This is a genomic window from Paenibacillus sp. GCM10027630 (assembly GCF_042676305.1).
Classification (GTDB): Bacteria; Bacillota; Bacilli; order Paenibacillales; family NBRC-103111; genus Paenibacillus_S.
This window is the reverse complement of the sequence record NZ_JBHTGY010000098.1, coordinates 1-57,671: the sequence shown is the minus strand read 5'-3', so window position 1 is coordinate 57,671 and position 57,671 is coordinate 1. Positions and strand designations below refer to the sequence as shown.

Here is a 57,671-nt window from a genome sequence, read left to right as displayed (position 1 = left end):
ACAAGGCCTACAATTTGGCGGTTTGATTGCGGCGCCGCTGGTCAAGAACATTATGGAGGATGCTCTTCGCTATATGAAGGTACCGCAGCGTAAAGATCAATTGAACCGGAAATATGTATATGGAGATACTCCGCTTGTAGAGGTTCCTAGCCTGATTGGGATGAGTGTCACCGAAATTTACGAGGACCTTAACTCTAATTTCGTCCTGGCCAAGTCGGGAGTCGGCAAGTATGTTGTGAATCAAGTGCCCAAAGCAGGTACTCGAATAGACCAAGGCTCAACCATTCGTGTTTATTTATCGGATAAAGAGTCGGAGCCCTCGCCATAACGAAATAATTAAATATTGGTTTTTGAAAAATTAGGCTTTTCATCGGAGCTTTTTTTGTCCATAATAGATACCATGTGTAAAAAACGGAGGGGAACCCATGCAGCTAAAGGAACTGGCTTCCCGGCTTACGGCTAGCCGTATTTCAGGTGATGGGAGCATTAACATTACAGGTATCCAGATTGATTCCAGAAAAGTGAAGCCTGGTGATCTGTTTGTATGCGTTTCGGAAAAAATCGGCATTAAAGACAGACATTTATTTGCAGAGCAAGCAGTAAGTAATGGCGCCTCTGCATTAGTTGTAGAATACGACGTGAAAAGCGATGTTCCTAAATTATTTGTGAAAAATACTTGGGATGCTTTGTCCATTTTGTCCTGTCATTTTTACGAGTATCCGAGCAACAGCATGAAGGTGATTGGAATTACGGGGACGAACGGTAAAACAACCAGCTCTTATTTGCTGGAAAAGATATTGAGCCATAACGGATTTGTAACTGGCTTGATGGGAAATATTCATGTCAAAATCGGTTCTGATTATATAATAAATCATGAAAATAATACGCAGGATGCGCATAATTTACAAAGAAATTTCCGGAGAATGGTTGAACAAGGGACCGATTATTGTATAATAGAGGTTTCGTCTCATGGTTTGGATATGGGCAGGGTGAAGGGCACAAAATTCAGAACGGGTATTTTTACAAACCTGACTCAGGATCATCTGGATTATCACGGATCCATGGAAAACTATAAAGCAGCGAAAGGTTTGCTGTTCTCAAGGTTAGGCAACGAATATGTTTCTGATCCGGATGAACAGCGGTTTGCTGTTTTGAATGCGGATGACCCGGCATCCGTTGATTTTGCCAGACTGACGGCTGCACAGGTTGCAACCTATGGCATAACTAATGAGGCCGATGTCCGCGCTGACAAAATTCAGATGAATTCCAAAGGAACGAGCTTCCGCTGCACGACCTTTCGTGGTACACTCGATTTCCAAACGCATTTGATCGGCGAGTTCAATGTTTATAATTCGCTGGCGGCGATTACTGCTGCATTGCTGGAAGGAATAACCTTGGAGTCAATCAAAGAAAGCTTGGAATCCATTGATTCCGTTGACGGTCGGATGGAGGTAATAGATGAAGGACAGGATTTTCTGGTCCTTGTCGATTACGCTCATACTCCCGATGGGCTGGAAAATGCATTGTCTACCATCAAGCAGTTTGCAGAGGGCCAAATTCACTGTGTATTTGGCTGCGGTGGTGACAGGGATCGCACTAAGCGTCCGGCTATGGGGGCTGTGACGGCGCGTTACAGTAATCACTTATACGTTACCTCTGACAATCCGCGAATGGAGGATCCACAGCGGATTGTCGAAGATATTGAGCCTGGCATTGTGTCTGCGGGTTTTTCCAAAGACAGCTATGAACTGATCGTTGACCGAAATGCTGCGATAAAAAAAGCCATTGCAGCGGCATCCCCCAAGGATGTAGTATTGATAGCGGGAAAAGGGCATGAAACGTATCAGGACATCCAAGGGATTAAGCATGATTTTGATGACCGGTCAGTGGCCAAGGAAGCGATAAGGGGACGATACCGTGATTAAACGAACCTTTGCAGAGGTGTCTGCCATGTCAGGCGGGACTGCTGCAGCTGCGGATTACGATGGCAGCCTGCTAATTCAAGGTGTGTCAAAGGACACCCGGACACTTCAGCCCGGCAACCTGTATGTGCCATTAATTGGCGAATCGTTTGACGGGCACCAGTTTCTTGATGATGCAATCGCTAAGGGGGCTTCGGCTTCTCTATGGCAAAGGGACCATGAGCTTCCGCCTCATTCTATTCCCCTTATCTTAGTGGAGGATACATTAGCAGCATTGCAGCAATTGGCCAAAAACTATCGCTCGGAGCTCGACATTCGTATTGTTGGTATAACAGGGAGCAATGGCAAGACGACAACCAAGGATATGACAGCTTCTGTTTTATCGACAACTTTCAAAGTGCATAAAACATTAGGTAATTATAATAATCATATCGGTCTGCCGCTTACTTTGCTTCAGTTGGAAGAGGATACGGCTGTAGCAGTGCTTGAGATGGGGATGAGCGGCCGGGGGGAAATCCGGTTCTTATCGGAATTGGCAGAGCCAGAGGTTGTTGTTATCACTAACATAGGTGAAGCACATCTTTTGCAGCTAGGCTCCCGTGAGGAAATCGCTAGAGCTAAGACCGAGATTTTAGCAGGTTTACAGCAGGATGGAACCTTGATCTATTTCGGTGATGAACCCTTGATCGATAAGGTGCTGCCCGAATTGCAAGCAGCAGACGGCATGAAAGCTCGCCGTTACGATCGTGTTAGATTTGGTGCTAGCTCTAATAATGAGTGGTTTCCAGTGGAGACGAAAACAGATACGGCGGGTACCCATTTTAGATTAAATAGGATGGAAAGCACCGAGTTCTACATCCCGTTGTTAGGCTTTCATAATGTGATTAATTCGCTTGCCGCTATAGCGGTGGGAGTTCATTTTGGAATCCCGTCAACTGCAATAGCCGATGGTCTCAAAAAGAGTGTCATGACAAGTATGCGAATAGAGTTAATGAAAGCACCGTCAGGTTTAACCATCCTTAACGATGCGTATAACGCAAGCCCTGCATCCATGAAAGCAGCTTTGAAGCTGCTGGTTGAGTTAACAGGCTACAGCCGCAAAATCGCTGTGCTGGGCGATATGCTGGAGCTAGGTGATCAGGAGGTGGAATTTCACCGGGAAATCGGACGGATGCTGAATCCTAAAGAGATCGACCGTGTCTTCGTGTTCGGGCAGCTGTCCGAACACCTTGCAGACGAGGCATCCAGGAAATATCCACCAGGTAAAGTAGTTGTGTTCGATGACAAGAACCGTTTGGCGCAAGCGTTGGCCTCCTTTACCGCATCGGGCGATATTGTGTTGGTAAAAGGATCGCGCGGCATGAAGCTGGAACAAGTCGTTGCACTGCTGCAGCAGGTATAAACATTTGAGCCATTCCAAATCCTCCCCAAGCGTTTTGCGCAGCAAAGCTGATTTCGAAAGCTGAGGGAGGGTTTGGAATGGAGGTATGTGCAATAAAGTTGGGAGGACAAAACCGTGGATTTTAATGTGGTCATGATTGCTTTGGGGGCGGCTTTTGTGCTGGCTGTCATCATGGGGCCATTATTTATACCTCTTTTAAAAAGATTGAAATTCGGCCAACAAATCCGCAGCGATGGACCGCAAGGCCATTTGAAAAAAGCTGGTACGCCAACTATGGGCGGAACGATTATTTTACTTGCACTCGCGCTTGTTGTGCTGCGGTTTGCCGATAAAAGTATTGATACGGTTATCCTCCTTGTTGCCTGTTTAGGTTATGGGCTGATAGGATTCTTGGATGATTATATTAAGATACTGCTTAAGCGATCACTGGGACTTACGGCCAAGCAAAAATTGATGGGACAGCTGATTATTTCTGTTATCGTCTGTATATTGCTTGCTCAGCTAGGTCACAGCACGGATGTAAAAGTTCCTTTTATTGATTATACGATCCCGCTCGGATGGTTCTATTATCCGTTTGTCGTTATAATGATGCTTGGAACCTCCAATGCTGTGAATTTTACAGACGGTCTTGATGGACTGCTGGCCGGCACAAGTGCTGTAGCCTTCGGTGCATATGCGATAATTGCCTTGAACACCACACAGCCGGATGTAGCCATCTTTTCTGCTGCGATGGTAGGTGCGGTGCTTGGGTTTCTCGTATTTAATGCTCATCCAGCCAAGGTGTTTATGGGTGATACCGGTTCGCTTGGTATTGGCGGGGCATTAGCGCTTGTAGCTGTACTAACGAAATCCGAAATATTGCTTGTATTAATTGGCGGCGTGTTTGTAGTTGAAGTGCTGTCCGTTATTATTCAAGTCGTTTCTTTCAAAACAAGAGGTAAAAGAGTGTTTAAAATGAGCCCGATTCACCACCATTTTGAATTGGTAGGCTGGTCTGAATGGCGTGTCGTCATTACATTCTGGACGACAGGCATCGTGCTGGCGATAATCGGACTTTATCTAAATGAGGTGTTGTAGCAGATGAATCATCCCCGGGATTATAAGAATGAACATGTGGTCATATTGGGATTGGCGCGCAGTGGAGTGGCTGTAGCCAAGCTATTCCATGAATATGGTGCTATTGTAACTGTAAACGACAAAAAAGAGCTCAACCTATGCCCTGAAGCCGATGAATTAACGGCTCTGGGTATTTCTGTTATTTGCGGCAGTCATCCGGCTGGCATTATTCACGAAGGGGTGAAGCTGGTTGTTAAAAATCCCGGCATCCCTTATACTATAGAACCTATCGAGTCGGCACAGAAGCTAGGTATAGAGCTCGTAACTGAGGTTGAGGTGGCTTATCATGTTTGCCAGGCGCCAATGATTTGCGTTACGGGCTCTAATGGTAAAACAACGACCACTACCTGGATCGGATTAATGCTGGAGGCAGCGGCGAAGAAGCCGATTGTTGCCGGCAATATCGGCCGTGCATTAACAGAGGCAGCTCTTGAGGCCGGTTCAGACAACACGATGGTAGTAGAGCTAAGCAGCTTCCAGCTTAAAGGCACCCAAAATTTTCGGCCCAAGATCGCTTGCTTGTTGAATGTATACGAGACTCATTTGGATTATCATGGAACGATGGATGATTATATTGCCTCCAAAGCAATGCTGTTTGCAAACCAGACTTCGGAGGATACGGCCATATTAAATTGGGATGACCCTGTTTGCAGACGTATTGCAGATGAGGTGAATGCCTCCGTACTCCCCTTTTCAATTAAAGAGGAGCTTGAATATGGATTATTCATTCATCCGTCTCTAAGCGACAAGTCCATTCCAACGACCGGGAAGCAGTTGGTTTATCGCGACCGGAAGGGTTTCTTACATAATATTATCGCCGTCTCCGAACTAGGGATTCCCGGCAGCTTTAACATTGAGAATGCGTTAGCAGCTTCGTCTGCTGCCATTACAGCCGGAGTTCCACTGGAACTAATTGCTCAGGTCCTACATGACTTCCGTGGCGTAGAACATCGATTAGAATACGTCGCAACGAAAGACGGCGTATTGTTTTATAACAATTCAAAGGCTACAAACGCTACCGCTACGATTAAAACTATCGAGTCCTTCGAAGATCAGGATATTATCCTGATTGCAGGAGGTTTAGACAGAGGTTCGGATTATATGGAGCTGCTGCCTGTTTTTAAAGAGCAGGTCAAGGGGCTTGTCACTTTGGGTCAAACCAAACAGAAAATTTTGGATGTAGCCATTATGGCAGGCATGAGCCGTGTGAAAACGGTCGATACTGCTAACGATGTGCAGGATACGATAGCTGAGGCGGTACGCGAGGCAATGGCCATGGCCAAGGCTGGAGACGTTGTGCTGCTTTCGCCGGCGTGCGCCAGTTGGGACATGTTCCCTTCCTATGAGGAAAGGGGAAGAATGTTTAGGCAGTCCGTGCATAACCTGTAAAAGGGGGGCATGCATACAAGCCTACCCTACCATTTTGCAAGGGTTGAGGTGGCATGTATGGTAAAAGCGCGGTCTGCTCCGGATGTAACGATGTTAATGTGTACGCTGATGCTTCTTGGCATTGGTGTCGTGATGGTTTACAGCGCCAGTGCGGTGCTGGCTTTTCACGAATTCAACGATTATTACTACTATTTGAAAAGGCAGCTGCTGTTTGCTGTTCTAGGCGTAGTTGCGATGTTCTTTACTATGAACGTAGATTACTGGGTCTGGAAAAAGTACTCGAAAATCGGATTGATTGTTTGCTTCATTTTGCTCATTGCCGTACTGATCCCTGGTATCGGGGTCGTTCGCGGAGGTGCGAGAAGCTGGCTTGGCATCGCATCCTTCGGGATTCAGCCGTCTGAGTTTATGAAGATTGGCATGATCCTGTTTTTATCCAAAATGCTTTCAGAGCAGCAAGATAAAATCACACTATTTACCAAAGGGCTTTTACCTCCGCTTGGACTTGTTGGACTGGCCTTTGGATTGATCATGCTCCAGCCTGATTTGGGCACAGGAGTTGTGCTAATTGGCGCGACACTGCTTATCATTTATACATCCGGGGCGCGAATGCTGCACTTGTCATCTCTTGGTCTTTTAGGTTTGGCTGGTTTTGTAGGGCTCATTGCAGCAGCTCCTTATCGTCTGCAGAGAATCACTGCGTTTCTTGATCCGTGGCAGGATCCGCTTGGAGCGGGTTATCAATCTATTCAATCGCTGTATGCCATCGGACCGGGTGGTTTGGTAGGTTTAGGCCTCGGTATGAGCAGACAAAAGTATAGCTATCTTCCTGAGCCACAGACCGACTTTATTTTCTCGATCGTCGCAGAGGAGCTAGGATTCATTGGAGGCTCCTTCATTCTAATTTTATTCATGCTGCTGGTTTGGCGTGGTATGCGGACGGCTATTACGGCCCCGGATACGTTCGGAAGTCTGCTGGCAACTGGTATTGTCGGCATGATTGCGGTCCAGGTAATTATTAACATCGGCGTTGTCATCGGGATGTTCCCTGTAACCGGAATTACGCTGCCACTGATAAGTGCGGGAGGCTCTTCATTAACGCTGATGTTGACTTCCATCGGCATACTATTAAATATTTCCCGCTATGCGAGGTGACAGAATTGAAAAAGATTGTTTTTACAGGAGGCGGTTCTGCAGGTCATGTAACTCCGAATTTGGCTATCATTTCGAAGCTGCAGGCTGCAGGCTGGAACGTTCAATATATCGGCTCCAAAGATGGAATAGAACGTGAAATCATTGAACATGCGGGCATTCCTTATCATCCCATCTCATCAGGAAAGCTTCGCCGATATTTTGACTTGAAAAATATGAAAGATCCTTTTAAGGTGATCAAAGGAATCGGGGAAGCGTACTCGCTTCTTCGGAAGTTAAAGCCGACGGTTGTTTTTTCCAAAGGTGGATTTGTTTCGGTGCCGGTTATTTTAGCCAGTTGGTTAAACAAGATACCAGTAATAAGTCATGAATCGGATATGTCCCCCGGATTGGCGAATAAAATATCCATTCCTTTTGTAACACGTATATGCGTCAATTTTCCCGAATCGTTGAAGTATATCAAAGGTGAGAAAGGTGTCTGCACCGGTCTGCCAATCCGCGAGCAAATAACGAAGGGCAGAGCCTTCAAAGGCTATGCGTTATGCGAGTTCCATAAGCAAAAGCCGGTACTTCTTGTGATGGGCGGAAGTCTGGGTGCGCAGAAAATTAACAGTGCCGTTCGTGAGTCGCTCGATTCCTTGCTGGAGCAATATCAGATTGTTCATATATGTGGAAAAGGGCAAATGGATGACGCTTATAACAAACGGCGCGGATACAAGCAATTCGAATATATCAATGAAGAGCTGGCTGATATTTTGGCTATGACCGAGCTTGTAGTTTCACGTGCGGGTGCTACTTCGATATTTGAATTTTTAGCCCTCCGTAAGCCGATGCTTCTTATCCCTCTCACAAGACAAGCCAGCCGTGGGGACCAATTACTTAACGCAGAGTCTTTTCAAAAGCAAGGTTACGCACAGGTAGTTTTCGAAGAAAATTTGACGGCTGCCTCTTTAATTAAAGGCATTCACGATGTTTACAACAGCAAGGAACAGATGGTTGATCGCATTCGATCGGCTAAACAAACGAACGCGACCGATTTGATCATTAAATTGATTAAAGAGAACAGTCTTTAAGCAGCGGTCAGCGAATCCCGAAGGGACAGCGCCACTTAGCAGGAAGTACCGGATCAATATCAAACTGTGAGCGTGTCGGTCAGGAAGAGATGTAAAAGTCCCGCACTTAAACTCAACTGTCAAGCGAATCCCAAAGGGACAGCGTCACTTAGCAGGAAGTACCGAATCAAGTTCAAACTGAGAGCGTGTCCGTCAGGACGAAAGCGTTCCTACAGGCAGGAGATCCAACGTAAAGCGTGTTCCGCAGGAACGAAAGCGCTCCTTGCACACAAGCAACTAAGAAACACTAGCGGGTGTCCAGAGGGCGGCTGCCCTCGGAGCCCTCCCGGCGGGGAGGGTTTGGGAGGGGACTATTTTTGGGCGATTGTCACACTATTTCCGATATTACATAAACTACACTATAACCGTGACAGACACCCGTTGAAGCAGCAAGCGGCAGATGCGAGAAGTAAAGCTTAATATAACACTTGCATAAATGCTCGTATTGTTCATTTCGGTTCCGGCTTGAAGCCGGTATCGGAAGCCCGAAGGTTCTGTGAAGGAGGTTTTCCCATGCAACAGGTCATTACACAATTGCAAAGCGGCGCATTTGGTCCATATTATTTGAACGCACCGCTTGCGCCTCATACAACTTGGAAAATAGGTGGTCCAGCTGATTTGCTGCTGGTACCGCAAACCAAGGAACAGCTTATTGAGGCTGTCAAACTTCTACATCAGATTCAGGTACCTTGGACCATACTGGGGCGCGGATCCAACCTGCTGATTGCTGATAAGGGGATACGCGGAGCTGTTATTAAGCTCGGTTCCGCGCTTGAGACACTTCGATTTGAAGGCGATGTGGCTTATGCCGGAGGAAGCTATTCATTTATTAAATTCTCTGTCATGGCCGGCAAGGAAGGATTGACTGGATTAGAGTTCGCTAGTGGGATTCCGGGAACTGTGGGAGGCGCCGTCTACATGAACGCCGGGGCTCACGGCTCAGATGTGTCACGCATACTCATACGAGCTGAAGTGCTGCTCCCGACAGGGGAATTGGTGACTATGCAGCAGGCCGATTTTGAATATGCCTACAGACATTCAATACTGCAGGAACAGTCGGGTATCGTGACCGAGGCAGTTTTCCAGCTGCAATTTGGCGACCGTGAGGAAATTGCAGGGACTTTGGCCTCGTACAAGGAACGCCGTTTACGTACTCAGCCTTTGCAATTGGCATGTGCAGGCAGTGTCTTTCGCAATCCGGAAGGACATTTTGCTGCAAAGCTCATTGAGGAAGCAGGATTGAAAGGCCTCAAAATCGGAGGTGCGGAGGTTTCGCTGCTGCACGCTAATTTCATTGTCAACACCGGGCAAGCGACAGCTCACGACGTGCTCACCCTCATCGAACAAGTGCAAAACACCGTATTGGCAACATACGGAGTTAAGCTGGTTCCGGAAGTTTTGGTGATTGGGGAGCGGTAAATCGGAGGTGGGACTTTGGAAAAGTTGGTTATCGAAGGTGGGAGACCTCTATCGGGAGCCATCAAGATTCACGGAGCGAAAAATGCAGCGCTGCCCATATTAGCAGCTGCAATGATGGCGGAAGGCACGGTTCATATTCAGAATGTGCCCAATCTGTCGGACATCCAGGTGATGCTAGACATTCTTCGCGCACTAGGGTGCCGCACCGGGCATGTTGGTGATACGGTAACCGTCAATACGTCAACAGCGCATTCGTTTCATATCCCGGAAGACCAGATGAGTCAAATGAGATCATCGATCTTTTTAATGGGACCGCTGCTGGCTCGTTTTGGCAAGGTTCAAGTCTATCAACCTGGCGGTTGTGCTATAGGTGAGAGAAAGATAGACTTGCATTTGCAAGGGCTCTCTGCTTTGGGAGCAAGAATCGAGGAGTCCGGTAACACTATTGTTTGCACGGCACCGGAATTGAGGGGTGCTGAAATCGTACTTGATTTCCCAAGTGTAGGCGCTACAGAAAATATAATGATGGCTGCTTCTATGGCAAAAGGTCTAACTACGATTTCGAACGCTGCTAGAGAGCCGGAAATACAAGACTTGCAAAATTTCCTGAATGCGATGGGAGCCAATATAATTGGAGCCGGAACTGACACCATAACCATTGAAGGCGTGTCGGAATTAACTCCTTGTACTTACCGAATTATTCCAGACCGCATCGTGGCAGGAACTATGATGATCGCCGCTGCGGTTACTCGGGGGAATATAACGCTGGAGAATGTTTGCGCGGGCCATTTGACCTCCGCCATCCATGTTTTAAAGCGTGCGGGTGTTCAAATAACAATTGACGGTGATATAATGAATATAAGCTGTCTATCAAGGCCTAAACCGGTCGACCGCATTGTTACCTCCCCACATCCGTCATTCCCTACCGATCTGCAATCGCAGGTTATGGTGCTGCTCTCTTTAGCTGATGGTCACAGTATATTAAAAGAAACTGTTTTTGAAGGCAGATTCAAGCATGTCGATGAACTGACGCGTATGGGCGCAGATATTCGGGTTGATTTAAACTCGGCGTTTATAAGAGGGGTGCCGAGATTGTACGGGGCTACCGTGGAGGCTACTGATTTACGTGCTGGAGCCGCACTTGTTATAGCAGGATTGGCTGCTCGGGGTACGACAATTATTGAACAGATTCACCATATCGATCGCGGCTATGACCGGATTGAACATATGCTGTCCTATTTAGGCGCGAGCATTCACAGGACTACGCCTGTTCCAACAGAGTAATTATGATATACGTAATGATAGAAAGTGAATTTATATACGTAGTTATCCTTAATTCCTTTTGAACACTGCCGCTTATATCCCTTTCTTTTTTGGAAGGGGATGTTTAGCGGTTTACATAATGCAAGTATATAGATCCAATACTGTGTGCGTTTCATAATGTGAAAATAAGTGTAATAACTATTTTATTGACTTGAGTTTTTATTTTGCCGGAAGCCAAAAAGGCCAGAATATGCTTACGAAGTAAGTTTTTGCCTACGCAAAAACTCCCAGGAGGGACAACCTTGCACGCAGAAGAAAGACTGCCTGTCATTCAGAAGCCGAAAATAAAAAGCCGCAGCAGTAAGAGGCTGCTTGTATTTTTATTTCTCTTTTTCATTACGCTTTTGTGTGTTTTGTTTTTTCAATCCTCCTTTAGCAAAGTGTCTTCTGTAGAAATTCAAGGTCAAGAATTACTGACAGCCGAAGCGATCGGACAAGCCTCCGAGGTTAAAGCTGGAGATCATTTCTTTTCTATTTCCTCATCACAGATCGAAGATCGTGTCAAAGCTTTGAAAATGGTTCAGTCAGCAAACGTATCCAAGCACTTCCCTGGAGTTATCCGCATTGAGGTTAAGGAGTTTCCCAAGGTAGCCTATCAATTCGGCGAAAACAATCAACCACAAGCCATTTTGGCAGACGGCAGCGTTATCACAGTTTCCAATGAAGTGAACTTCATACTGGACAAGCCTATTCTTTCCGGGTGGGCCAATAACGAAGCTATGAAAATTAAGCTGTGTCAAGTATTGCAGAACGTTCCATTATCGTATTTGACGGATATTTCGGAGATTAAGCCAGAGCCATCCGAATCGTATCCGGACAAAATCAAAATGTACACACGCTCCCAATTCGAGGTTATTACAACGGTGGGCTATCTTCCAGAGAAGCTTAAATACCTGGACTCTTACATTGCCAACTTGAAGGAAAACAAGATCAATACGGGTGTATTAAAACTGCTTGAGGCTGATACCCACGCTCCTTTTGAGTCGGATGCCAAGGGGGCATCCAAAGATTCAAATAACAAGAGCAATTCTGGGAAAGGTGCATCATCAACAGAGAACAAGACACCTGCGGGGAATTCAAATCAAGATCCGAAGAAGGATCCATCCAAGGATGCTTCTAAATCATCGTCTGTGAAAGATAATAAGGGTTCTGTCAAAGAAATCCCGAGAAATTGATAGTTTATACACTACTCAAGCTATAAAATTAATGATAGAATTGTTTCTATGTATATTTTGTTCTTAATAAGATGAAAAAACTTTTCAAAAAAAGAGGGAAATTCCCAATCATGTTGAATAAGTACAAAGGCTTTTATTTCTACAAAGCTCATATCTATTATAAGTCACAGGAGGTGCCACAGGTTGAGCAGCAATGACATCATTGTTAGTTTGGACATCGGTACATCCAAAGTTCGTGCTATTATTGGGGAAGTCGTTAACGGCGCCATTAATATAATAGGGGTTGGATCAGCCGACTCGGAAGGTATTCGTAAGGGAGCCATTGTAGATATCGACCAAACAGTTCAATCTATCCGCAGTGCGATCGATCATGCGGAACGGATGGTTGGTATTCAAATAGCAGAGGTTTACGTTGGGATTTCCGGGAATCATATCGCATTACAATCCAGTCATGGTGTCGTAGCCGTATCTAATGGAGACCGTGAAATTGGAGATGAAGACATTGAACGCGTAATACAAGCGGCCAAGGTCATCCCTCTAGCTCCGGAACGAGAAATCATTGGCGTAGTTCCTAACCAATATTTGGTAGACGGCTTGGATGAAATTCATGATCCTCGCAGTATGATCGGTGTGCGTCTTGAGGTACAGGCCACAATTATTACTGGGGCAAAAACTTCCATACATAATTTGCTTCGTGTCGTTGAGAAAGCAGGAGTGAAGGTTTCAGGGCTTATTCTAATGTCTTTAGCCTCTGGTCATTTGTGCCTTTCCAAAGATGAGAAAGCAATAGGAACGGTTCTGGTTGATATAGGAGCGGGCCAAACAACAATCGCCATTTTTGAACAAAATAATTTGGTGGCTACATCTACGTTACCTATTGGCGGAGAATATATTACTAATGATATTTCCATTGGACTTCGAACTCAGGTTGATATCGCTGAGAAAATCAAGCTTAAATTCGGTTGCGCTGTTATAGAGCATGCGGCGGCGGATCAAGTTTTCAAAGTAAACCGGATCGGCAGTAATGTGGATAAAGAATTTTCGCAAGTAGACTTGGCAAACATTGTTGAGCCACGTGTGCAAGAAATCTTTCATTTGATTCAACTGGAAGTTCAAAGATTAGGTTATTTGGAGCTTCCTGGAGGTTATGTATTAACAGGTGGAACAGTTTCCATGCCAGGTGTACTGGCTGTAGCTCAGGCAGAGCTGGCGACCTCAGTAAGAATTGCCGTCCCTGACTTCATAGGTGTACGTGATCCTTCTTATACAAGCGGTGTAGGTATTATTCAATATGCTTATAAATATCTGAGAGCCTCCAGACAATCGTCAAGCGCGGTTAAGAAAGTATCGGCCAACAAAAAGGTGACTTCATCCAGCGGTAGCAGTAATAGCAGCGGCAGTGAACAAAAACCTTCGGTAATGGAACGATTTAAAAATTGGTTGAGCGAGTTTATTTAAAGGTACACCTAAGGCGTGAAGCTTAACGAGGGGGAAGAGGTAGGCTATGTTTGAATTTGATATGGACATGGATCATTTAGCCAAGATAAAGGTTATTGGTTGTGGCGGAGGCGGCAGCAATGCCGTCAACCGAATGATTGCCAATGGTGTTAAAGGCGTAGAGTTTATTACTGTAAACACAGACGCTCAGGCTTTGCATACATCGAAATCGGAACAAAAGCTACAGATTGGTGATAAATTGACTCGCGGTCTAGGAGCAGGCGCTAATCCTGAAGTAGGGAAGAAAGCGGCTGAAGAATCCAGAGAGTTGATTTTTAATACACTTAAAGGCGCAGACATGGTATTTGTTACAGCAGGTATGGGTGGAGGTACCGGAACCGGTGCAGCACCCGTTATTGCCGAAATCGCAAAAGAGTGTGGAGCGTTGACTGTTGGAGTTGTTACGCGTCCGTTTACATTTGAAGGCCGTAAGCGTGCTGCTCAAGCGGAACAGGGAATTGCTGCACTGAAAGAAAAAGTTGACACGCTTATTGTTATTCCCAATGATCGTTTGCTTGAAATTGTTGATAAGAAAACTCCGATGCTGGAAGCGTTCCGTGAAGCGGATAACGTTCTACGTCAAGGGGTACAAGGTATTTCTGACTTGATCGCCGTACCGGGCTTAATCAATTTGGACTTTGCCGATGTTAAGACCATCATGACCGAACGCGGTTCAGCGTTAATGGGGATTGGTGAAGCTTCTGGTGAGAATCGTGCTGCGGAAGCGGCTAAAAAAGCAATTCAAAGTCCGCTGTTGGAAACTTCCATCGACGGAGCACGGGGTGTTCTTATGAACATCACGGGCGGTGCAAACTTATCACTTTACGAGGTTAATGAAGCGGCTGACATTGTGGCTTCGGCATCTGATCTTGAAGTGAATATGATCTTTGGAGCGGTAATTGATGAATCCTTTAAGGATGAAATCAAGGTTACGGTAATTGCTACAGGCTTCGAGCATAAGGCTATGCCACAGGCTCCTGCACGCAAGCCAGTGGGCAATCATAGTCAGCAGCACCAGCAGGTTTCAGAGCCTGCGGATAATCGAGTTAACAATTTGCGTCCATTTGGCAGCCAGCCTTCTAACGATCAATTGGATATTCCAACGTTTCTCCGCAACCGCGGAAGAAGCAATTTGGATAAATAGTACAAGCACTTATAAGTTCGTATATATTCGTTTATTAGAATCCCCTGCCGGTTCGGTTGAACCAGCAGGGGATTTGTTTTTTTTCAGACTTCATAAGCTGGTAATCTACATGGATGGGGTTGGTGCGGCTTGTGCTTGATCTTGAACTAAAAAACAGGATCGATCATGATGATCCTGCCCCTCTCTACTCCGCGCTATAGCGCATGAGTGGAAGCAGCGACGGAGGGAGAGGGGTGTGCCGGAGTGTTTACGAGTCTCCTTTGAAGCGGTGTTCTCACTACCTTGTCTAATCAAAGGAACACCGCTTCAAGAGAGACCGCAGGCATCCCCCTTCCCGCAGGAGCTATTGCTTCCTCACGCGCAGCCCCCCATTATTTGACAAAAATAGTTACGCCTAATCGGCAAGTTTAGACAGACTTTGGAATAGTATTACTATATACTTGTCTCATTCGCGGTAACCTAGCAATAACTCAGGAGGTAATAGAGGGAATGATTGTATACCTCGATATCATTTTCCTCGTAAATGTGCTGATTGATGCCGCATTATTATGGACAACAGCAAGATCAAGAAAACTAGTGTTTCGTTGGTGGAGGCTTGCTTGTTCCGCATGTATAGGTGGGGGTTACGTAGTTTTTATGTTTTTTCCCCCGCTATCGTTTTTGTTTACATTCGGAGTCAAGTTTGTATTATCTCTTCTCATGCTGCTTACAGCGTTTGGATTCGGAGGTATGCGGTATTTTTTAAGTAATGTTGGCGCTTTTTATATGGTCAATTTTGCTGCAGCAGGAACGATTTTGGGTGTGCATTATTTTTGGATGTCTTCTAGCGACGTGATGAACGGAATATTGTTTACACAATCCGGCGGTCCGGAACATGAATTACAGATTGGACTATTATTTCTGTTTATAGTGTTGTTGTTCGCAGTATGGTTATATCGACATGTACATCAAGCAGCCAAGCGTAAGGATGATCTTGCCTCTTTTTTTGCCAAGGTGGATGTTTATATTGATGGTTTTACTTCTAGCTGCACAGGACTCATCGATACAGGCAATCAGCTATATGATCCGTTGACGAAAACGCCAGTCATGGTGATGGAGCTGTCCCATTGGGGTGAAAAAATTCCGAATTCATGGAAACAGAGAATAGAGCGTGCTGAAGTGGATCAAATCCTGCTGGCGATAGGTACAGAAGAGTTTGAATGGCAGGATCGTCTGCGGTTGGTTCCCTATAGAGGAGTAAACCGCAGCACACAGTTTATGCTGGCGATAAAACCAGATAGAGTCATTATTACCATGGGTGATAAGCAGTATGAAGCATTGAAGGTGCTAATCGGGTTAGATAGCGGAAAATTAAGCAGTGATAATGCGTACCAAGCAATCATTCACCCGAATCTGTTGCAAACCTAAACAACGTTGCATGTGACCTAAGCATCCATGACAACAGCGTAGAGAAATCTAAACGTAGCTTGCGCTTACGTAATAAGCAAGGCTGCGCAAAACTCTAAGGAGGAACACAAATATGCTCGTGAAGTGGAAGCTGATTCTGCAAATCTATTATTTCCGTCTTTTGCTGCTGCTGGGACTCAAGGGGGAGGAAATCTACTACATAGGCGGAAGTGAAGCGCTGCCGCCTCCACTCACCCGCGAAGAGGAAGAATACTTGCTGGAGAAGCTGCCCTCAGGAGATTCTGCGATCAGAGCTATTCTGATTGAGAGAAATCTGCGGCTTGTTGTCTATATTGCGCGTAAATTCGAAAATACAGGAATTAATATCGAAGACTTGGTATCCATCGGCGCCATTGGATTGATCAAAGCGGTCAACACGTTCGACCCCGAGAAAAAAATCAAGCTCGCTACTTATGCATCACGTTGTATCGAAAATGAAATTTTGATGTATCTTCGACGCAACAGCAAGATCCGTACCGAAGTTTCATTTGATGAACCGCTTAATATCGATTGGGACGGCAATGAGCTTCTCCTCTCCGATGTGTTGGGTACGGAAAACGACACTATTTACCGTAATATCGAGGAGCAGGTGGACCGAAAGCTGCTGCATAAAGCGCTTGACAAGCTATCGGAACGCGAGCGTACGATCATGGAGCTGAGGTTTGGCTTGCAGGACGGTGAGGAGAAGACTCAGAAGGACGTAGCTGACATGCTGGGCATCTCTCAGTCCTATATTTCCCGTTTGGAAAAGCGCATTATTAAGAGGTTACGTAAGGAATTTAATAAAATGGTGTAAACTGGAAAAAACATTTTTTGAAGTGTATTGTAAGCGAATCCGCGCTTGTGCTGATTGGTTTTGCCGGCTTTTTGATACCCGTTTGTGTTGGGAGCCGTCCGAAGGCATACGCATAAAAAAGCATTCCAAGGAGATAATTAACAGTAATGTTTCTCCTTGGGAGGTAATCACGGTGACCCGAAACAAAGTTGAGATTTGCGGTGTGGATACTGCAAAGCTTCCTGTTCTGACCAACGCGGAAATGCGTGAATTATTCGTTCAGCTGCAAACCAACAATGAACGGTTGGCAAGAGAGAAATTGGTAAACGGTAATTTACGATTGGTGCTTAGCGTGATTCAGCGTTTCAACAATCGCGGCGAATTTGTGGATGACCTGTTTCAAGTTGGATGTATTGGACTGATGAAGGCGATTGATAATTTTGACTTAAGCCAAAATGTTAAATTTTCCACGTATGCCGTACCTATGATTATAGGCGAGATTCGCCGCTATTTACGGGACAATAATCCAATTCGCGTATCACGCTCTTTACGGGACATTGCTTACAAAGCACTGCAAGTTCGCGACAGTTTGACCAATCAGAACTCTCGTGAACCGACTATTTACGAAATTTCCGAAGCGTTAAACGTACCTAAGGAAGATGTTGTATTCGCATTAGATGCCATTCAAGACCCTGTATCGTTATTTGAACCGATATATCATGATGGGGGAGACCCGATATATGTTATGGATCAAATCAGCGATGATCGCAACAAGGATGTTTCCTGGATTGAGGGGATTGCTCTTCGTGAAGCCATGCATAAGCTGAATGACCGGGAAAAAATGATTTTATCTATGCGCTTCTTTGATGGCAAAACTCAAATGGAAGTAGCTGATGAGATCGGCATTTCTCAAGCTCAAGTATCCAGGCTGGAAAAATCAGCCATTACGCAGATGCAGAAGCATGTTAAGAACTAACTAATTCTTTTTCTGAACAACACAAGACTTACTCACCTTTGGGTGATTAGGTCTTTTTTTTATTGTCAGATGGCTTCAATGAGAAGATTTTTCGTGAAATGGACATTTTGCCCAAGTTTCACATACATATAGAAGTAGCAGGTCAGAATCCAAATGATACGTGGTGGTTGCAGCGTGAAAATATCGGATTTTCAAACCAAAGACGTAATCAATATTGTGGACGGAAAAAAGCTCGGCCAAGTGAGCGACTTAGAGCTGGATCTACGAAATGGGCGAATTGAGTCTATTGTCGTTCCGAACGGCAGCCGTTTTTTCGGTTTGTTCGGTGGAGCAACAGATGTGGTAATTCCGTGGAAAAACATTGTGAAAATCGGGATGGATGTCGTGCTGGTTAAGATCGATGATGTACGAAGCTTCCGTCAACAAGAGGAAACGGATTCTCCTACTGAGTACAATCGGCAGTATCGGGGGTAGGCATGAATATCTCAAAGCAGCACACGGACGAATGCTGGCCGCTCTCCGCGGTATATGCAGAAGGATGTGTGCTGTTTGCAATTCATCGTGTATACTGGTAAGTAGAGTATGTGGAACGGGTAATGGTACAGGAGGCGATAGTATGGAACCGTTTTTATTGCAAAAAGAACAGAATGGATGCGGGCTTTTATATATAAAGGGTTGGCTGGAAAAAGATTCCGGATTAACGGCGGGTTTTACGTCGCGGCTTGGCGGTGTCAGTGAGCATCCGTTTGGCAGTCTTAACTGCGGTCTTCACGTTCAAGATGTTCCAGGTCATGTAGTTAACAACCGGCAGCTTCTGGCTGAAGCGCTCCATGCACAATTGAATGATTGTACCTATGCTGAGCAGGTTCATGGCAATGAGGTAGAAGTTATTACTAAGGAGCATGCAGGTGCAGGCATTCATTCAAGGGAAGAAGCGATACAATCCAAAGATGCTTTCATTACGAATCAGACTGGAATATTTCTGCATGCGTTGTTTGCGGACTGCGTGCCCTTATATTTTTATGATCCCATTCATAGAGCTATAGGACTGGCTCATGCCGGCTGGAAGGGAACGGTGCTGCAAATTGCCAAAGCGACCATCAATGCGATGCAGAGGGAATATGGTACTCATCCGGAAAAAATGCTGGCTGCAATTGGTCCTTCCATCCAAGGCTGCTGTTATGAGGTTGATGAAGTTGTCCTGACCAGAGTAAGAGAGGTTATGGCCGAATTGGAAATAGACAATGAAGCCGCGGGGAAAAATTGTTCAATATATGAATATTTGGGTAACTATAAATACAAGTTAAGCTTGCAACAATTAAACCGACAAATTATGATAAAAGCAGGAATTATGCCACAACATATCGAAATAAGTAGTTTATGTACAAGCTGTCGTACCGATTTGTTCTTTTCGCATCGCAAAGAAGGCGGGAAAACAGGCAGGATGGCTGCTTGGATTGGGTTATATGAATAGAGGTGACTTACGTTTTGCTGCTAACGCATAATATACAGCAAGTTGAGGACAAAGTATCGAGAGCCTGTGCTCGAGCCGGTCGTGATCGAAACGATGTGCAGATCATAGCAGTAACCAAGTATGTATCTGTACAAACAACAGGGCAGGTGCTTATACATGGTCTGCGTCATATCGGGGAAAACCGCTGGCAGGATGCTGGGCCGAAGTGGGAAGCGTTCAAAGATCAGGGTATCTGGCATTTTATCGGCCATCTTCAGACTAATAAGGTGAAGGATGTTATCGGGAAGTTTACCTATATTCATTCCTTGGACCGGTTATCACTCGCCAAAGAAATTGAAAAAAAAGCAGCCGCATTAGATATACAAGTCGAATGTTTTATTCAATTAAATATTTCTGGTGAAGAAACGAAATATGGGATGCAGCCGGAAGAGCTGCCTGCTTTCATTGAAGAACTGAAGACTTACAAGCATATCCGTATTATCGGTTTGATGACCATGGCTCCATACGAGACGGAACCTGAATTAACAAGGCCGGTGTTTCGAAAGTTACGTCAGCTGAGGGACGAGCTTAACCAAAGGCAGACTCTTGGGTATGAAATACCGCATTTGTCAATGGGGATGTCAGGCGATTTCGAGGTAGCGATAGAAGAAGGAGCAACCTGGGTGCGTTTGGGTTCCATTTTAGTAGGGAAAGAGGAGATAACATGGGAATGATGAACAAGTTCATGAATTTCATTGGTATCCAAGAGGAAGAAGAAGTTATAGAGCGCGAACGTGTAGTAGAACAATCGGATGAACATGAAACCAATCATTCGGAGCAACGTAAAAATAAAGGAAACGTAGTAAGTATCCATACTCAGAAAAATGTCCGTGTAGTGCTATTGGAGCCCAAGTCATATGAGGACACACAGGAGATAGCTGATCATTTGCGTTCACGCCGACCTGTTGTTGTGAACCTGCATCTGGTCCGTTCAGATCAAGCAACACGCATAGTGGACTTCTTGAGCGGAACTGTATATGCGCTCAATGGATCAATTTCCAAGATTGGCCCTAACATTTTTCTGTGCACACCGGATACCGTTGAAATTCATGGGTCCATCTCGGAAATACTAAATCACGAGGGATAGACTACCACACACTAAATTGAGGTGAATAGCTTGTTAGGTACTATTTACGGTTACATTGGAACGCTCATCGAAATCTATACATACATGCTCATAGCATATGTGCTGTTGTCTTGGCTCCCAAGCGCAAAGGAAAGCTTTATCGGAGAAATGTTAGGCAAGCTATGTGAGCCTTACTTATCGATATTCCGTCGGTTTATACCTCCGATTGGCGGAATGATTGATATTTCTCCAATCGTAGCTTTGATTGCGCTGCGCTTCATCGGCGAAGGAATTCGTGCGGTTCTATCTTTTTTTGTTAGGTGACCTGTGTCGTGTTGAATACGGACAATCTACTTAGCCACTTTCACCCCGATGAGCATCGGTTTGTCGACAAGGCAACCGAGTGGGTGGAACGTGCGGAACAGCATACAGCGAAGCTGACGGACTTTTTGGATCCGCGGCAAGCCTTTATTTTAACAACACTTGTGAACCGCAGTCCAGATGTACATGTGAGGTGGGACGGTGGGCATGAACTAGCCGAACGCAAACGAGCTCTGATTGCCCCTGACTACCGGGATTTGGATAACGAGGATATGGGAATTACTTTGATCGCTGTATCATCTCTTGACGACAGGCTCAAAGAACTGGATCATGGAGATTATATGGGCTCCATATTAGCTCTGGGAATGAAGAGAGAGAAGATAGGCGATATTCATGTGACAGAGCAGGGATGCCATTTCTTGGTGGCTTCAGAGGTAGCGGATTACATGAGGTTAAATCTGCAGCAAGTGCATCGCGTTCACGTACAAACCGAGCAGCTTCCGATCGAACGACTGCAAGCTTCCGGTACTAAGCTGGAGGAAATCAGCCTATCGGTGGCCTCGTTGCGTCTAGATGGTATTGTGAGCGATGTATATCATATGAGTCGAGCTAAAGTCTTAATCCCGATTAAGGCAGGGCGTTGTAAGGTGAATTGGAAACAGGAAGAAGATCCAAGCAAGCCGCTTCGTTCGGGTGACATTGTTTCATTGCAAGGATTTGGACGCTTTAAAGTGCTGGATGTGGAAGGCGTTACTAAAAAAGGAAGATATCGTGTGAAAATCGGCAAATTTGTTTAACGCCGATTTTTTTTGTTGTGGAATGAAGGAAAATGAAGGGAACTGTCGAATATAGCAATACGCGTAAGACAGAAGTTAAGAATATAAAAGTGTTTTTTAAATATTCAGGAGGTGCAGCAATGCCTTTAACACCGTTGGATATACATAATAAAGAATTTGGACGTTCATTTCGTGGGTATGACGAAGACCAGGTTAATGAATTTTTGGATTTGGTGATTAAAGATTATGAAGCGTTAATTCGGGAAAATAAAGATTTGCAGAATCAATTGGTTACCATTCAAGAACGACTGAATCATTTTTCCAATATTGAAGAAACATTAAGTAAAACAATCATTGTTGCCCAAGAAGCGGCAGATGAAGTCAAGAACAATTCCAAGAAAGAAGCACAGCTAATCATAAAAGAAGCGGAGAAAAACGCGGATAGGATCATTAACGAATCATTGACGAAGTCGCGTAAAGTTGCTGTGGAGATCGAAGAGCTGAAAAAGCAGGCTTCCATCTACCGCACAAGGTTCCGTACTTTATTGGAGGCCCAGTTGGAGCTGCTTAGCAAGGAAGATTGGAATTCTTTGGAGCGGATGGAAGTTGAGCAGCCGTAACTAGGCTTGTTATATGTGACGTGACTTAAGGTAAGTTGACGAAGAGCTTCAATTTCGCTATACTCCAGTATAAGTAACAACCATTAGAGGTGTTAGTAGTTATGTGGCATGAGGCCATTAACAACTAACTGTTCAGCTTGGAGTAATGGTTGGTTATAAATGAAGTTAATAATCATGTAAAGCGTTGACTGGGACGAGTACTTTACGTACGCAGTGTTAGCGAGTCGGGGATTTGGTGGAAGCCTGGCCACTGTAGTAAACGAAAATCACCCATGAGCGTCTCTTGAATAACAGTAAAGAAGATCGGATGATCCCGTTATAGATCAATGAGCGAAGGTTATGTTATTGCCGTCGGAAGGAACGTTTGTTTTAACATCCTTCAGCCGGGAGCAGCAGCCTTAATCAGGGTGGTACCGCGAGACTTCTCGTCCCTTTTGGGATGGGAGGTTTATTTTTGTTTCACCGACCCTATCCAAACACTGTCATAACCCTCACAATATCTCTCCAAGAGCGAGAGGTAGTTGGGAGGGGAATGGAATGCCTTAAGCGTTTGTTGGGGCGGGATACTATTTTATTCGATGGAGATGAAGCTGACGATGGATTATGGAAAAACATTAAACCTGCTGCAGACCGAATTTCCAATGCGTGGCAACTTGCCGCAAGCCGAACCGAAATTACAGCAGCATTGGGAAGAGATTGATATTTACGCTAAAGTACAGGAAAGCCGCAAAGGAAAGCCCAAGTTTATTTTGCATGACGGGCCTCCTTATGCGAATGGGGATATCCATATCGGCCATGCATTGAATAAGACGTTGAAGGATATTATCGTCAGGTTCAAAACGATGCAGGGCTATGACGCACCCTATGTGCCAGGCTGGGATACGCACGGCTTGCCGATTGAGCAGGCCATTGCCAATGGAGGCAAGGTTGACCGCAAAAAAATGAGCGTTCACGAGTTCCGCAAATACTGCGAAGAGTATGCTCTTCAATCCGTAGAGAAGCAGAAATCGCAATTCAAGCGGTTGGCGATCCGTGGAGATTGGAAAAACCCTTATATTACTTTGCAGCCTAAATATGAGGCGCAGCAAATCCGTGTCTTTGGCGAAATGGTCAATAAGGGTTATATCTACAAAGGCTTGAAGCCTGTATATTGGTCCCCATCCTCAGAGAGCGCTCTGGCAGAAGCCGAGATTGAGTATCAAGATAAAACTTCTGCATCCGTATACGTAGCATTTCAAGTGAAGGACGGCAAGGGCAAGCTGCCAGAAGATGCATCGATCGTTATATGGACTACGACACCATGGACTCTTCCTGCAAATTTAGGCATCAGCTTGCATCCGGAATTTGATTATGCGATTGTTTTGGCTGACGGGAAGAAGTATGTATTAGCCCAAGGCCTATTGGAAGCAGCTTCCAAGCAAATCGGATGGACGAATGTTCAAGTTCTTTCCCAGGTAAAAGGAAGCGAGCTGGAGTATGTGCTGTGCCAGCACCCGTTTTATGACCGTACATCTTTGGTAATGGTTGGCGATCATGTAACATTGGAAGCAGGTACAGGCTGTGTTCATACAGCTCCTGGTCATGGTGAAGATGACTTTGTAATTGGTCAGCGTTACAATCTGGGCGTTTTATGCCCTGTGGATGATCAGGGACATTTTACAGCAGAAGCTCCTGGCTTTGAAGGGGTCTTCTATGATAAGGGCAATAAAATGATTACGGAGATGCTGAAGGAGTCTGGGCATCTGCTGCAAATGAGCATGATTCAGCATCAGTATCCCCATGATTGGCGTACGAAAAAGCCGGTTATTTATCGAGCGACTGAACAATGGTTTGCTTCTGTAGATAAATTCCGTCAGGAGATGCTTGAAGAGATCAAGCAGGTTAAGTGGACGCCGAACTGGGGAGAGGTTCGCCTTCATAATATGATTGCGGATCGCGGAGACTGGTGCATTTCTCGCCAACGTGTTTGGGGCGTGCCTATTCCGATTTTTTACTGCCGCAGCTGTAATGAGCCTTTAGTTAATAACGAGACTATTGAGCATGTTGCGCGGATTTTCGAAGAAGAAGGCTCCAATGCCTGGTTTCAAAAGGAAGAAAGCCAACTGCTGCCGGATGGAGCTGCTTGTTCGAAATGCGGGCATACTCATTTCCGTAAAGAAACAGATATCATGGACGTTTGGTTCGACTCGGGGTCAAGTCATGTTGCGGTCCTGGAAACTCGCGAGGAATTGCAATGGCCGGCTGATTTGTACTTGGAAGGCTCCGACCAATATCGCGGCTGGTTTAACTCATCTTTAATTACCGGTGTTGCAGCAAAGGGACAGGCGCCATATAAAGGAATTTTGAGCCATGGCTTTACTCTTGATGGAGAAGGCCGTAAAATGTCCAAGTCACTTGGAAATACAATCGACCCTAATAAAGTATGTGATAAGCTAGGTGCGGATATCCTTCGATTATGGGTATCCTCGGTTGATTATCAGCAGGATCATCGAATCTCTGATAATATTTTGACTCAAACTACAGAAGTATACCGCAAAATTCGGAACACACTGCGTTTCCTGCTTGGAAACCTGTACGATTTTAACCCTGTTACGGATCGCGTGTCCTCTGATCCTATGAGTGAGCTAGACCGGTTTGCATTAGTACGGCTGAACCGCATGACGGAACGTGTAGTAAAAGCATACGAGTCTTACGAGTTCCATGTCGTCTACCAAGCTGTACATCATTTTTGTGCGGTTGAGCTGAGTTCCTTCTATTTGGATATTATCAAGGACCGGTTATATGCTAACTTGCCTGATGATGCTGCACGAAAAGCGGCTCAAACCGTATTATATGACGCTCTGACGGTAATAACTAAATTGATCGCCCCAATTTTACCGCATACGGCCGATGAAGTGTGGAAGTACATTCCAGGAGTTGAGCTGGAGAGTGTACAGCTGAGTGAACTGCCCGCAGTAGACCGTTCATTGTATAACGAAGCGATTGAGCTCAAGTGGGAAAGGTTTATTGACTTGCGTGATGATGTGCTAAAGGCGTTAGAGGAGGCGCGCAAGGAAAAGTTGATCGGAAACTCCCTCGGAGCTGCTGTTCATTTGTATCCTGACGCTGAAACTTTGGAGCTTCTACAAGGATTCGAACAGCTGGATCAATTGTTTATTGTATCGGCGGTTGAAATTCACGAATTAAGTTCTGCTGTCCCGTCAGAAGCGCTTCAACTAAAGGGGCTTGCCATACAGATTAAGGTAGCAGAAGGCGAGAAGTGTGAGCGCTGCTGGATCGTTACTCCTGAGGTCGGTCACGATTCGGAGCATCCGACGCTTTGTAAACGTTGTTCGAATGTAATCAAACTGAGCACCCGTGCTACTTCTTAATACCAGCGGACAACTCCGGCATAAGATACCTAAGTATCTTGTGCCGGATTGCTCGTTAGTTATAATTTGGATGGAACGGATGCTGAATGAAACGTAGGTATACGGCTGCGGATGAAAGCAAGCTTCTGAATAATATCGGTATAGCTTGAGGGATTGGGTTTGCTATTGGATTTCGGAATCAGAATCGGGTTCAAGCAAGCCTTCGCCTTCGCCGCTATGCATATAATCATGATAGGCTTGGTTGCGCACAACAGTAACATGCTGACCATACATATCGGTTGCGAGAAAGCTTTCGAAGGATTCAACATAACCGACATGCTCATCGGCTTCAATTTCCATATCATCGTAATTATTCGAGACGTTCGGATCCTCGGCCATTGCCGGTGTGTTGGAAGTTCCCCAGCTCTCGACGATCTGCCAAGCATCCTCGCCATCGAATTCGGTTTGTTTCGATAGCTCATCCAGGCTGGATCTGCCAAATGGAGGGGCTAGAAGGTCTTCTTCTATTGGGCGGTTATTTGAAGCGTGCGGATCAGGAACATGCTCCATGCAATAAAGCGTTGTTGGGACAGCTTGTAACCGCTCATAGGGAATGGGGGTACCGCAAGTATTGCAAAGTCCATATTTCCCGTTATCCATCCGGAGCAAAGCTTCGGTTACATCAGTAAGATGCCGTTCACGGCTTTCGTTCAAGGCTATGTCTTTACTGCGTTCAAACATTTCGGTTCCGAGATCGGCGGGATGATTGTCATTGGTCGATAATTCTCCGGTTTGAAACCTTAGTGATTCGTTAAGACCAAAGTGGTCATTGGATTCAAGCTTTTCCTCCAGCCATTGCTTCTCTTCCTGCAGAACGGATTTTAAGCCTTGAAGCTGCTGCGAGTTCAGTTGAAGTGGCTGACTGCTCATAGGGAATGCCTCCTTAATAATATCGCAATGCTACTATTTTTTACTCAAACTGTGTTTTTTAAGATAGGAAAATGCTTGCATCATTGTAAAAGAAAAATAAGGCAGGCGTAAAAAAACTGAAATTCTTTTTAAAGCCATAAATCAGGTTAATGTTTACAAGGCTAGTTTTGCTAAAGCAAAACTAAGTTAATGCTTACGATGCTGATTTCGCTCATGCGAAACCCTTAGGAGATGAAACGTTGAGATATTACATATATGCACTGTTTGTGCTGCTGTTGGATCAGGTGACCAAATGGGCGATCGTCAAAAATCTGATGCTGGGTGAATCGCGACCGGTAATAGGTGAGTTTTTCCAAATTACATCTCATCGCAATCGAGGAGCTGCTTTCGGGATTTTGCAAGATCAACGTTGGTTTTTCATTGTTATAACTCTTGTAGTTGTAAGTGGAATTGTTTGGTATTTGCGTAAAACGTTCAAAGAAGGGCGCAAGCTTCTGCCGTTTGCATTAAGCTTGCTGCTGGGCGGAGCCATTGGCAATTTTGTTGATCGTGCTTTGTTCGGAGAGGTCGTTGATTTCCTGCAGTTCCGTTTTCAATTTAATTGGTTTGGCAGTCCTGTGGATTATACTTACCCTATTTTTAATATCGCGGATTCGGCAATTGTCGTAGGGGTAATTTTGATTTTTGTTGATTCTTTAATCAGCTGGAGAAATGAGAAAAGAGGCGCGTAAACGAATGGCGGCATCAGAACAAGAAGGTTTCGACAATTTGGAGAATTTAAAAGAATGGGTTGCAGAAACGGAAGACAGCGGGGAACGGATTGATAAATTCATAACAGAGTCACTGGATGAGGATATATCTCGTACACAGGTCCAGCAATGGATAAAGGAAGGTCATATAACGGTGAACGGTGCTTCTGTAAAAGCTAACTATAAGCTGATCGAAGGAGACCGCTTGGCTTTGGTAATTCCTGTACCGGAGGAATTGAATCTGACTCCTGAAGCTATACCGTTGGAGGTAGTGTATGAGGATTCCGATCTAATTGTTGTGAATAAACCTCGTGGTCTTGTCGTTCATCCGGCACCGGGACATTATAGCGGCACTTTGGTTAATGCGCTGCTGCATCACTGCAAGGATCTATCCGGAATCAATGGCATCATGAGACCGGGTATCGTGCATCGTATCGATAAAGATACCTCAGGGCTGCTGATGGCCGCGAAGAATGATCTGGCTCACACTTCGTTAGCAGAGCAGTTAAAGTTGCATACCGTGAACCGGAAATATATTGCAGTTGTACATGGCAATGTTGCGCATGAGCACGGAACTATCGATGCACCGATCGGAAGGGATCCGCATGATCGTAAGTTATACACGGTTACAGAGCGAAATAGCAAGCACGCTGTAACTCATTTTGTTGTATTGGAGCGTTATGGCGATTACACGCTGATGGAGCTGAAGCTCGAAACGGGCAGGACGCATCAAATCCGCGTCCATATGAAATTTATCGGTCACCCGCTAGCCGGTGATCCGGCCTATGGACCGTCACGCAGCAAAAGCATGACGATAGAAGGGCAGGCGCTGCACGCGGCTGTGCTCGGCTTCAAGCATCCGCGAACAGGGGAGCAGCTTCAGTTCGAAGCTCCTCTGCCAGAAGACATGCAGCATTTGACTCATGTCCTAAAAAATCGATAAGGATGATGCGGAAATGGAACATTTAGTTAATCCTAGAGTAAAGGATATTCAAATCTCGGGTATCCGCAAAATTTCCAACTTGGTCAGTACCTATAAAGATGCTTTGACATTAACAATCGGCCAACCGGATTTTCCGACGCCAGATCATATAATGAAAGCGGCTCATGCTGCAATAGATGCTCATAAAACAACCTATACACCAAACCCGGGAATGCTGGAGCTGCGTCAAGCCGCTTCGGCATTCGTTAAAGGGAAATACGGATTGGAATATCGACCCGAATCAGAGGTAATCGTTACCTCGGGAGCCAGCCAGGCACTGGACATCACGCTGCGTACTATTTTGGAGGAAGGCTCTGAGGTAATATTGCCTGGTCCTATTTATCCTGGGTATGAGCCTTTAGTTCGTTTGTGCGGTGGGGTGCCGGTCTACGCTGATACGCGTAATAATGGATTTAAGCTTACAGCAGAGCTGCTGGAGCCTCATATTACGGAGAAAACGCGCTGCATTATTTTATGCTATCCCTCGAATCCTACCGGCCGCGTGTTGAGTAAGGAAGAACTGGCGGATATCGCAAAATTGCTGGAAAACAAATCAATATTCGTCATATCTGATGAGATCTACAGCGAACTTATTTATGGTCAGCCTCATGTATCATTGGCATCTTATCCCGGTATGCGCGAGAAAACGATTGTCATTAACGGGCTGTCCAAATCCCATTCCATGACAGGCTGGCGGATAGGCTTTACTTTTGCACCAGAAGAGATCACACAGCATATGGTTAAGGTGCATCAATACAATGTAACTTGCGCCAGCTCGATTAGCCAATATGCAGCTCTGGAGGCATTAACGAACGGGGTAGACGACGCATTGCCAATGAAGGAAGCGTATGTTCAGCGCAGAGATTTCGTATACAAGCGGCTACTAGATATGGGATTTGAACTGGAGAAGCCAGAAGGTGCCTTCTATTTGTTCCCCTCCATTGAGAAGTTTAAGCTATCATCCATGGATTTTACAATGAAGCTATTGGAAGAACAGAAGGTCGCGGTTGTACCGGGGGATGCATTCTCGATATACGGAGAAGGCTATATTCGAATCTCCTATGCTTATGGAATGGACATATTGGAAAAAGCGACGGATCGTTTGGAAATGTTTGTGCGTAAGCTGTAACTCCTTAAGATTGAAAAAGCTCCTTAATACCTCCTTGTAGATGGGTATGAGGGGCTTTTTCTCGTAAAAAGCTAGCTTTTTTAGTATAGTAAAAGGAAATGATTTCCTTAGGAGAGGAGGCATGTGCTGTGAGTAAACCTCGGGTCTTCATTGGATCGGCAAGAGAATCCATTCCTCTTGTTACAGCCATTCATCAACAATTGAGCTACTACACAGAGGTCACTCCATGGTCAGCCGGCGTTTTCAAAGCAAACAAATACCCGATGGAAGATCTAGAGGAGCAGCTAGAGAATACGGATTTCGCGGTATTTGTGTTTTCGGCTGATGATATCGTTTACATGCGGGAGCAAATTTATTTATCCCCCCGAGATAATACGATTTTTGAAATGGGAATGTTTTGGGGGAGATTAAAGAGGAAACGGGTCTTTTTCTTGGTCCCTAATCTGGTTCCCTTGCATAAGAATGGTATAGATATCAATGAGTTTCATATTCCTTCCGATCTGTTTGGGCTGACCCTTTTGAAATATGAGATTCGTTCCGATAAAAATTACTCGGCAGCTGTTAATGTGGCGTGTGCTGAGATTATTAGGAATATTGAGGAGCTGGGCTTGTTTAGAGATCCTGTAAAACAGCTTGAAGCCGCTAGAATTGAGATCGATAGGAAGCAGCAAATCCTGCACTTTTTTATAGAGTTTATTGACATTCAAAAGCTAAATGAACTAAATAAGTTTGAAAAGCTGTATGAAGCGTTTCGAAATGCTTATGATCCCACCGCTTTAAAGGGCTTTAAAGTAAGGGGAGTATCCGTATGGAACGTGGAGGGGAGCGATGGGCTGCGGCAGGTTGCCGGCAATGTCGGAAAGGGAAGATTTTATAACATAGGAGCCAACGATGCCAAACAAGCGGGTGAGCAAAGGATAGGGGTTCTGGATGCTTATCTAAACAGTAAAGTACAGTTTTTTCTATATAGGCAGCATGTTGCTTATGAGTACTTACTGTGTTATCCTGTAGACAAGAAACTTGTTTTGACCGTACATCTCACAGGTCCTACTGCCGTCGGTCAGGATGATCTTAATAAAGTGTATGAGGATAACGAGGATTTAATGGGAACGGTTAATTATCTTTTTGGAGGGGATTCTGTATGAGCAAACTATATCCGGATAAGAATAAGTCGGGTGGCCGTGTTCCTGCCGTGAAGTCCCACTTTGTTGTCGCTCCATCGGTTGTTGGAGGGGCAGATAAAGAATATACAATAGTGTTTGAAAAGAAAGCTACATATAAAAAGCCGTCCTTTGCAAGATAGGCTGATATAGAGCGTTATTAACAACAACCACTGTTTACAGTGGTTGTTGTTTTTTTCTTCGACCAACTGAGCATAGTCGCCATTCAACCTATTCGTTGTTCGGCTTAGCCCTGCTTTTGGAAAAGTGCTGTCCACAGGAAGGATTCCCCGAAAAGGTCATTAGGCTGTACCTGCTGGATCATACGTCGCAGCTCTACAACCTGGAAATCATGGAACAGCGTACGGAGCTTCTGTTCGGTATACCCTAATCCTCCCTTCAAGCTGCGTAAACGGTATACCTCCCAATCCGTAATCTGTGCTCCTTGTTCACCATACACAAAGCAAGTTATGCCGAAGCACCCTCCGGGCTTCAACGTTTTACGGATCATATCGATGTAAGAAATTCTGCGATGCGGAGCGATATGATGTAGGCAGCCGCTGTCATAAATGAGATCATAGCTGTTCGGAGTAAAGGTCATATCAAATACATTGGCACAATGAAAACGTACATTTACATCTAGGCTTGATGCTCTTTCCTTTGCCCAAGTCAAGGCTTCCTGCGATAAGTCTACGGCATCGACTTCACAGCCCTTTTGAGCCATATAGATCGCATTACGGCCAGGACCGCAGCCAAGCTCAAGCACTCGGCCCGGAATCAGAGTGTTGCTGTCAAAGTACTTCACCAAATTCTCGTCAGGAGCGTTTACAAAGAAAGGAATTCCTTTCTCCCGGTCGGAATAAAATTCATTCCACCACGGCGCCGCTTCGCGCAGCAAAGAATCGAGCATTTTATTAACGTCCTCGGAATTAAAGATAGATTCGGTTGGTTCGATCATACTGCCCTCTCCTTTTTTGCATTTTTCTGGGAAGAATAATTTCGCTTCATGAATATATTATTCAAGCTGAAGGTTGATTTTCCTATGAATTCGGGTGATAGAAGTTTCAGATCGGTGCTAGCTGAAGCTGTATTCAGAAGTGCGGGATTCGGATTGGAAATTAGGCTGTAGCGGCCATAGAAGGGGAAGGTTTGAAGGAAAGCGAGACAGAGAGGGGAATAACAAGAGTTACCCCTAAGCCTTCTCCAACAAGCTGTGCAGAGTGTATAAATAAGTGGAGATCGAAACCCAGCCTATAAATATTTTTGATAACTGATATTGCAAGAAAACCTACAGATGAATCGAAGTCTCTAATCCTTGAAAGGCTTGAGTAGAGTAAAGAGGATTCCTATCACATTAGGTGGGAATTAGAAATTCCACTATTCAGGTCTAAAGGTGAGTGAAACGCTAAAAAACAGAGAGATATCGGAAGCCGGTGTTCCGTTATCTCTCTGTTTTTCGTATTTGTTTATTTGTTTGATTCCGATTTCCAAGAAATATATTCGCTAATCAGATTAATCGCCTGATCGATGGCATGCTCATTAGGCTCGATTTTGGCGTGATGAAGTCCATAGGGTGTATCGACACCGAGCCAGAACATGAACCCGGGGATGTTGGCGAGAAAATATCCGAAATCTTCACCTGTCATCGCCTCCGTACATTCGATCAGCTTCATGGAGCTTGATTCCTGGACCCAGTCCATAAATTCGCGAGTGGTTTCAGCATGATTGAACACTTGGCGGTAATTGGCGCCATAATCGATATCAACCTTACAGTTAAAAGAAGTCTCCATTCCTGCAGTCAATGCTTCGATACGTGATTTAATCAGCGTCATAGTATCAGCGGAAAGGGTGCGTATAGTTCCCTCCAAGCGGGCTTTCTCTGCGATGATGTTCTGTTTCGTACCGCCTTCGATTTTACCAATCGTAATAACCGCGGAATCAAGTGGATTGATATTGCGGGAAATAATCGTTTGCAGCTGTGAAACAAGCTGGCAGGCAGTAATAACCATGTCATTGGCCAAATGGGGGAAGGCAGCATGGCCGCCTTTACCGGTAAGATCAATAAACAGCTCGGATGTATTTGCAAACAAAATCCCTGGCTTCGTTGCAATCGTTCCAACAGGGTATTCCGGTGCAATGTGGAGAGCTATGATTTGATCAGGCATCCAATCCTGCAGCTCCTCGGATTCCAGCATAGGCTGAGCTCCGCCTGGACCTTCCTCCGCGGGTTGAAATATAAACGTAATGTGGTCTTTAATGGGCTGCTTCACGAAATGGGTTAGTACGCCAAGTCCAATTGACATATGAACATCATGTCCGCAGGCATGCATAAAGCCGGGATGAGTGGAGCGGAATTCATAGCTCGTGTCCTCAGTAATGGGCAATCCGTCCATATCAGCGCGATAGCCAAAACGGCGCGTAGGGGAGGTGCCTTTTACATTTACAAGAATGCCTGTTCTCCATGTCCGAACTTCGATTCGTTCTTGAGGCAGCTGTTGAATATAATCCAGCAGAAATTGCTGGGTCTTGAATTCGGCAAAGCCGGGTTCAGGTATTTGGTGCAGCTCTCTGCGAATTGCCGCAAAAGGACTAATAGCTTCTGGTGTACTCGGGGTCATCGGGAATTGCTCCTCTCACTCGTATTATTGGAAGCTTACAAAAAAGGCCCGGCGACGTTCGCCGAGCCGTGCTTGTAATCAGTAACCGTAAGCCTTACAGGGTACGCAGGTCCATCAAGATTTCAGTCTTGGACTTGGTTTTGGCATCTACGTTTTTAATAACGCGTGCGGGTGCTCCTGCAACAACGGTATACTCAGGAACATCTTGTGTAACAATTGCGCCGGCTGCAACAACCGAGCCTTTACCAACGCGTACGCCTTCAAGAATAACCGCATTGGCTCCGATAAGAACATCATCTTCGATAACGACAGGTTGAGCGGAAGGAGGCTCAATAACGCCTGCAACAACAGAACCGGCACCGATATGGCACATGCTGCCGATTTGTGCGCGTCCGCCGACTACAACGTTCATATCGATCATTGTGCCTGAACCGATTGATGCTCCGATGTTGATGGATGCACCCATCATGATGATGGCATTGTCTCCGATGGAAACTTTGTCACGGATGATGGAGCCTGGTTCGATGCGTGCGTTGATGTTTTTTAGATCAAGTGTAGGAATAGCCGAGTTGCGACGGTCATTCTCTACTACATAATCTTCTACGCGGCTTTGGTTTTCGTCTAGTACACGTTTAACTTCCGTCCATTCGCCGAACAGGACGCCGCTTTTACCGGAGATAAAGGATTGGATGGAAGAGCCGAAATCAATTGCTTCTAAGTCGCCTTTCACATATACTTTCACCGGTGTTTTCTTGGTGCTGGTTTTAATAAAATTAATAATTTCTTGCGTATTCATTTCTGACATGCAAAATTCCAACTCCTTATGTAAATTACCACGTACGGATAAGCCCGGACACTGGCGAAACATTCTTTATTCTTTATAGCACAAAAGCTATGTTCTAGCAATGTTCGAACTGACAGGCATCGACAAAACAGCGACAATCCTATTGACATCAGTTGTCGAACATGGGATAATGCTTGTAATCGAATAGCACCTTTAAGAACAGTCCAGAGAGGCTGGCAAGGTGAACGAATGGTAGAAGCGGATTTTCCGGAGGGATCGAGTCTGAGTCAGGCTCAATTTCTCTGCATCCGGATCTCTCGTTATGTCCGCGAACCTTGCCCAATGGCAAGGTTTTTTTTGGTTAATAAGACAGTGGATATCAAGAGCCCCCGAATGTATCAGGAATAAGCCGCGATGGCTTAGCTTCACTCTTGGGGGATGATTATATGTCAAACCTAATAAGCAGGGGGTCGATGACCTTGTCTCATGAAGTGGAACAGCACGAGCATGTGCTAATGGATGCTACGGGAGTGCGGCGCGCATTAACTCGAATAGCTCATGAAATTTTGGAGAAGAACAAAGGATTTGAAAACTGCATGTTGATCGGTGTACGCACCCGGGGCATTTACCTTGCCAACCGGATTGCCGAGCTAATCCTGGATATCGAGAATGTTCCTGCACCTGTAAGAGAAATAGATGTTACCCATTACCGCGATGACAGATCAGGCAGGCCTGAGAAGAAATTCAAATTGCAAGCGGAGTCCGCTGAATCGCCAATGGATATTCATAATAAGAAGCTCATTTTATTCGATGATGTACTTTATACAGGAAGAACCGTAAGGGCGGCAATGGACGCTCTAATGGATCTTGGCAGACCGCAGATCATTCAATTGGCGGTTCTGGTAGACAGAGGGCATAGGGAGCTTCCGATCCGTCCGGACTATGTAGGGAAGAACATACCGACATCCCGGATGGAGTCGATTGAAGTTCAGCTTAATGAAGTGGATGGAGTCGATCAAGTCGTAATTACGCAGCAGAGGAGGCACAACGGATGACACAGCTGAAGGTCGTATCAGAGAAGCATTTGTTAGGCACCAAAGGGATGAGCGCACAAGAAATTACATCGATACTTGATCGCGCCGCCTATTGGGAACAATATCCCGTAAAGCTGTCGAATCACTTACAAGGCCGGTTTGTGGCTAATATGTTTTTTGAAAACAGCACGAGAACGAGGTTTTCTTTTGAAGTCGCTGAGAAACGTCTTGGTGCTGAGGTATTAAACTTTGCAGCGGCAGCCTCCAGTGTGCAAAAAGGCGAGTCCATCTATGACACAGTGAAAACGCTGGAGTCAATGGGAATCGATGCCGGCGTCATCCGGATGAAGCCTAACGGACTGTTGGCCGAGCTTGCCCAGAATGTTAAAGTGCCGCTAATTAATGCGGGTGATGGAAACAGTGAGCATCCAACTCAGGCGCTGCTTGATCTGTATACGATGCGCAAGCATTTCGGTGAACTTCGCGGCTTGAACGTCTCCATCATTGGCGATATCCAACACAGCCGCGTAGCACGCTCGAACTTGTGGGCACTCCAGGCAGTCGGCGCCAAGGTAAGCTTCTGCGCTCCTGAAAGCATGCAGGCACCGGAATTGGCCGCTTATGCCCCTTACATCAAGATGGAAGAGGCTGTGAAAGCTGATGTCGTTATGATGCTGCGAGTACAGCTGGAGCGGCATGAGGAGAGTGTATTCAAGTCAACCGAGGAATACCGGGAGGCTTATGGCTTGACTGTCAAACGTGAAGCAGCAATGGCTCCGCATGCGATTATCATGCATCCGGCGCCGGTTAACCGGGATGTAGAAATTGATGATGTGCTTGTTGAATGCGGACGGTCCAAAATTTTTGAACAAATGAGCCATGGTGTGCCTATTCGTATGGCCGTTATCGAGCGGGCCCTAAACTAATAAACCTAATACATATCATAGCAGGGAGGCTATTATGGGAATTTGGATCATAAATGCACAAGTTGTTGCAGCAGGCAATGAGTTATCGAAAAAACATATTTTGCTGGAAGGCAATACTATAGAAAAAATGATAGACGCTGCGGGCGCTCTGCCTGAGACAGCCGGACATACTGTCATCGACGCTGCCGGAAAGCTTGTAACGCCCGGATTGATCGATATGCATGTGCATTTGCGCGAGCCTGGCTTTGAGCACAAGGAAACGATCGCGAGCGGAACCCGCTCAGCGGCGCGCGGCGGCTTCACAACTATCGCCTGCATGCCGAATACACGTCCGGTTATCGATACGGTAGAAACGGTGAAATACGTGTTGGACAAGGCTGAAACCGAAGGCATTGTTCGTGTGCTGCCCTATGGCTGCATCACCAAAAACGAGCTTGGCCGCGAGTTGGCGGATTTTGACGCATTGAAGCAAGCAGGAGCTATCGGCTTTACAGACGACGGCGTAGGCGTGCAAAGCGCGCAAATGATGAAGGATGCAATGGCCAAAGCCGCATCCATCGGGCTGCCGATTATCGCGCACTGTGAAGATAATACGCTGGTTGAAGGCGCTTGGGCGAGCGAAGGCGAGTTTTCCCGGAAGCATGGCCTGAAAGCCATTCCGAATGAATCGGAAGCGATCCATGTAGGCCGCGATGTGCTGCTTGCAGAAGCGACAGGCGTACATTACCATGTATGCCATGTTAGTACAGAGCAGTCAGTTCGCTTGATTCGCCATGCTAAGCAGTTCGGAATTAAAGTTACAGCTGAGGTATGCCCGCATCATTTGCTGCTGTCGGATGAAGATATCCCAGGCTTGGACGACGCTAACTGGAAGATGAACCCACCGCTTCGTACTCCTAAAGATGTACAAGCATGTATCGAAGGCTTGCTGGACGGCACCATCGATATTCTGGTAACGGACCATGCGCCTCACAGTGAAGAAGAGAAGGCCAAAGGCGTTAATCTTGCGCCGTTTGGCATCGTCGGATTTGAGACGGCATTCCCGCTTCTGTACACGAAGTTTGTAGCAACAGGACAATGGACACTGCAATTCCTGGTAGACAAAATGACTTCACTGCCGGCTCAAGTTTTCGGCTTGCCTCTGGGTACTTTGGAAGTAGGCAAAGAGGCGGATATCACCATCATTGATCTGAATACGGAAAAAGCAGTGGATCCTGCGGAATTTGCTTCAAAAGGTCGCAACACACCGTTTATTGGCTGGAATTTGAAAGGATGGCCGACTCATACGATAGTGGGCGGTCAAGTGGTCTGGTCAGAAGCTTGATTAAATAGACAGCGGCAGGCTAAATCTTACTGAATCTAAGTTCATCTAACATTTTACACATAGATAAGTTTTATGCAGATGTTGGTACTACATTAATAGTTCTTCACACTGATAAGGAGTTGAATGGCATGCAGGCAAGATTATTGTTGGAGGACGGTACGTTATTTACCGGAAAAGCATTCGGAAGTGAAGGCGACTCGGTTGGCGAGGTCGTTTTTAATACAGGGATTACAGGATACCAAGAGGTACTATCAGACCCGTCTTACTGTGGACAAATTGTAACAATGACATACCCGCTTATCGGAAATTACGGTATCGCACGTGATGATTTTGAAGCAATTCGTCCGTTTATTCACGGTTTTGTAGTGCGCCAGCACGAAACGGTTCCAAGCAACTGGAGAGCGGAGTACTCCCTCGACAGCCTACTTAAGGAATACGGTATTATCGGGATCAGCGATATCGACACAAGAATGCTGACTCGCCGAATTCGTCACCACGGGGTTATGAAAGGTCTGCTGACAACTTCTAACAAGAGAGTCGAAGAGCTGCTGGAGCAGTTGACCGGCAGTACACTAATGACAGACCAAGTATCCAGAGTTTCCACCAAGAGCGTATTTAGCGCCCCTGGTACTAAAGAGCGCGTTGTCCTGGTTGACTTCGGTTCAAAAAGTGGAATCCTGCGTGATCTTACAAAGCGCGGCTGTGATGTTGTAGTAGTTCCGCATGACACTACGGCTGATCAAATTCGTCGCTTGGCGCCAGACGGTATTCTGTTGTCCAATGGCCCTGGGGATCCTAAAGATGTTCCACAAGCAGTTAAAATGATTGCTGACCTTTTGGGCGAATTCCCAATCTTCGGCATCTGCCTTGGACATCAGCTGTTCGCACTTGCATGCGGAGCTGATACCGACAAGCTGAAATTCGGTCACCGTGGCGGTAACCATCCGGTAAAAGATTTGCAAAGCAACCGCTGCTATATTACTTCACAAAACCATGGTTACACAGTAAAAGATGATTCCATTGCTGGTACTGAGCTTGAAGTTACACACATCAACAACAACGACAGCACCATCGAGGGATTGAAGCATAAGAAGCACCCTGCATTCTCAGTCCAATATCATCCGGAAGCGGCTCCGGGGCCTTTTGACTCCAGCTACTTGTTCGATGATTTTATCACAATGATCCGTCAGCATAAGCAAAATAACCCGCAGCTGCCTAAACAGGCTCAAATTTCTGCAGCTTCCAAGCTTGCAGCTCTTACAGCCGGCTCAGTCACCCCTGCATCGAAAGGAGAGCTTCATTATGCCAAAAAATAATAGCCTCAAAAAAATATTGGTTATCGGTTCCGGTCCAATTGTTATCGGGCAAGCAGCCGAGTTTGACTATGCGGGAACTCAAGCCTGCCAGGCTCTAAAAGAAGAGGGCATGGAGGTTGTACTGATCAACAGCAATCCTGCTACGATCATGACCGACACGAACATGGCTGACAAAGTATATATCGAACCTATTACACTTGAATTTGTGACTCAAATTATTCGTCAAGAGCGTCCCGATGGCTTGCTGCCAACCCTGGGCGGCCAAACAGGCTTGAATATGGCTGTTGAGCTGGCTCGCGCAGGCGTGCTTGAGCGTGAGAACGTGAAGCTGCTTGGAACTCAGCTTACAGCGATTGAGAAGGCTGAGGACCGCGATCTGTTCCGTGATCTGATGAGAGAGCTGGAGCAGCCGGTACCGGATAGCGTTATCGTTACAACAGTAGATGCTGCAGTTGATTTTGCCAATGAGATTGGCTATCCGATCATCGTTCGTCCTGCTTATACGCTGGGAGGAACTGGTGGCGGTATTTGCGCCAATGAAGATGAATTGCTGGAGACGGTAGCTTCCGGTATCCGCTATAGCCCGATTGGACAGTGCTTGATTGAGAAAAGCATTGCAGGTATGAAAGAAGTCGAGTACGAGGTTATGCGTGATGCTAACGACAACTGTATCGTTGTATGCAACATGGAAAACTTTGACCCGGTTGGCGTACATACGGGCGACAGTATAGTTGTGGCGCCTAGCCAGACGCTTTCTGACCGTGAGTATCAAATGCTTCGTTCCGCATCTTTGAAAATTATTCGTGCCCTGAATATCGAAGGCGGCTGTAACGTTCAGTTTGCTCTGGACCCATTCAGCTTTCAATACTATGTAATTGAAGTAAATCCGCGTGTAAGCCGTTCTTCGGCGCTGGCTTCCAAAGCAACCGGTTATCCAATCGCCAAGATGGCAGCCAAAATTGCCATTGGTTACACGCTTGATGAAATCGTCAACCCTGTTACAGGACAAACATATGCATGCTTTGAGCCGACGTTGGATTACATTGTATCCAAAATTCCGCGATGGCCTTTCGATAAATTTACTGCAGCGAACCGTAAGCTTGGCACACAGATGAAAGCAACGGGCGAGGTTATGGCGATTGGCCGTACCTTCGAGGAATCGATCCATAAAGCAATACGTTCACTTGAGATCGGCGTTCACCGCTTGTTCTTGAAAGAAACGGATTTGTTGGATAAAGATACGCTTGAAACACGTCTGATCAAGCCGGATGATGAGCGTATGTTCCTGATCGCGGAAGCATTCCGCCGCGGGTACACTTTGCAGCAAATCCAGGATTTGACTAAAATCGACTGGTGGTTCCTAAGCAAGCTGGAAGGCATGATCCAATTTGAGGAGCAGTTGATTCAACCTGAATTAACGGAGGAATTGCTGCGCGAAGCGAAGCGTAAAGGCTTCACAGACCGTGCAATTGCTGAAGTTCGCAGTGCTGCAAACAGCGGCTTAAGCTTTACTCAGGAAGCTGAGATTCGCGCACACCGTTTAAGCATTGGATTGAAGCCAGTGTATAAGATGGTTGATACTTGTGCAGCTGAGTTTGAAGCGACTACACCTTATTATTACTCAACCTACGAAACCGAAGATGAAGTTAAAGAAACAACCAAGAAAAAGGTTGTCGTACTAGGCTCCGGACCGATCCGTATCGGACAAGGCATCGAGTTTGACTACTCGACTGTGCATGCAGTATGGGCCATCCAGGCAGCAGGGTATGAGGCTGTTATTATCAATAACAATCCGGAGACTGTGTCTACAGATTTTAACACCTCGGATCGCTTGTACTTCGAGCCGCTTTTCTTCGAGGATGTAATGAACGTTATCGAGCGTGAGCAGCCAATCGGCGTAATCGTTCAATTCGGCGGACAAACGGCTATTAATCTGGCTGCACCTCTCTCTAAAGCGGGAGTACGCATTCTGGGTACCGATCTTGAGAATATCGATGCTGCTGAGGATCGTAAAAAGTTCGAAGCCTTACTGCGTGGCTTAGATGTTGCACAGCCTCCAGGCGGAACCGTAACCTCTGTCGATCAAGCAGCTGGTATGGCGGCTAACTTCGGTTATCCGGTACTGGTTCGTCCTTCCTATGTACTGGGCGGCCGCGCAATGGAAATCGTCTATTCCGATGAAGAGCTGTTGAGCTACATGGAGTATGCGGTCAAAATCAATCCGGAGCATCCGGTACTGATCGACCGTTACATGCTTGGTAAAGAAGTGGAAGTTGATGCCATCTGCGATAAAGAAACGGTATTGATCCCGGGAATTATGGAGCACGTTGAAAGAGCGGGCGTTCACTCCGGCGACTCTATCGCTGTATATCCTCCGCAGTCTGTTTCTGAAGAGCTTAAACAGCAGATTATCGATATTACAGTAAAAATAGCAAGAGGCTTGCAAGTGGTAGGTCTGGTGAACATCCAGTTCGTCATCTATCAAGACCAGGCTTATGTAATCGAGGTTAACCCGCGTTCTTCCAGAACGGTGCCTTTCTTAAGCAAAGTAACAAAAATTCCAATGGCTAATGCGGCGACTCGGGTCATTTTGGGTGAAAAGCTGGCCGATATGGGCTATCAAACCGGATTGTGGCCGGAAGATGAGTTTGTCTCTGTAAAAGTACCGGTGTTCTCCTTTGCCAAATTACGCCGTGTAGATACAACCTTGGGGCCTGAGATGAAATCAACCGGTGAAGTAATGGGCCGCGATGAGAACTTTGCCAAAGCCTTATATAAAGGATTAATCGGCTCTGGCATGAAGATTCCACCAACCGGATCGATCATTGCTACAGTTGCTGATAAAGATAAAGAGGAAGCTATCGAAATTTTAACCGGGTTCTACAAGCTTGGATACAAAATCGTTGCAACAGGCGGAACCGCCAAAGCTTTGGAAGAAGCAGGCATTCGTGTCACAACGGTTAATAAGCTGAGTGAAGGCTCACCTAACATTCTTGACTTGATTCGTAATGGGGAAGCGCACTTTGTGGTGAACACTCTGACCAAAGGTAAAGCACCGGAGCGTGACGGCTTCAGAATTCGTCGTGAAGCGGTAGAAAACGGGATTGTGTGCATGACATCCCTGGATACAGTTAGAGCTCTCTGGCATATGCTTGAGGCCATTAACTTCCAATCCAGACCGATGCCTGCGCAGCATATATAAGTGATAACCAGCCTTGCTGTGCTTGAGGTAATGGTTGCGCGCAAATAGCCATCATTATAGATTAGCACAGCAGCCCTGTAACACATAAGGGACGCTGTGCTAATCCTCTGCTTGGGCGGGTTGACGGCAGGCTAAACAAATCTTTAGGAAGTAGTTTCATAGAAATCTTGTAGGAGGCGACGATTAAATGACAGTTCAAACGAATGTGGCGGAACGTATTATGGTGGCATTGGATTACGCGGAAGCGGGAGATGCACGTAAGCTGGTCCAATCCTTACAAGGGATTCCTTGCTACATGAAGGTGGGAATGCAGCTCTTTTACAGCGCTGGTCCCCAATTTGTGCTCGATTTGAAGGAGCAGGGCTACAAGGTGTTCCTTGATCTGAAAATGCATGACATTCCTAATACGGTCAAAGGCGGCTCTGAGAGCGTAACAAGGCTTGGAGTGGATATGTTCAATATTCATGCTGCCGGAGGCAAAGGGATGATGGAGGCCGCTTTGGAAGGTGTCGACAAGGCACTCGCCGGAGGCGGGATTGCAAATGGAGGCTTAAAGCCGATAGTCATCGGTGTAACACAGCTAACCAGTACGAGTCAGACCGTTATGAATGACGAAATTGGCATCGCTGGAACAGTAGAGGAGGCTGTAATTAGCTATGCGAAGTTAGCTCTAGCCTCTGGCTTGGACGGTGTTGTCGCTTCACCACTCGAAGTAACCCGGATTAAAACTGCTTGCGGATCCGGCTTCGTAACGGTTACACCTGGAATCAGACCCGCGGGAGCATCAATCGGAGATCAGTCTCGTGTAATGACGCCGCCCGAGGCTTTCGCCCAAGGTACGGATTATGTGGTTATCGGTCGTCCGATTACGGCGGCAGACAATCCGCGTGCTGCTCTAGAGCAAATCATCGAATCGATTCAATAGTAAGCCTAGCTAGCATTGCCCCAGCCATTATTTTATCAAAGGAGAGATGTTCTATGAGTTCCCTTACTATTACGATCAATCCCCAGCTTTCTGAGAAAGTTGCTTCTGCCTTGCTGCAAATTCAAGCGGTAGCGTTGAGACCGCAGCAGCCTTTCACCTGGACCTCTGGCTTGAAATCTCCAATTTACTGCGACAACCGTTTAACAATTTCTTATCCCGAAATTCGCGACTTGATAGCCGAGGGTTTCGTGTCACTGATCCGTGACAATTTCCCCGAAGCAGAGGTTATTGCAGGGGCGGCGACTGGCGGCATCCCTCATGCGGCTTGGGTAGCTCAAAAGCTGAATTTACCGATGGTATATGTTCGTGATAAGGCGAAAGGCCACGGTAAAGAAAATCTGATCGAAGGCGCAATTCAGCCCGGACAAAAGACCGTTGTAATCGAGGATCTGATTTCAACTGGGGGCAGCTCGTTGAAGGTGGCTCAGGCCGTCAATGACGTTGGTGCGAAAACATTGTCTGTACTTGGAATTTTCTCCTACCAGTTTGAAAAAGCGGCAGCGGCATTTAATGAAGCAGGGGTTCCATTCGAAACGTTGACCAATTATAGCGTACTTCTGGATGTAGCTTTAAAGCAAGGCAGCATACAGGAGCAAGACCTGCAGGCCCTGCAAGCATGGAGATTGAATCCAAGTGAGTATGGGAAATAAGCATATATGGGTGGCGGCATGCTAAAATAGAATATAAAAAGCCTTAGTCTTTGAACTTAAAAAGACTAAGGCTTTTTTTGTATGGATAAAACGGATTGTTAAAGACTGGTCGCAGCGAAAACAAAAATAACTTCCTGTTGATTTCGGAAGTTTGGGGTGTTAAAATAGGCATTGTCGTTTAAAAATATTTTAAAAAAATAAAATCAAGTTTTTTCCTACAATAACAATAACACATTGCGATCAGGTTGTCAAATTGGTTTTTAATTTTGCTGTTTTCGATTCACATCCCATTGAAAGAGAGGCGATTATATGAATGTAACCGAACTCGAATGGCGTTTAGAACAAGAACGTGTGAACGAGGTAACTAATAAAATGGCTAGGCGTATGGAAGTATTGGAGCAAGAAGCAGGTAATGTAAGAACCGAAGTTGTAAATATCCGCAAGCATTTCTGGGACGATGTTAGCATCAATGTTAGCACTCATGAGGATAGGGCAGAGACCTATTCAAGCATGAGGCAGCAGGCAGAGGTATTATCGGAGCGCGAACGCAGCTACCGCCATGCTGCAGCTGTACTCGGGAAGCTTCAGCGCTTGATTAAGTCTCCTTATTTTGGGCGAATAGATTTTAAAGAAGATGGCCAGGAACTGGAAGAACGTATTTATTTGGGAATCGCCTCCTATTTGGATGAGGATGAACAAACGTATCTAGTTTATGATTGGCGTGCTCCCATATCAAGCCTTTACTACGATTATGGTCCAGGGTCAGCGGCATTTGAAACACCCGTTGGTGAGATCAAAGGAATCATGTCGTTAAAAAGGCAATTTATAATTCGCGACCGCAGCATCCGGCTAATGTTTGATACAGGTGTAACTATTGGCGATGAGCTGCTGCAGCAGGTGCTTAGCCGAAGCTCTGATGCCCAAATGAGAAGTATAGTCGCCACTATTCAGAAGGAGCAAAATCAAATTATTCGCAATGACCGAAGCCGTATGTTAGTGGTTCAGGGGGCAGCAGGCAGCGGGAAAACGTCGGCAGCATTACAGAGGGTAGCCTATCTCTTATATAAACACAGGGAAAATTTGCAAGCGGATCAAATGGTTCTATTTTCACCTAATCCGATGTTCAATAGTTATGTTTCCACCGTTCTTCCCGAACTTGGTGAAGAGAACATGCAGCAATCAACGTTTCAGGAATATTTGGAGAAACGGCTCGGTGCCCACTTTCAAGTGGAGAGCCCGTTCAATCAAATGGAGTATGTATTAACTGCTGCATTGGATCGTACTTACCTGGCGAGAATGAGCGCGATTCGATATAAGGCTTCCACTGAGTATTTGGCGGCACTAGGGGGCTATAAGGAGTTACTGGAGAAGGAAGGCATGATCTTTAAACCAGTAAGATTCCGTGGTCGTATAATTGCGTCTCAGAAAGCTATTGCAGAAAAGTTTTACTCGTACGATCCAGCTATACGTTTGCCAAACCGGGTTGTTCTGCTCAAGGAATGGCTGTTAAAAGAAATTGCCGCGTTTGAGGAGCAGGAATGGAAGGAGGGCTGGGTTGAGGACAGGATGGAGCTGCTTGAGCCTGAGGATTATCTTCGGTCCTATAAGAGGATGCGTCAAGCCCGTAAGGGTAAGGAGGATACGTTCGATGATTTCGATAAAGAGAAAGAATTGCTGGCCAGGTCTATTGTCAACGAAGAGCTGAAGCCGCTTCGCAAACGGACCAAACGGCTCAGCTTTGTTGATGTACGTAAGCTGTATTTACAGCTGTTTACTAATGATCAACTATTAGAGCGTGTAGTCGGGACAGACGCCCTACCTGATTATTGGCAGGATATTTGCCGTGAGACCATAGCGCTGCTTGAGAAGTCGAAGCTTGCCTATGAGGATTCAACCCCGTATTTGTACTTGCAGGAGTTGATGTTAGGCTTTCAAACCAACACTTCCGTAAGGCATGTCATCGTCGATGAAGCTCAGGATTATTCACCATTCCAGCTTGAATTTTTAAAGCGGCTGTTTCCGCGCTCAAGAATGACTGCGTTAGGTGATTTGAACCAGGCGATTTATGCGCATTCGTCAGCGCTGGCTGATATAGAGCCGCTAACGGCATTGTATGGTCCAGAGCAAACGGAGCTTATCCGATTGAATCGAAGCTATCGCTCCACACAGCAAATCGTAGAGTTTACCAGGGGGATGGTAGCTGGAGGAGATTCAATTGAACCCTTCAACAGAAGTGGAGAGCGTCCGTTGGTTACGTCAGTGCTTGATTGCGCACGCTTGAATGCTAAAGTCGCCTCTGATATAGAAGCCCTTCAGAAGAATGGTTACGAATCGATTGCTGTCATATGTAAAACGGCTGCCCAGAGCCAAGAGCTATATGTTGAGTTAAGCGAGAAACTCGAGCTGAATTTGGTAACACAGTTCACTCCAACTTTCGAGAAGGGGACTCTGGTCATTCCAGCTTATTTGGCTAAAGGGGTGGAATTTGACGCGGTTATTATATATGACGCCTCTAAGGAGCAATATAGCCGTGAAAATGAACGTAAGCTGTTCTACACCGCCTGCACACGTGCGATGCACCTTCTTCATGTTTATGCTGTAGGGGAGTTAAGTCCGTTTATCCTTACTCAAAATCCGCAAACTTATCAATTTGAGCCGTTTCCGGTTTCATAGAAATTGAGGTTAAGCATATGGAATAACTTAATATGGAATATGCACTCATGCTTGTGCCCCATCCGCACAGGATAGGCATGAGTGCATAGAATTATGATTCAGCAGCTGTCACTACATTTCAAATAAATAAAGCTTTCCATTTTCCGGAGTACTGAATTTAGGCCCACTGAAGCCTCTACGGATCAGTTCCTTCCTCATATTCATCATCAGAGCTCCGTGACTGACAATAAGGACATCCTCTTCAAACTCCGGCTTTAGAATATGATCCAGAGCGGTGTTTATACGGCTACGAACATCCGGTTTATTTTCGGTTAAGCATCTATGGTTGATAATCCATGCGGTTCTAATTAAAATGGCCCATAGCATAAAAGGTAAGGGCTGGTTAATCATTTTACTGAACAGGGGATATTGTATCTCCCTTAAATCCTTCATAAATATAATTTCACCATTAAAAATCGTTTGGGCCGTTGCTGCTGCTCTCGGTAAATCACTGGAATAACACCGTTTCCACTCCACTCCGGACAAATCCGTTTGTCCAATTTCTATGTCGGATGTATCGTATTCATCAAACCATCGCGTCAGCTCTTCAGGAGAGATCCATCTTTTTTCCGGCAATTGCTTTAATACTCTAAAATGTCTTACTAAACCGATTTTCATTAGGGACGAATCCTTTCTTTAACATCAATCCAAAATCTTCGGATGCAATTTCCATTTTCTTCAATAAACTCGGACTCAAATACACCGCCATTTTTCAGAATGGTCCTCTCGGAACCGATATTTCCTTTATCACAAACAACGAGTACCTTTTGCAAGCCCAATTCAGCTGTTTGCTGCAAAGCCAGAGATAGCAGGAGGGTAGCGTATCCTTTGCGTCGCTCTGATGGGCAAATGCCATATCCGATATGCCCGCCGCTGTTTAATAACTTCTCGTTTAAGCGATGGCGAATGTTGACGGCTCCAACAACTTTATTGGCTGTATCCATTAACCAGTAGGTAGATGCGGGCACCCAGCCCTCAGGGAGCAGTTCTTCCTTAGCCTCTTCCGATAGAAATTGAAGCATAGCTGGAAAATCAGTGGGGTCTTTGCCAACAACCCAAGGCACTATGTTTTCTCCGCTGTTGATCCAGTCCTGGTAGAAGGAAATGTAAGCATCTTGGTAATCAATAGACGGTTTAATTATATATACTTGGCTGTGCATACGGTACGATCCCTCATTTCTGCTGCAAGTAAATTTCTACCATAATAGCACAAGGGAAGGAAGCGAGCTATACCGTATTAAATTTTTTTTGCAGCGTAAAAAATCCCCATGCTTGATTAAAGACGACAGCTTGAGCTGTTGAACATAATCAAAAGGGGATTTCAGAGAAACTATATATTCTGCGTAACAGCGTTACTTTTTCAAAAGCTCAAGCCGGTACACATATTCGAACAAAAATTCAAAGGCTTCCAAATGGCGTTTCGCTTCAAATGCATTGGCACCCCAAGCGTAAATTCCATGCTTGCGCAGCATGATTCCGGGAATACGCGGTACAATCGCTTTCTCGACCAATTCAGCGATACGTGGGATATCTGTATAGTTAGGGAGAATAGGGATTTCAATCTGAGCTTCCTCATCCCAAATATTGAAGCCCTTGATCAGTTCAACGCCATCAACAGGAATCGATTTGCGTTCCCAGAACAGCTCCGACACCAGATTGTTAAAAACAGTGTGTACATGAAAAATAGCACCGCAGCCTGTAGCCCGATAAATTTCGCAATGAATTAATGTCTCGGCGGACGGCTTCAATCCGGTATTGTCAGTGGGCTTTCCCTGCTCATTGACTAACAAAAAGTCGGAGGGGGTGTTGACGGATTTATCCTTGCCGCTTGCGGTTATAGCAAAAGTAAACTGTTCCGGTGTGAAGTCGCCTACTCTAATCGATAGATTGCCGCTTGTTGCAGGAAACCATCCTCTTGCGGCAAGTGTTGTTTTAATGTCTCTTAGCTCGGAAAAAGCCTGCTGTTTCTCCTCCAGGCGAAGTGTTTCACTCATGCTCGTTCATCTCCTTTAGCCGTTCAATAACTTCGTGAAAATTTTCAAAAGGATAATAATTCAAACCCAGATCTTTGCACAGATCAATTAAATGGGAGCGGGCGAATACGGTATCTGCCAGCTTGGCTCCTTCAAAATCAGTTACGCTATCGCCGATTAAAATCCGTTCATACTTATCGCTCGGGTATCCGCGGATGATGGTCGTTTTGCACATGCCGCAATTATTATGGCATTGATCGTCGCAAACATGCGGCCATACAATTTCAATATGACTTCCGCTAAAATCGCTTGCGTTGCAATAAATATTCTCTTTTACAATTGGAAAAGCAGACAGTACGGGGTAAACAAAGAAATCAATTCCGCCGCTAGTTACAAGAAACGTAATGTTTTGTTGCTTGCAATATTCGAGCAGCTCGCTAAAGCCATCCCGAATCTTTACGTTGTTAATAGAGTAATTAATGACTTCTTGTTTGCGGGAGGTTGGCAGAAGAGCGAACATCCGGCCTACACCTTCCCGTATCGAAATGGTTTTGGAAATCACCTGCTCGACAAGTACATCCCAGCCTGCAGGTTGAAAATGCTTCATGATTGCGACAATGTTATCATTAACGGTGATGGTTCCGTCAAAATCACAGAAGATGACCTGAGTACGCTTCATTCCTTAATTCCCCACAGTTTAACAGCAGCTTGAAGCTCGGGATGCTGAGCATCGGCATATTGTTGAAGCGGTATTCCCGCTTGGCAAGCATCAATAGCTTGTCGGAAAGCTTGACCACCTGCAATTGCCCCCATAGGATGGCCATGCACGCCTCCTCCGGCATTAACGATGACTTGGTCTCCAAAGTCCTTGAGGATCAGCGGTACCAGCCCAGGATGTATGCCTGCGGAAGGGACGGGGAAGCTTGTTTTTAATGGCAAAGCAATATCATTGGTTACAATTCCTTCGTTGCCGGCAGAATGTCCTGATCCGGTATATATATAACGGCTTGTTTGCTCTGTAAGCAGCACTTCCTTGATAGCCATATTTTCCTCACGCGGCATTACAACGGAGCCGTATGGGGAAGGGAATAACACAAGGTCGGCTCCTGCTAACCGCATCAGCTTGCCAAGCAGCACGTTTGCGGAAATACCGTGATATGTAGAAGGATAGAAGGCCCCTGCAAGCGCTGGATGAGCCATAATAGGCACCTTGATGTCCGGGTGGCGGCTAAGCTCGCTTAACGCATCGAAGCCGTAGGCCAGCACGTTAAACAGCAATGCGTTGGCCCCGTGAGCAATCGCTTTGCGGGCTTGGTCGATCAGGCCGAAGGTTGATCCTGTCAAGTTCACAGCGTACAGCAGCTCTTGACCGGTTTCTCGCTTGGACTGAGCGGCAGCCTCTATGCAGGCTTCAACCCGCTTTTCGATAGGGGTCAAAGGGTTCTCAAAAAGAATTTCATCATCCTTGATTAAATCAACACCGCCTGCGGCTTGCAGGTAGAATTGCTCGCGAAGCGCGGAAATATCATGCCCGATAACCGATTTGAAAATGCTCATAAGAAGAGGGCGGTCATGAACGCCTAGCAGATTGCGGACGCCCTGCACACCGAATTTGGGTCCCGGGAATGCGGAAATGAAATCTTGTGAAAAGGAAAGGTCGATCAGCTTGATCCTGCCGTCCATCGACAGCTTGCCGAAAACGGTGACGAGAAGGGCGGGAATGTCCCTGCTGAAATTAGCATCAGGATAGGCGATTTGAATATCGGCGTAACGCTCAGAGATAGTTCCACCTGTACCTTCCGGCTCATGTACATCAACGCGTACTACTTTACCGAGATGTTTTTCCATCTCGGCTTTTTTTGCTTCCGGCAAATCAGTCCAGCTTCCTACCGTTAGTCCAACAGCTATGCTGAGCGCTTTTTTTGCAAAATCGGCTTTTTCGTCATAGCAGCGATAAGTCGCTACACAGTATGGATTCATCTCCATGTTCACCTGCTCTTTATCAATATTTTGAACAATTACAGTTTGACTAACTAGCGGTTTGCCGCTTGCGCGCTGATGGCTTGGCCAAGCTCGCCTGCACGTTCTGCAGAGCGCAGAACGGCTTTAGTTACGCCTGAAGAGAAATCATGGCGGTCAAGTGTCTCCAGAGCTGCTTGAGTGGTACCGTTCGGTGAGGTTACCTTGCGACGCAAGTCCGCAGGGTCCTCGCCTGTCAACTCAACCATTCTGGCTGCACCGAGCACGGTTTGCACCGTAAGCTGCTTTGCGGCTTCCGGCGTTAAGCCGCCACGTATGCCGCCCTCAATCATAGCCTCCATCATATAATAGATGTAGGCCGGTCCGCTGCCTGAGACTCCTGTAACAATGTCCAGCGAAGCTTCTTCAACAACGGAGACGATGCCTGTCGATGAGAACATGTCAGTTGCCAGCTTTTGCTGGTCCGCTGTAACGGAGGCTGTAAAGGAAATGCCTGTAGCGCCAAAGCCGATAGAGCTTGAGGTATTAGGCATAGTGCGTGCAATTGGTTGGCCTGGTGCTCCGATTATATCCTCGATTGTCGATGTAGACAGTCCGGCAATAACGGAGACAAGCAGCTGCGAGCGCTGCAACAATGGACTTAAGGCTTTTAAACCCTCTACGGCATCCTTCGGCTTAAAAGCAACGATAACTACGTCGGCAGCTGTAATAGCCTGATCTTTCTCTAACGGCTCAACAGCATAGCTGACGCCATAACGCTGCTGCAATGACTGCAATCGGGAAACATCCTGACGATTTAGCATGGTAATTCTTGAAGGGTTGCCGTCCTGCTGCGAGGTCAAGCCGCGAACGATAGCTTCCGCCATTGAACCGGCGCCGACAAAAGTAATAGCTGCGTTGGATAATGTTAAGGACATAACCATGTGTCTCCTTTGGAATATCATTTCATGAATAATGGTAGGCAGAGCCTATCCGCGAATTTGCCCATTGCCTTTGATCATATATTTAGTCGAAGTTAGTGCAGGCAGTCCCATAGGACCTCTGGCGTGAAGCTTCTGAGTGCTGATACCGATTTCTGCACCGAAACCGAACTCGAAGCCATCCGTGAAACGAGTGGAGGCATTATGATATACAGCAGCTGCATCTACCTCCTGCAGGAAACGTACAGCATGATCTGCGTTTTCGGTTACAATGCACTCCGAGTGCAAGGTGCTATGAAGGCGTATATGCTCCAAAGCTTCATCAAGCTCATTTACGATCCGAATATTGAGGATATAGTCGTTGTACTCGGTATCCCAATCCTCGTCAGCCGCAGGTTTAATGACAGGTGCGAGTTCACGAGCCTTGGAGCAGCCGCGAAGCTCAACATTAAGAGCGGTAAATTGGTCTGCGATGGAAGCAAGATGCTCTTGCGCAAAGCTCTGATGAATTAGCAATGTCTCCATAGAGTTGCAGACGGAAGGTCTTTGCACCTTGGCATTAATAGCAATGTTCAAAGCCATAGCATAATCAGCCGATTCGTCCATATAAGTATGACAAATCCCGGCGCCTGTTTCAATGACAGGTACTGTAGCATTTTTTACAACATTTTGGATTAATGAATGCCCGCCTCGTGGAATCAGTACATCCAGCAGCCCGTTAAGCTTCAGCATTTCGTCGACAGAAGATCGGTTAGGATCCAATATGATTTGGATGGCTTCAGCTGGGACATCGGATCGGGAAAGAGCCTCGTGCAGCACCTCAACAACACGTTTGTTAGACGAGAGGGCTGAAGAACCGCCACGCAGAACGACTGCGTTGCCGGTTTTCAAGCAAAGCCCTGCAGCGTCTACGGTCACGTTCGGACGTGCTTCATAAATAATGCCAATTACACCGATTGGCACACGCAGCTTGCGGATGTGAAGACCGTTAGGGCGGGTTACCTCCTCTAATAGGTCACCAATCGGATCAGCCAGCTCAACGACTTGACGCAGGCCTTCAGCCATTGCTTCAATCCTTTGCTGGTTTAAAGCGAGCCGGTCCAGCAGCGACTGGCTGGTTCCGTTTTCTTTGCCGCGCTGCAAATCCTCAGCGTTTGCCTCTATTATTGAAGGCGCTTCGGCAATAAGGGCGTCGGCCATCAGGAGCAGCGCCTTATTCTTTTGATCCGTTGAAAGCAAGCTAAGGCGTGGAGCTGCGAGCTTGGCTAAAGTAGATTTTTTAACAACCTCACTGGCGATAGTTTTTGATTGAGTTTGAGTAGATTCCATTACCGATTCCTCCTTAGAAAATGGGATTAATATTATGGTCATTAGCTAAGCTGCTGCTATTCGTTTATTTGTTTGCCTGCGGTGAGTGTGATCCATTCATCACGATGAATAACTTCCATTCGCTGGACTTCAATGCGCTTCTGAACTTCTTCGGTGCTTAAACCGGCTACTGCCTGCAGCTGCCACGTGGAGTAATTGACGACACCGCGTCCGATGATCTGCTGGTCAGAGCTGACGACTTCTACGACATCTCCCGGATGGAAATCGCCACTTACTTCTTTGATGCCTGCTGGCAGCAAGCTTCTGCCACCTAATACAAGCGCTGTTTCTGCACCTTGGTCCACGGTTATTTGCCCCTGAGGCAGCGAGTGGAAGCCGAGCCATTGCTTTTTCATGGGAAGATTGTGCTCTCTTGTATCGAAGTAGGTTCCTTTACCTATGCCGTGAACAGCCAAATCAAGGTCGCCGTCTTCAGCCACACGGCCTACAAATACCGGCACTCCGCCTCGCATCGCAATACGGGCTGCTTCAATTTTGGAGCGCATTCCGCCTGTTCCGACAGAGGAGCCAGAGCCTCCTGCAATGCGGTACATTTCTTCATCAATCTCTGAAACACGGTCTATACGCAAAGCGTTGATGTTTTTTCGTGGATCCTCCGTATACAATCCATCCGTATCGGTAAGAATCACGAGCTGCCATGCACGGACCAGATTGGCAACTAAAGCAGATAGTTTATCATTGTCACCGAATTTGAGCTCTTTTAGCTCATCTACGGCTACCGTGTCGTTTTCATTGATTATTGGAATAATCCGGTGCTTAAGCAGCTCCTCAATGGTCATTGAGGCATTATGAATTCGTCTGCGGTTGGAGAAGTCATAGCGAGTCAACAATATTTGCGCAACCCCAACCTGATGGGCGGCAAAAGCTGCATGATAAGCTTGCATGAGCAGCGCTTGACCGACGGATGCCGCGGCTTGCTTTTCATGAACATTTTTGGGTCGGCTGGCATAGCCCATTTCCCGAAAGCCGGCGGCCACTGCGCCGGATGTAACTAGCAGTACTTGAAAGCCCTGATGCTGAAGCTTGGAAAGCTCTGAGGCAAAAAAGGCGAGCTTATCGCGGTTGAGCCCACCCTCATCCGAGGTTAAGGAGCTGCTCCCGATTTTGACAACGATGGTTTGCTGCATGGCAGGTTCACTTCTTTCTATAACGAGTATCCTGAAAAACACAAAAAGCCCTCGTCCTATAAGGACGAAAGCTTGAACTTCCGCGGTACCACCTTAATTGATGATAAATCATCCATCTTATAAGCCTTTGGTAACAGCAAGGCAGCCGTCCAGCTCGTCACTGGCCGTTCCGGGGCAGGTTCGATAAGGTTTCACGGTAAATTCTTTCAGCCGGTGGAATTTACTCTCTGCGCGTGAAGGGGCCTCCTACTAGTCCCATCATTACGTTTGGTTTTTTCTAGCATAGCATTTTGTTGGCTGTCTTGTAAAGGTTCAGACATCATTCCTGCTCCTTAAGCTTGCATCGGAGATGACTCAAAATGTCTAATGATGTGCAATTATAAATCATGGTTTAGCGGGTGAATGGCGGGACTTTAACATTTAGCAGAACAAATTCAGCTTCGCAATTCGGTTTACAGCTTCACGAAGCCTATCCTCCGGTGTCAGGAGGCCAAGTCTGACGTAGCCTTCTCCGTTCTCACCGAAGCCGATGCCCGGAGCTACTACTATTTTGGCTTCCTCTAGCAAACGATCGGCAAGCGATGCGGATGTATAGCCTTTGGGAACCGGCAGCCAAGTGAAGAAGGAGCCCTGTGAGCGTTGGGCTTTCCAGCCAATCTGATCCAGTGCGCTATATAAAGCGTCTCTGCGGCCTTGGTACATTGCAAGCAAAGAGGCTACGCAATCCTGCGGTCCGGTTAGCGCAGTGGCAGCAGCGGCTTGAATGCCCCCGAACAAGCTGCAATAGTAATGATCCTGGATCAGGTTGATCAAGCGAACCACTTCCGGATTGCCTAGAGCAAAGCCAACACGCCAGCCAGCCATATTATAGGTTTTAGATAACGTATAAAACTCAACGCCGACTTCTTTGGCACCCGGCTGCTGAAGGAAGCTGACGGGCTTTTGGCCGTCAAAGCCCAGAGCACCGTATGCAAAATCGCTCGCAACTACGATTCCATGCTTTTCAGCAAAACGGATCGTATCTTCATAGAATGAAGCAGGAGCCGCCGCACCTGTCGGGTTGTTCGGGTAATTAATGAACATTAGTTTCGCTTTGTTCAAATCATCGGCCGATAACGCATTGTAGTCAGGCAAGAAGGCGTTGGATTCACGAAGTGGCATAAACGCCATTCTGGCACCGGATAGTGCTACTCCGGACCAATAGTCCGGGTAACCGGGATCTGGCACTAAGCATACATCACCTGGATTAAGCAGACATTGGCTAATTTCAACAAGTCCGGTTTTGCCGCCAAATAATATAGCAACCTCGGTTTCGGGATTTAAGTCTACGCCGTAATCCTCTTTATAGCGCTGCGCTATAGCTTGTTTGAGGAACAAAAATCCATTAAATGGAGGATATCGGTGGTACAGCGGATTTTCGGCTGCTTCCTGCAAAGTTTTTACAATATGGGGAGGCGTCGGTTGATCTGGATTGCCTTGACCCAAATTGATAACATCATGTCCAGCTGTAATTTGTTCATTCGCTTTGCGAACCAAAGTGGCAAAAAACTGTGTCGGAAGCTCTTGCATACGTTCGGCAGGTTGAACCTTGAAAGCAGATGCTCGGGATGAAAAGGATGAATTCATCTATAGTCACACTCCATGATAAAATAGGTTGTTTACACACATTATGATTATTGTTCCAAGAAACTAAAAATAATGTAACATGAAACGAAAAAGCTGTATAGCTGATCGGGATAATTGCTTTTCATATTCATAGAAAAATGATAATATATACTATATTTAGTTTTATTATACGGGATTTTATTTCATATAATGGAACAGTTCTAGCCTTTTCAATCTTATGTGTTTTTATCTTCTTAATGGAAGGAAGGATAATTATGACTATGGACTTTCATGATAGTAAACACAGTCATTCTTATACTGGCCGTGCAGTGAATGTAGGCTGGCTGGAGCAGATTGCAAGCACGGTGAATTTGAAAGGCGCAAAGGCAGCTGATATAGGCTGTGGCGGCGGGATCTATACTAAAGCGCTGGCTGCTCTCGGTGCGGTTGAAGTTACAGGTGTTGATTTCTCCCAGGCTATGCTGACTGGGGCAATGGAACATTGCTCGGGATTCTCGAATATTCATTTCTTTCAGGGTCACGCACTGCATACCGGTCTTTCCGATAGCAGGTTCGATGTCGTTTTGGAGCGGGCTCTCATTCATCATCTGACAGCTGATCAGCTAACAGCTTGTTTTATTGAAGCCTATCGCGTTCTTGATCAGGGTGGGACGCTCCTTGTGCAGGATCGAACACCTGAAGATTGTTTGCTTGCTGGCGGGCTGGAGCATTTGAGAGGCTACTTTTTTGAAAGGTTCCCGAAGCTGATAGAGAAAGAAACCGTACGGAGGCATTCATCGTCGGCTGTATGTGACGCTCTTGCAGCTGCGGGCTTTGTAGAGCAAGAACAGATAAAGCTGTGGGAAACAAGGCAAATGTATTCAAGATTTTCAGATTTTCGCAGTGATCTGTTGAAACGGACTGGGCGCACTCTTTTGCATGAGTTGGATGATATAGAGCTGTTGGAATTGGCTGATTTTATTCAGCAGCGAACAGGCTATATAGACGAGGAAGCTGTTGAAGAAAAAGACCGATGGACGGTATGGATTGCAAGGAAGCATTGAAGTCCCGGTCAGCTTCGACTATCATGAAGAAAAGGCTGACTTTCATATGGTTTTATAATGAGTACAGAGGGTGGTATTAATTGGTAAACAAAAAATGGAATGTAGCATTGCTTCAGATGGATATTGCGATCGGTGAGCCCAAATTGAATTTTTCAAAATTAGAAGTGATGCTGGAGCAGGCCGTTCAGCAGGGGCCTAAGCCTGACGTCATCTTGTTTCCGGAAATGTGGAATACGGGGTATGCGCTGGACCGGATTCATGAGCTGGCTGATACGGAAGGGCAGCAGGCACACGAGCTACTTTCGGCGTTCAGCAGGAAATATGGCGTAAATATAATCGGTGGTTCGATAGCAGAGAAGAAGGGCGACGAAATTTACAATACGATTTATGCTTATGACCGGGAAGGCAACAGGGTCGCAGACTATTCCAAAATTCATTTGTTCCGTCTGATGGATGAGGAAAAGTATTTAAAGGAAGGCAAGAGCTTAGGGCAGCTTCAGCTGGATGATATACCGGCAGGAATGATGATATGCTATGACATCCGGTTTCCGGAGCTTTCCAGGAAGCTGGCTCTGGGCGGTGCGCAAATATTGTTCGTACCGGCTGAGTGGCCGAATCCAAGGCTCCATCATTGGCGGACTTTATTAATGGCGCGGGCCATTGAGAACCAAATGTTCGTTGTTTCCTGCAACCGGGTAGGCATAAGCGGGACAACAGAATTTTTTGGACATTCCATGGTCATCGATCCGTGGGGTGAGGTGTTGGCGGAGGGCGACGAGACCGAACAGATTATTCGGGCTGAGATCGATATGGAGCTGGTTGGACAAGTACGCAGCCGTATTCCGATCTTCGAGGATCGGCGGCCAACATTATACTGAGACTTTAAAGTGTAAGGAAAGTAAGGGCTGTCCCCTTGTAGCGTGCATTAGCTACAAGGGGCAGCCCCTTACTTTCCTTAAGAGGACTCTATGAAATGATCAGCTGGCACATTGGTTTAACCTTACCGACCGCCTGCCTGCCTTTTGATCTCGATCTTCGATGCTTTCTTCAACAAATGGTGAGCAATTAAAAAGCAACCCGACCTTCAAGCTTACTTTGAGGTAAGCCACGAAGCAGAAAGCCTTGTTGTTCTTCATTTGGGCAGACACACTTTTAATTTCTATCATCCGACGTCGTACAGGACTCTACCATCTTCACTCCATAGCCGTTACCTAGCTTGGTTGTGTTGTGAGGATAGGCCAACTTACTTGCAGAGATGAGGTTACTTTCCAACGTGTGCTACTCTCTGGTATAGGGGCTCGATTCGGCATTGCATGGCAGCCTAGCGAGCCCCGCGCAAATAACAGGAAAATGTCGGGTTAATTACTCTGAAAATAGCGTTACAAGTCATATAGCTGGAATTTCTCATGCTAATTCTGAGTGTTTTGACTGATATCATCCATATCACTTATATTAGCAGGAGTTTTTCCAGTTAGAATGATTTTAAACGATATTAAGGCTGGATTAACGGGAAAATTTCAGGCTGTCGAATTAAGCGCTTTCAATATCTCTCAAATTTTAATCCATACACCCTATTTCTCAATAGTGTTCTCGCAAAGCTCAATCTAGGTGTTAAAAG

51 protein-coding genes and 1 other annotated feature (1 of these 52 running past the window's edge) are annotated in these 57,671 nt (G+C 46.0%); of the genes, 38 read left to right on the top strand and 13 right to left on the bottom strand.

Going from position 1 to position 57,671, the window contains the following annotated elements; translation table 11 throughout:
- The 23 genes from ACFQ0C_RS37855 to ileS form a co-directional block, all read left to right on the top strand.
- Positions 1-328: the end of a stage V sporulation protein D gene (locus tag ACFQ0C_RS37855; RefSeq protein WP_379374976.1), read on the top strand. Its footprint begins 1,607 nt before the window's first position; the window shows 328 of its 1,935 coding nt (coding positions 1,608-1,935); its start codon lies beyond the left edge, outside the window; its stop codon occupies positions 326-328.
- 97 nt (positions 329-425) lie between these two features.
- Positions 426-1,925: a UDP-N-acetylmuramoyl-L-alanyl-D-glutamate--2,6-diaminopimelate ligase gene (locus tag ACFQ0C_RS37850; RefSeq protein ID WP_379374974.1), complete on the top strand. Its 1,500-nt coding sequence runs from the start codon at positions 426-428 to the stop codon at positions 1,923-1,925.
- On the top strand, positions 1,918-3,324 hold the full coding sequence (locus tag ACFQ0C_RS37845) for a UDP-N-acetylmuramoyl-tripeptide--D-alanyl-D-alanine ligase (protein WP_379374972.1): 1,407 nt from the start codon (positions 1,918-1,920) through the stop codon (positions 3,322-3,324). The genes ACFQ0C_RS37850 and ACFQ0C_RS37845 overlap by 8 nt, the downstream gene beginning before the upstream one ends.
- Positions 3,325-3,438: 114 nt before the next feature.
- Positions 3,439-4,401, top strand: a complete 963-nt coding sequence (gene mraY / locus ACFQ0C_RS37840) for a phospho-N-acetylmuramoyl-pentapeptide-transferase (protein WP_379374970.1) — start codon at positions 3,439-3,441, stop codon at positions 4,399-4,401.
- A 3-nt stretch (positions 4,402-4,404) separates the two neighbouring features.
- Complete coding sequence (murD, locus tag ACFQ0C_RS37835; RefSeq protein WP_379374968.1) at positions 4,405-5,829, top strand: UDP-N-acetylmuramoyl-L-alanine--D-glutamate ligase; 1,425 nt, start codon at positions 4,405-4,407, stop codon at positions 5,827-5,829.
- A 57-nt stretch (positions 5,830-5,886) separates the two neighbouring features.
- Positions 5,887-6,984: a stage V sporulation protein E gene (spoVE, locus tag ACFQ0C_RS37830; RefSeq protein WP_379374966.1), complete on the top strand. Its 1,098-nt coding sequence runs from the start codon at positions 5,887-5,889 to the stop codon at positions 6,982-6,984.
- A 5-nt stretch (positions 6,985-6,989) separates the two neighbouring features.
- Positions 6,990-8,054, top strand: a complete 1,065-nt coding sequence (locus ACFQ0C_RS37825; protein ID WP_379374964.1) for an undecaprenyldiphospho-muramoylpentapeptide beta-N-acetylglucosaminyltransferase — start codon at positions 6,990-6,992, stop codon at positions 8,052-8,054.
- 552 nt (positions 8,055-8,606) lie between these two features.
- Complete coding sequence (murB, locus tag ACFQ0C_RS37820; protein ID WP_379374962.1) at positions 8,607-9,512, top strand: UDP-N-acetylmuramate dehydrogenase; 906 nt, start codon at positions 8,607-8,609, stop codon at positions 9,510-9,512.
- 15 nt (positions 9,513-9,527) lie between these two features.
- The gene (gene murA, locus ACFQ0C_RS37815) at positions 9,528-10,796 is read left to right on the top strand and encodes a UDP-N-acetylglucosamine 1-carboxyvinyltransferase (protein WP_258216509.1); all 1,269 of its coding nucleotides are present in this window, start codon (positions 9,528-9,530) and stop codon (positions 10,794-10,796) included.
- Positions 10,797-11,077: 281 nt separating this feature from the next.
- Positions 11,078-12,010: a cell division protein FtsQ/DivIB gene (locus ACFQ0C_RS37810; RefSeq protein WP_379374960.1), complete on the top strand. Its 933-nt coding sequence runs from the start codon at positions 11,078-11,080 to the stop codon at positions 12,008-12,010.
- Positions 12,011-12,193: 183 nt separating this feature from the next.
- Positions 12,194-13,468, top strand: coding sequence for a cell division protein FtsA (gene ftsA / locus ACFQ0C_RS37805; protein ID WP_379374958.1), 1,275 nt, complete (start codon positions 12,194-12,196; stop codon positions 13,466-13,468).
- 46 nt (positions 13,469-13,514) lie between these two features.
- The gene (ftsZ, locus tag ACFQ0C_RS37800) at positions 13,515-14,651 is read left to right on the top strand and encodes a cell division protein FtsZ (protein WP_379374956.1); all 1,137 of its coding nucleotides are present in this window, start codon (positions 13,515-13,517) and stop codon (positions 14,649-14,651) included.
- Positions 14,652-15,140: 489 nt separating this feature from the next.
- Entirely contained in the window at positions 15,141-16,058 is a 918-nt protein-coding gene (spoIIGA, locus tag ACFQ0C_RS37795; RefSeq protein WP_379374954.1) for a sigma-E processing peptidase SpoIIGA, read from the top strand.
- A gap of 112 nt (positions 16,059-16,170) precedes the next feature.
- Positions 16,171-16,893, top strand: coding sequence for an RNA polymerase sporulation sigma factor SigE (gene sigE, locus ACFQ0C_RS37790; RefSeq protein WP_171653589.1), 723 nt, complete (start codon positions 16,171-16,173; stop codon positions 16,891-16,893).
- A 172-nt stretch (positions 16,894-17,065) separates the two neighbouring features.
- On the top strand, positions 17,066-17,848 hold the full coding sequence (sigG, locus tag ACFQ0C_RS37785; protein ID WP_171653588.1) for an RNA polymerase sporulation sigma factor SigG: 783 nt from the start codon (positions 17,066-17,068) through the stop codon (positions 17,846-17,848).
- Positions 17,849-18,022: 174 nt separating this feature from the next.
- Positions 18,023-18,322: a YlmC/YmxH family sporulation protein gene (locus ACFQ0C_RS37780; RefSeq protein WP_258216504.1), complete on the top strand. Its 300-nt coding sequence runs from the start codon at positions 18,023-18,025 to the stop codon at positions 18,320-18,322.
- Positions 18,323-18,464: 142 nt separating this feature from the next.
- Entirely contained in the window at positions 18,465-19,322 is an 858-nt protein-coding gene (gene pgeF, locus ACFQ0C_RS37775; RefSeq protein WP_379374950.1) for a peptidoglycan editing factor PgeF, read from the top strand.
- A 14-nt stretch (positions 19,323-19,336) separates the two neighbouring features.
- Positions 19,337-20,035 (top strand): YggS family pyridoxal phosphate-dependent enzyme, encoded by a 699-nt coding sequence (locus ACFQ0C_RS37770; protein WP_379374948.1) that lies wholly within the window; start codon positions 19,337-19,339, stop codon positions 20,033-20,035.
- Positions 20,026-20,448 (top strand): cell division protein SepF, encoded by a 423-nt coding sequence (locus tag ACFQ0C_RS37765; protein WP_258216501.1) that lies wholly within the window; start codon positions 20,026-20,028, stop codon positions 20,446-20,448. The genes ACFQ0C_RS37770 and ACFQ0C_RS37765 overlap by 10 nt, the downstream gene beginning before the upstream one ends.
- Positions 20,449-20,478: 30 nt before the next feature.
- Positions 20,479-20,751 (top strand): YggT family protein, encoded by a 273-nt coding sequence (locus tag ACFQ0C_RS37760; protein ID WP_258216500.1) that lies wholly within the window; start codon positions 20,479-20,481, stop codon positions 20,749-20,751.
- Between the two features lie 11 nt (positions 20,752-20,762).
- A complete protein-coding gene (locus ACFQ0C_RS37755) occupies positions 20,763-21,545 on the top strand; it encodes a YlmH family RNA-binding protein (protein ID WP_379375373.1) in 783 nt (260 codons plus the stop codon).
- Positions 21,546-21,664: 119 nt separating this feature from the next.
- Complete coding sequence (locus ACFQ0C_RS37750) at positions 21,665-22,144, top strand: DivIVA domain-containing protein (RefSeq protein ID WP_258216499.1); 480 nt, start codon at positions 21,665-21,667, stop codon at positions 22,142-22,144.
- Between the two features lie 175 nt (positions 22,145-22,319).
- Positions 22,320-22,580, top strand: a binding site (T-box leader).
- Between the two features lie 160 nt (positions 22,581-22,740).
- Entirely contained in the window at positions 22,741-25,515 is a 2,775-nt protein-coding gene (ileS, locus tag ACFQ0C_RS37745) for an isoleucine--tRNA ligase (protein WP_379375371.1), read from the top strand.
- Between the two features lie 162 nt (positions 25,516-25,677).
- On the opposite strand, the gene ACFQ0C_RS37740 is transcribed toward ileS, so the two are convergent.
- Positions 25,678-26,424, bottom strand: coding sequence for a TraR/DksA C4-type zinc finger protein (locus tag ACFQ0C_RS37740; RefSeq protein WP_379374944.1), 747 nt, complete (start codon positions 26,422-26,424; stop codon positions 25,678-25,680).
- Positions 26,425-26,663: 239 nt separating this feature from the next.
- Here ACFQ0C_RS37740 and lspA point away from each other — a divergent pair, with 239 nt between their 5' ends.
- The 5 genes from lspA to ACFQ0C_RS37715 all read left to right on the top strand — a co-directional run bounded on the left by lspA (position 26,664) and on the right by ACFQ0C_RS37715 (position 30,587).
- Positions 26,664-27,155 (top strand): signal peptidase II, encoded by a 492-nt coding sequence (lspA, locus tag ACFQ0C_RS37735; RefSeq protein ID WP_379374942.1) that lies wholly within the window; start codon positions 26,664-26,666, stop codon positions 27,153-27,155.
- 4 nt (positions 27,156-27,159) lie between these two features.
- A complete protein-coding gene (locus ACFQ0C_RS37730; protein WP_379374940.1) occupies positions 27,160-28,116 on the top strand; it encodes an RluA family pseudouridine synthase in 957 nt (318 codons plus the stop codon).
- A gap of 13 nt (positions 28,117-28,129) precedes the next feature.
- The gene (locus ACFQ0C_RS37725; protein WP_379374938.1) at positions 28,130-29,284 is read left to right on the top strand and encodes an aminotransferase A; all 1,155 of its coding nucleotides are present in this window, start codon (positions 28,130-28,132) and stop codon (positions 29,282-29,284) included.
- A 128-nt stretch (positions 29,285-29,412) separates the two neighbouring features.
- Complete coding sequence (locus ACFQ0C_RS37720) at positions 29,413-30,429, top strand: TIR domain-containing protein (RefSeq protein WP_379374936.1); 1,017 nt, start codon at positions 29,413-29,415, stop codon at positions 30,427-30,429.
- On the top strand, positions 30,426-30,587 hold the full coding sequence (locus tag ACFQ0C_RS37715; RefSeq protein WP_258216493.1) for a hypothetical protein: 162 nt from the start codon (positions 30,426-30,428) through the stop codon (positions 30,585-30,587). The genes ACFQ0C_RS37720 and ACFQ0C_RS37715 overlap by 4 nt, the downstream gene beginning before the upstream one ends.
- A gap of 104 nt (positions 30,588-30,691) precedes the next feature.
- On the opposite strand, the gene ACFQ0C_RS37710 is transcribed toward ACFQ0C_RS37715, so the two are convergent.
- The 3 genes from ACFQ0C_RS37710 to dapD form a co-directional block, all read right to left on the bottom strand.
- Positions 30,692-31,402 (bottom strand): class I SAM-dependent methyltransferase, encoded by a 711-nt coding sequence (locus ACFQ0C_RS37710; protein WP_379374934.1) that lies wholly within the window; start codon positions 31,400-31,402, stop codon positions 30,692-30,694.
- A 508-nt stretch (positions 31,403-31,910) separates the two neighbouring features.
- Entirely contained in the window at positions 31,911-33,062 is a 1,152-nt protein-coding gene (locus ACFQ0C_RS37705; protein WP_379374933.1) for an N-acetyldiaminopimelate deacetylase, read from the bottom strand.
- Between the two features lie 94 nt (positions 33,063-33,156).
- Positions 33,157-33,867, bottom strand: a complete 711-nt coding sequence (gene dapD / locus ACFQ0C_RS37700; RefSeq protein WP_379374932.1) for a 2,3,4,5-tetrahydropyridine-2,6-dicarboxylate N-acetyltransferase — start codon at positions 33,865-33,867, stop codon at positions 33,157-33,159.
- Positions 33,868-34,337: 470 nt separating this feature from the next.
- Between dapD and pyrR the strand changes: the two genes are divergently transcribed.
- The 8 genes from pyrR (at position 34,338) to helD (ending at position 45,956) form a co-directional block, all read left to right on the top strand.
- Positions 34,338-34,901, top strand: a complete 564-nt coding sequence (gene pyrR / locus ACFQ0C_RS37695; RefSeq protein WP_258216555.1) for a bifunctional pyr operon transcriptional regulator/uracil phosphoribosyltransferase PyrR — start codon at positions 34,338-34,340, stop codon at positions 34,899-34,901.
- On the top strand, positions 34,898-35,806 hold the full coding sequence (locus ACFQ0C_RS37690) for an aspartate carbamoyltransferase catalytic subunit (protein ID WP_379374930.1): 909 nt from the start codon (positions 34,898-34,900) through the stop codon (positions 35,804-35,806). The genes pyrR and ACFQ0C_RS37690 overlap by 4 nt, the downstream gene beginning before the upstream one ends.
- Positions 35,807-35,840: 34 nt before the next feature.
- A complete protein-coding gene (locus ACFQ0C_RS37685) occupies positions 35,841-37,130 on the top strand; it encodes a dihydroorotase (protein WP_379374928.1) in 1,290 nt (429 codons plus the stop codon).
- Positions 37,131-37,258: 128 nt separating this feature from the next.
- The gene (locus tag ACFQ0C_RS37680; protein ID WP_379374926.1) at positions 37,259-38,446 is read left to right on the top strand and encodes a carbamoyl phosphate synthase small subunit; all 1,188 of its coding nucleotides are present in this window, start codon (positions 37,259-37,261) and stop codon (positions 38,444-38,446) included.
- Complete coding sequence (gene carB / locus ACFQ0C_RS37675; protein ID WP_379374924.1) at positions 38,433-41,648, top strand: carbamoyl-phosphate synthase large subunit; 3,216 nt, start codon at positions 38,433-38,435, stop codon at positions 41,646-41,648. Before ACFQ0C_RS37680 ends, carB begins: the two co-directional genes overlap by 14 nt.
- A 187-nt stretch (positions 41,649-41,835) precedes the next feature.
- Entirely contained in the window at positions 41,836-42,573 is a 738-nt protein-coding gene (pyrF, locus tag ACFQ0C_RS37670; protein ID WP_379374922.1) for an orotidine-5'-phosphate decarboxylase, read from the top strand.
- 53 nt (positions 42,574-42,626) lie between these two features.
- Positions 42,627-43,283 (top strand): orotate phosphoribosyltransferase, encoded by a 657-nt coding sequence (pyrE, locus tag ACFQ0C_RS37665; RefSeq protein ID WP_379374920.1) that lies wholly within the window; start codon positions 42,627-42,629, stop codon positions 43,281-43,283.
- Positions 43,284-43,592: 309 nt separating this feature from the next.
- The gene (gene helD, locus ACFQ0C_RS37660) at positions 43,593-45,956 is read left to right on the top strand and encodes an RNA polymerase recycling motor HelD (protein WP_379374918.1); all 2,364 of its coding nucleotides are present in this window, start codon (positions 43,593-43,595) and stop codon (positions 45,954-45,956) included.
- Positions 45,957-46,067: 111 nt separating this feature from the next.
- Here helD and ACFQ0C_RS37655 read toward each other — a convergent pair whose 3' ends face one another.
- The 9 genes from ACFQ0C_RS37655 to ACFQ0C_RS37615 all read right to left on the bottom strand — a co-directional run bounded on the left by ACFQ0C_RS37655 (position 46,068) and on the right by ACFQ0C_RS37615 (position 55,010).
- A complete protein-coding gene (locus ACFQ0C_RS37655) occupies positions 46,068-46,613 on the bottom strand; it encodes a histidine phosphatase family protein (protein WP_379374916.1) in 546 nt (181 codons plus the stop codon).
- Entirely contained in the window at positions 46,613-47,155 is a 543-nt protein-coding gene (locus tag ACFQ0C_RS37650; RefSeq protein WP_379374914.1) for a GNAT family N-acetyltransferase, read from the bottom strand. Before ACFQ0C_RS37650 ends, ACFQ0C_RS37655 begins: the two co-directional genes overlap by 1 nt.
- Before the next feature lie 192 nt (positions 47,156-47,347).
- Positions 47,348-47,989: a methylthioribulose 1-phosphate dehydratase gene (gene mtnB / locus ACFQ0C_RS37645; protein WP_379374912.1), complete on the bottom strand. Its 642-nt coding sequence runs from the start codon at positions 47,987-47,989 to the stop codon at positions 47,348-47,350.
- Positions 47,982-48,647, bottom strand: coding sequence for a 2-hydroxy-3-keto-5-methylthiopentenyl-1-phosphate phosphatase (locus ACFQ0C_RS37640; RefSeq protein ID WP_379374910.1), 666 nt, complete (start codon positions 48,645-48,647; stop codon positions 47,982-47,984). Before ACFQ0C_RS37640 ends, mtnB begins: the two co-directional genes overlap by 8 nt.
- Positions 48,644-49,948: a 2,3-diketo-5-methylthiopentyl-1-phosphate enolase gene (locus ACFQ0C_RS37635; RefSeq protein ID WP_379374907.1), complete on the bottom strand. Its 1,305-nt coding sequence runs from the start codon at positions 49,946-49,948 to the stop codon at positions 48,644-48,646. The genes ACFQ0C_RS37640 and ACFQ0C_RS37635 overlap by 4 nt, the downstream gene beginning before the upstream one ends.
- Positions 49,949-50,001: 53 nt before the next feature.
- On the bottom strand, positions 50,002-50,865 hold the full coding sequence (proC, locus tag ACFQ0C_RS37630; protein WP_379374905.1) for a pyrroline-5-carboxylate reductase: 864 nt from the start codon (positions 50,863-50,865) through the stop codon (positions 50,002-50,004).
- Between the two features lie 51 nt (positions 50,866-50,916).
- Positions 50,917-52,197: a glutamate-5-semialdehyde dehydrogenase gene (locus ACFQ0C_RS37625; RefSeq protein WP_379374903.1), complete on the bottom strand. Its 1,281-nt coding sequence runs from the start codon at positions 52,195-52,197 to the stop codon at positions 50,917-50,919.
- Positions 52,198-52,253: 56 nt separating this feature from the next.
- The gene (gene proB / locus ACFQ0C_RS37620) at positions 52,254-53,384 is read right to left on the bottom strand and encodes a glutamate 5-kinase (protein WP_258216476.1); all 1,131 of its coding nucleotides are present in this window, start codon (positions 53,382-53,384) and stop codon (positions 52,254-52,256) included.
- Positions 53,385-53,804: 420 nt separating this feature from the next.
- Entirely contained in the window at positions 53,805-55,010 is a 1,206-nt protein-coding gene (locus tag ACFQ0C_RS37615; RefSeq protein WP_379374901.1) for a pyridoxal phosphate-dependent aminotransferase, read from the bottom strand.
- A gap of 254 nt (positions 55,011-55,264) precedes the next feature.
- On the opposite strand from ACFQ0C_RS37615, the gene ACFQ0C_RS37610 reads away from it, so the two are divergent.
- On the top strand, positions 55,265-56,053 hold the full coding sequence (locus ACFQ0C_RS37610; protein ID WP_379374899.1) for a methyltransferase domain-containing protein: 789 nt from the start codon (positions 55,265-55,267) through the stop codon (positions 56,051-56,053).
- A gap of 80 nt (positions 56,054-56,133) precedes the next feature.
- A complete protein-coding gene (locus tag ACFQ0C_RS37605; RefSeq protein WP_258216473.1) occupies positions 56,134-56,931 on the top strand; it encodes a carbon-nitrogen family hydrolase in 798 nt (265 codons plus the stop codon).
- Positions 56,932-57,671 lie beyond the last annotated feature (740 nt).

What these genes read in the sequence shown, in the direction of transcription:
- ACFQ0C_RS37850 (WP_379374974.1), top strand. Translation starts at nt 426, where the DNA reads ATGCAGCTAAAGGAACTGGCTTCCCGGCTTACGGCTAGCCGTATTTCA.
- murD (WP_379374968.1), top strand. Translation starts at nt 4,405, where the DNA reads ATGAATCATCCCCGGGATTATAAGAATGAACATGTGGTCATATTGGGA.
- spoVE (WP_379374966.1), top strand. Translation starts at nt 5,887, where the DNA reads ATGGTAAAAGCGCGGTCTGCTCCGGATGTAACGATGTTAATGTGTACG.
- murB (WP_379374962.1), top strand. Translation starts at nt 8,607, where the DNA reads ATGCAACAGGTCATTACACAATTGCAAAGCGGCGCATTTGGTCCATAT.
- ftsZ (WP_379374956.1), top strand. Translation starts at nt 13,515, where the DNA reads ATGTTTGAATTTGATATGGACATGGATCATTTAGCCAAGATAAAGGTT.
- spoIIGA (WP_379374954.1), top strand. Translation starts at nt 15,141, where the DNA reads ATGATTGTATACCTCGATATCATTTTCCTCGTAAATGTGCTGATTGAT.
- sigE (WP_171653589.1), top strand. Translation starts at nt 16,171, where the DNA reads ATGCTCGTGAAGTGGAAGCTGATTCTGCAAATCTATTATTTCCGTCTT.
- pgeF (WP_379374950.1), top strand. Translation starts at nt 18,465, where the DNA reads ATGGAACCGTTTTTATTGCAAAAAGAACAGAATGGATGCGGGCTTTTA.
- ACFQ0C_RS37765 (WP_258216501.1), top strand. Translation starts at nt 20,026, where the DNA reads ATGGGAATGATGAACAAGTTCATGAATTTCATTGGTATCCAAGAGGAA.
- ACFQ0C_RS37750 (WP_258216499.1), top strand. Translation starts at nt 21,665, where the DNA reads ATGCCTTTAACACCGTTGGATATACATAATAAAGAATTTGGACGTTCA.
- ileS (WP_379375371.1), top strand. Translation starts at nt 22,741, where the DNA reads ATGGATTATGGAAAAACATTAAACCTGCTGCAGACCGAATTTCCAATG.
- ACFQ0C_RS37740 (WP_379374944.1), bottom strand. Translation starts at nt 26,424, where the DNA reads ATGAGCAGTCAGCCACTTCAACTGAACTCGCAGCAGCTTCAAGGCTTA.
- ACFQ0C_RS37730 (WP_379374940.1), top strand. Translation starts at nt 27,160, where the DNA reads ATGGCGGCATCAGAACAAGAAGGTTTCGACAATTTGGAGAATTTAAAA.
- ACFQ0C_RS37725 (WP_379374938.1), top strand. Translation starts at nt 28,130, where the DNA reads ATGGAACATTTAGTTAATCCTAGAGTAAAGGATATTCAAATCTCGGGT.
- ACFQ0C_RS37715 (WP_258216493.1), top strand. Translation starts at nt 30,426, where the DNA reads ATGAGCAAACTATATCCGGATAAGAATAAGTCGGGTGGCCGTGTTCCT.
- ACFQ0C_RS37710 (WP_379374934.1), bottom strand. Translation starts at nt 31,402, where the DNA reads ATGATCGAACCAACCGAATCTATCTTTAATTCCGAGGACGTTAATAAA.
- ACFQ0C_RS37705 (WP_379374933.1), bottom strand. Translation starts at nt 33,062, where the DNA reads ATGACCCCGAGTACACCAGAAGCTATTAGTCCTTTTGCGGCAATTCGC.
- dapD (WP_379374932.1), bottom strand. Translation starts at nt 33,867, where the DNA reads ATGTCAGAAATGAATACGCAAGAAATTATTAATTTTATTAAAACCAGC.
- ACFQ0C_RS37690 (WP_379374930.1), top strand. Translation starts at nt 34,898, where the DNA reads ATGACACAGCTGAAGGTCGTATCAGAGAAGCATTTGTTAGGCACCAAA.
- ACFQ0C_RS37685 (WP_379374928.1), top strand. Translation starts at nt 35,841, where the DNA reads ATGGGAATTTGGATCATAAATGCACAAGTTGTTGCAGCAGGCAATGAG.
- ACFQ0C_RS37680 (WP_379374926.1), top strand. Translation starts at nt 37,259, where the DNA reads ATGCAGGCAAGATTATTGTTGGAGGACGGTACGTTATTTACCGGAAAA.
- carB (WP_379374924.1), top strand. Translation starts at nt 38,433, where the DNA reads ATGCCAAAAAATAATAGCCTCAAAAAAATATTGGTTATCGGTTCCGGT.
- pyrF (WP_379374922.1), top strand. Translation starts at nt 41,836, where the DNA reads ATGACAGTTCAAACGAATGTGGCGGAACGTATTATGGTGGCATTGGAT.
- pyrE (WP_379374920.1), top strand. Translation starts at nt 42,627, where the DNA reads ATGAGTTCCCTTACTATTACGATCAATCCCCAGCTTTCTGAGAAAGTT.
- helD (WP_379374918.1), top strand. Translation starts at nt 43,593, where the DNA reads ATGAATGTAACCGAACTCGAATGGCGTTTAGAACAAGAACGTGTGAAC.
- ACFQ0C_RS37655 (WP_379374916.1), bottom strand. Translation starts at nt 46,613, where the DNA reads ATGAAAATCGGTTTAGTAAGACATTTTAGAGTATTAAAGCAATTGCCG.
- ACFQ0C_RS37650 (WP_379374914.1), bottom strand. Translation starts at nt 47,155, where the DNA reads ATGCACAGCCAAGTATATATAATTAAACCGTCTATTGATTACCAAGAT.
- mtnB (WP_379374912.1), bottom strand. Translation starts at nt 47,989, where the DNA reads ATGAGTGAAACACTTCGCCTGGAGGAGAAACAGCAGGCTTTTTCCGAG.
- ACFQ0C_RS37640 (WP_379374910.1), bottom strand. Translation starts at nt 48,647, where the DNA reads ATGAAGCGTACTCAGGTCATCTTCTGTGATTTTGACGGAACCATCACC.
- ACFQ0C_RS37635 (WP_379374907.1), bottom strand. Translation starts at nt 49,948, where the DNA reads ATGAATCCATACTGTGTAGCGACTTATCGCTGCTATGACGAAAAAGCC.
- proC (WP_379374905.1), bottom strand. Translation starts at nt 50,865, where the DNA reads ATGTCCTTAACATTATCCAACGCAGCTATTACTTTTGTCGGCGCCGGT.
- ACFQ0C_RS37625 (WP_379374903.1), bottom strand. Translation starts at nt 52,197, where the DNA reads ATGGAATCTACTCAAACTCAATCAAAAACTATCGCCAGTGAGGTTGTT.
- proB (WP_258216476.1), bottom strand. Translation starts at nt 53,384, where the DNA reads ATGCAGCAAACCATCGTTGTCAAAATCGGGAGCAGCTCCTTAACCTCG.
- ACFQ0C_RS37615 (WP_379374901.1), bottom strand. Translation starts at nt 55,010, where the DNA reads ATGAATTCATCCTTTTCATCCCGAGCATCTGCTTTCAAGGTTCAACCT.
- ACFQ0C_RS37610 (WP_379374899.1), top strand. Translation starts at nt 55,265, where the DNA reads ATGACTATGGACTTTCATGATAGTAAACACAGTCATTCTTATACTGGC.